Annotated in this window: 52 protein-coding genes and 1 tRNA gene (1 of these 53 only partly in view); 23 read left to right on the top strand and 30 right to left on the bottom strand. The window is 69.5% G+C overall.

Annotated elements, in window-relative coordinates:
- A protein-coding gene (locus tag BVIR_RS04615) for an efflux RND transporter periplasmic adaptor subunit (RefSeq protein WP_055036639.1) crosses the window boundary here: on the bottom strand, window positions 1–247 show its beginning. It extends 845 nt beyond the left edge of the window; the window shows 247 of its 1,092 coding nt (coding positions 1–247); its start codon is at window positions 245–247; the stop codon falls past the left edge of the window.
- A gap of 168 nt (window positions 248–415) precedes the next feature.
- Between BVIR_RS04615 and BVIR_RS04610 the strand changes: the two genes are divergently transcribed.
- Window positions 416–1,081 (top strand): TetR/AcrR family transcriptional regulator, encoded by a 666-nt coding sequence (locus BVIR_RS04610; protein ID WP_169788581.1) that lies wholly within the window; start codon window positions 416–418, stop codon window positions 1,079–1,081.
- 126 nt (window positions 1,082–1,207) lie between these two features.
- Here the strand turns inward: BVIR_RS04610 and BVIR_RS04605 are convergent, their stop codons facing one another.
- A complete protein-coding gene (locus BVIR_RS04605; RefSeq protein ID WP_055036637.1) occupies window positions 1,208–1,822 on the bottom strand; it encodes a helix-turn-helix domain-containing protein in 615 nt (204 codons plus the stop codon).
- A gap of 479 nt (window positions 1,823–2,301) precedes the next feature.
- On the opposite strand from BVIR_RS04605, the gene BVIR_RS16660 reads away from it, so the two are divergent.
- The gene (locus tag BVIR_RS16660; protein ID WP_156331024.1) at window positions 2,302–2,442 is read left to right on the top strand and encodes a hypothetical protein; all 141 of its coding nucleotides are present in this window, start codon (window positions 2,302–2,304) and stop codon (window positions 2,440–2,442) included.
- A gap of 79 nt (window positions 2,443–2,521) precedes the next feature.
- On the opposite strand, the gene thiD is transcribed toward BVIR_RS16660, so the two are convergent.
- Genes thiD through thiM form a run of 3 tightly spaced genes read right to left on the bottom strand, consistent with a single transcriptional unit; the run spans window position 2,522 to window position 4,772 of the window.
- Complete coding sequence (thiD, locus tag BVIR_RS04600; RefSeq protein ID WP_055036636.1) at window positions 2,522–3,319, bottom strand: bifunctional hydroxymethylpyrimidine kinase/phosphomethylpyrimidine kinase; 798 nt, start codon at window positions 3,317–3,319, stop codon at window positions 2,522–2,524.
- The gene (thiE, locus tag BVIR_RS04595) at window positions 3,316–3,972 is read right to left on the bottom strand and encodes a thiamine phosphate synthase (RefSeq protein ID WP_055036635.1); all 657 of its coding nucleotides are present in this window, start codon (window positions 3,970–3,972) and stop codon (window positions 3,316–3,318) included. Before thiE ends, thiD begins: the two co-directional genes overlap by 4 nt.
- The gene (gene thiM, locus BVIR_RS04590) at window positions 3,969–4,772 is read right to left on the bottom strand and encodes a hydroxyethylthiazole kinase (protein WP_055038682.1); all 804 of its coding nucleotides are present in this window, start codon (window positions 4,770–4,772) and stop codon (window positions 3,969–3,971) included. The genes thiE and thiM overlap by 4 nt, the downstream gene beginning before the upstream one ends.
- Window positions 4,773–5,274: 502 nt before the next feature.
- Here thiM and BVIR_RS04585 point away from each other — a divergent pair.
- Entirely contained in the window at window positions 5,275–5,520 is a 246-nt protein-coding gene (locus BVIR_RS04585) for an Lrp/AsnC ligand binding domain-containing protein (RefSeq protein ID WP_055036634.1), read from the top strand.
- Window positions 5,521–5,757: 237 nt separating this feature from the next.
- Here BVIR_RS04585 and BVIR_RS04580 read toward each other — a convergent pair whose 3' ends face one another.
- The 6 genes from BVIR_RS04580 to BVIR_RS04555 form a co-directional block, all read right to left on the bottom strand.
- Window positions 5,758–6,669: a DMT family transporter gene (locus BVIR_RS04580; protein WP_055036633.1), complete on the bottom strand. Its 912-nt coding sequence runs from the start codon at window positions 6,667–6,669 to the stop codon at window positions 5,758–5,760.
- Between the two features lie 181 nt (window positions 6,670–6,850).
- Window positions 6,851–10,018 (bottom strand): efflux RND transporter permease subunit, encoded by a 3,168-nt coding sequence (locus BVIR_RS04575; RefSeq protein ID WP_055036632.1) that lies wholly within the window; start codon window positions 10,016–10,018, stop codon window positions 6,851–6,853.
- 26 nt (window positions 10,019–10,044) lie between these two features.
- Window positions 10,045–11,244 (bottom strand): efflux RND transporter periplasmic adaptor subunit, encoded by a 1,200-nt coding sequence (locus BVIR_RS04570; RefSeq protein WP_082416696.1) that lies wholly within the window; start codon window positions 11,242–11,244, stop codon window positions 10,045–10,047.
- A 230-nt stretch (window positions 11,245–11,474) separates the two neighbouring features.
- Window positions 11,475–13,079: a murein biosynthesis integral membrane protein MurJ gene (gene murJ / locus BVIR_RS04565; RefSeq protein WP_055036631.1), complete on the bottom strand. Its 1,605-nt coding sequence runs from the start codon at window positions 13,077–13,079 to the stop codon at window positions 11,475–11,477.
- A 196-nt stretch (window positions 13,080–13,275) separates the two neighbouring features.
- On the bottom strand, window positions 13,276–14,412 hold the full coding sequence (locus BVIR_RS04560) for a DegT/DnrJ/EryC1/StrS family aminotransferase (RefSeq protein ID WP_055036630.1): 1,137 nt from the start codon (window positions 14,410–14,412) through the stop codon (window positions 13,276–13,278).
- A gap of 124 nt (window positions 14,413–14,536) precedes the next feature.
- Window positions 14,537–15,544, bottom strand: coding sequence for a Gfo/Idh/MocA family protein (locus BVIR_RS04555; protein WP_055036629.1), 1,008 nt, complete (start codon window positions 15,542–15,544; stop codon window positions 14,537–14,539).
- A 349-nt stretch (window positions 15,545–15,893) separates the two neighbouring features.
- Here BVIR_RS04555 and BVIR_RS04550 point away from each other — a divergent pair, with 349 nt between their 5' ends.
- Window positions 15,894–17,009, top strand: a complete 1,116-nt coding sequence (locus BVIR_RS04550; RefSeq protein WP_055036628.1) for a DUF2336 domain-containing protein — start codon at window positions 15,894–15,896, stop codon at window positions 17,007–17,009.
- A 73-nt stretch (window positions 17,010–17,082) separates the two neighbouring features.
- Here the strand turns inward: BVIR_RS04550 and BVIR_RS04545 are convergent, their stop codons facing one another.
- Window positions 17,083–17,856, bottom strand: coding sequence for a transaldolase (locus BVIR_RS04545; RefSeq protein ID WP_055036627.1), 774 nt, complete (start codon window positions 17,854–17,856; stop codon window positions 17,083–17,085).
- 52 nt (window positions 17,857–17,908) lie between these two features.
- Window positions 17,909–19,696, bottom strand: a complete 1,788-nt coding sequence (locus BVIR_RS04540; RefSeq protein WP_055036626.1) for an ABC transporter ATP-binding protein — start codon at window positions 19,694–19,696, stop codon at window positions 17,909–17,911.
- Window positions 19,697–19,750: 54 nt separating this feature from the next.
- On the opposite strand from BVIR_RS04540, the gene BVIR_RS04535 reads away from it, so the two are divergent.
- A complete protein-coding gene (locus BVIR_RS04535) occupies window positions 19,751–20,833 on the top strand; it encodes a glycosyltransferase family 4 protein (RefSeq protein ID WP_055036625.1) in 1,083 nt (360 codons plus the stop codon).
- Between the two features lie 143 nt (window positions 20,834–20,976).
- On the opposite strand, the gene BVIR_RS04530 is transcribed toward BVIR_RS04535, so the two are convergent.
- Both BVIR_RS04530 and BVIR_RS04525 read right to left on the bottom strand, forming a co-directional pair.
- Complete coding sequence (locus BVIR_RS04530) at window positions 20,977–21,639, bottom strand: HAD family hydrolase (RefSeq protein ID WP_055036624.1); 663 nt, start codon at window positions 21,637–21,639, stop codon at window positions 20,977–20,979.
- 83 nt (window positions 21,640–21,722) lie between these two features.
- A complete protein-coding gene (locus tag BVIR_RS04525) occupies window positions 21,723–22,739 on the bottom strand; it encodes an NAD-dependent epimerase (protein ID WP_055036623.1) in 1,017 nt (338 codons plus the stop codon).
- 307 nt (window positions 22,740–23,046) lie between these two features.
- On the opposite strand from BVIR_RS04525, the gene BVIR_RS04520 reads away from it, so the two are divergent.
- Together BVIR_RS04520 and BVIR_RS04515 are read left to right on the top strand one after the other, a co-directional pair.
- A complete protein-coding gene (locus BVIR_RS04520) occupies window positions 23,047–24,051 on the top strand; it encodes an MraY family glycosyltransferase (protein ID WP_055036622.1) in 1,005 nt (334 codons plus the stop codon).
- Window positions 24,048–24,980: an NAD-dependent epimerase/dehydratase family protein gene (locus tag BVIR_RS04515; RefSeq protein ID WP_055036621.1), complete on the top strand. Its 933-nt coding sequence runs from the start codon at window positions 24,048–24,050 to the stop codon at window positions 24,978–24,980. The genes BVIR_RS04520 and BVIR_RS04515 overlap by 4 nt, the downstream gene beginning before the upstream one ends.
- On the opposite strand, the gene BVIR_RS04510 is transcribed toward BVIR_RS04515, so the two are convergent.
- The 3 genes from BVIR_RS04510 to BVIR_RS04500 form a co-directional block, all read right to left on the bottom strand.
- Window positions 24,956–26,167, bottom strand: a complete 1,212-nt coding sequence (locus BVIR_RS04510; RefSeq protein ID WP_145911863.1) for an O-antigen ligase family protein — start codon at window positions 26,165–26,167, stop codon at window positions 24,956–24,958. The two genes, BVIR_RS04515 and BVIR_RS04510, sit on opposite strands and share 25 nt — an antisense overlap.
- A 36-nt stretch (window positions 26,168–26,203) precedes the next feature.
- Window positions 26,204–27,511 carry a nucleotide sugar dehydrogenase gene (locus tag BVIR_RS04505; RefSeq protein ID WP_055036619.1) on the bottom strand — a complete coding sequence of 436 codons (1,308 nt, stop codon included), beginning with the start codon at window positions 27,509–27,511 and terminating at the stop codon, window positions 26,204–26,206.
- Window positions 27,512–27,572: 61 nt separating this feature from the next.
- Entirely contained in the window at window positions 27,573–28,712 is a 1,140-nt protein-coding gene (locus tag BVIR_RS04500; protein WP_055036618.1) for a glycosyltransferase family 4 protein, read from the bottom strand.
- 413 nt (window positions 28,713–29,125) lie between these two features.
- Here BVIR_RS04500 and BVIR_RS04495 point away from each other — a divergent pair, with 413 nt between their 5' ends.
- From BVIR_RS04495 to BVIR_RS04440, 12 genes are all read left to right on the top strand, one after another.
- On the top strand, window positions 29,126–30,403 hold the full coding sequence (locus tag BVIR_RS04495) for an isochorismate synthase (protein WP_055036617.1): 1,278 nt from the start codon (window positions 29,126–29,128) through the stop codon (window positions 30,401–30,403).
- Window positions 30,400–32,172 carry a 2-succinyl-5-enolpyruvyl-6-hydroxy-3-cyclohexene-1-carboxylic-acid synthase gene (menD, locus tag BVIR_RS04490; protein ID WP_055036616.1) on the top strand — a complete coding sequence of 591 codons (1,773 nt, stop codon included), beginning with the start codon at window positions 30,400–30,402 and terminating at the stop codon, window positions 32,170–32,172. The genes BVIR_RS04495 and menD overlap by 4 nt, the downstream gene beginning before the upstream one ends.
- On the top strand, window positions 32,169–32,948 hold the full coding sequence (locus BVIR_RS04485; protein ID WP_055036615.1) for an alpha/beta fold hydrolase: 780 nt from the start codon (window positions 32,169–32,171) through the stop codon (window positions 32,946–32,948). Before menD ends, BVIR_RS04485 begins: the two co-directional genes overlap by 4 nt.
- A complete protein-coding gene (gene menB, locus BVIR_RS04480) occupies window positions 32,945–33,769 on the top strand; it encodes a 1,4-dihydroxy-2-naphthoyl-CoA synthase (RefSeq protein ID WP_055036614.1) in 825 nt (274 codons plus the stop codon). Before BVIR_RS04485 ends, menB begins: the two co-directional genes overlap by 4 nt.
- A gap of 175 nt (window positions 33,770–33,944) precedes the next feature.
- Entirely contained in the window at window positions 33,945–35,051 is a 1,107-nt protein-coding gene (locus BVIR_RS04475; RefSeq protein ID WP_169788580.1) for an enolase C-terminal domain-like protein, read from the top strand.
- Window positions 35,048–36,493 carry a class I adenylate-forming enzyme family protein gene (locus tag BVIR_RS04470; RefSeq protein ID WP_055036612.1) on the top strand — a complete coding sequence of 482 codons (1,446 nt, stop codon included), beginning with the start codon at window positions 35,048–35,050 and terminating at the stop codon, window positions 36,491–36,493. The genes BVIR_RS04475 and BVIR_RS04470 overlap by 4 nt, the downstream gene beginning before the upstream one ends.
- A gap of 123 nt (window positions 36,494–36,616) precedes the next feature.
- Window positions 36,617–36,691, top strand: a tRNA-Thr gene (locus BVIR_RS04465).
- A gap of 501 nt (window positions 36,692–37,192) precedes the next feature.
- A complete protein-coding gene (asnB, locus tag BVIR_RS04460) occupies window positions 37,193–39,154 on the top strand; it encodes an asparagine synthase (glutamine-hydrolyzing) (RefSeq protein ID WP_055036611.1) in 1,962 nt (653 codons plus the stop codon).
- Window positions 39,155–39,165: 11 nt separating this feature from the next.
- Window positions 39,166–39,432: an acyl carrier protein gene (locus BVIR_RS04455; protein WP_055036610.1), complete on the top strand. Its 267-nt coding sequence runs from the start codon at window positions 39,166–39,168 to the stop codon at window positions 39,430–39,432.
- Window positions 39,433–39,471: 39 nt separating this feature from the next.
- Entirely contained in the window at window positions 39,472–41,016 is a 1,545-nt protein-coding gene (locus tag BVIR_RS04450; RefSeq protein WP_055036609.1) for a class I adenylate-forming enzyme family protein, read from the top strand.
- Window positions 41,013–42,032: an NAD(+) synthase gene (gene nadE, locus BVIR_RS04445; RefSeq protein ID WP_417852042.1), complete on the top strand. Its 1,020-nt coding sequence runs from the start codon at window positions 41,013–41,015 to the stop codon at window positions 42,030–42,032. The genes BVIR_RS04450 and nadE overlap by 4 nt, the downstream gene beginning before the upstream one ends.
- 154 nt (window positions 42,033–42,186) lie before the next feature.
- On the top strand, window positions 42,187–43,074 hold the full coding sequence (locus BVIR_RS04440; RefSeq protein ID WP_082416691.1) for a hypothetical protein: 888 nt from the start codon (window positions 42,187–42,189) through the stop codon (window positions 43,072–43,074).
- Window positions 43,075–43,146: 72 nt separating this feature from the next.
- Here the strand turns inward: BVIR_RS04440 and BVIR_RS17360 are convergent, their stop codons facing one another.
- The 3 genes from BVIR_RS17360 to BVIR_RS04425 all read right to left on the bottom strand — a co-directional run bounded on the left by BVIR_RS17360 (window position 43,147) and on the right by BVIR_RS04425 (window position 44,711).
- The gene (locus BVIR_RS17360; RefSeq protein WP_055036607.1) at window positions 43,147–43,692 is read right to left on the bottom strand and encodes an acyltransferase; all 546 of its coding nucleotides are present in this window, start codon (window positions 43,690–43,692) and stop codon (window positions 43,147–43,149) included.
- Window positions 43,689–44,204 (bottom strand): acyltransferase, encoded by a 516-nt coding sequence (locus BVIR_RS04430; RefSeq protein WP_055036606.1) that lies wholly within the window; start codon window positions 44,202–44,204, stop codon window positions 43,689–43,691. Before BVIR_RS04430 ends, BVIR_RS17360 begins: the two co-directional genes overlap by 4 nt.
- Before the next feature lie 156 nt (window positions 44,205–44,360).
- Window positions 44,361–44,711: a hypothetical protein gene (locus BVIR_RS04425; protein WP_055036605.1), complete on the bottom strand. Its 351-nt coding sequence runs from the start codon at window positions 44,709–44,711 to the stop codon at window positions 44,361–44,363.
- Window positions 44,712–45,031: 320 nt separating this feature from the next.
- Between BVIR_RS04425 and BVIR_RS04420 the strand changes: the two genes are divergently transcribed.
- Window positions 45,032–45,994 (top strand): NAD-dependent epimerase/dehydratase family protein, encoded by a 963-nt coding sequence (locus BVIR_RS04420; RefSeq protein ID WP_055036604.1) that lies wholly within the window; start codon window positions 45,032–45,034, stop codon window positions 45,992–45,994.
- A gap of 160 nt (window positions 45,995–46,154) precedes the next feature.
- Here the strand turns inward: BVIR_RS04420 and BVIR_RS04415 are convergent, their stop codons facing one another.
- A complete protein-coding gene (locus BVIR_RS04415) occupies window positions 46,155–46,619 on the bottom strand; it encodes a MarR family winged helix-turn-helix transcriptional regulator (RefSeq protein ID WP_055036603.1) in 465 nt (154 codons plus the stop codon).
- A gap of 691 nt (window positions 46,620–47,310) precedes the next feature.
- On the opposite strand from BVIR_RS04415, the gene BVIR_RS04410 reads away from it, so the two are divergent.
- The gene (locus tag BVIR_RS04410) at window positions 47,311–47,616 is read left to right on the top strand and encodes a hypothetical protein (protein ID WP_055036602.1); all 306 of its coding nucleotides are present in this window, start codon (window positions 47,311–47,313) and stop codon (window positions 47,614–47,616) included.
- Window positions 47,617–47,757: 141 nt separating this feature from the next.
- Here the strand turns inward: BVIR_RS04410 and BVIR_RS04405 are convergent, their stop codons facing one another.
- Entirely contained in the window at window positions 47,758–48,327 is a 570-nt protein-coding gene (locus BVIR_RS04405; RefSeq protein WP_055036601.1) for a type II toxin-antitoxin system HicB family antitoxin, read from the bottom strand.
- Window positions 48,328–48,861: 534 nt separating this feature from the next.
- Here BVIR_RS04405 and bluB point away from each other — a divergent pair.
- Window positions 48,862–49,578: a 5,6-dimethylbenzimidazole synthase gene (gene bluB / locus BVIR_RS04400; RefSeq protein ID WP_055038679.1), complete on the top strand. Its 717-nt coding sequence runs from the start codon at window positions 48,862–48,864 to the stop codon at window positions 49,576–49,578.
- A 6-nt stretch (window positions 49,579–49,584) separates the two neighbouring features.
- On the opposite strand, the gene BVIR_RS04395 is transcribed toward bluB, so the two are convergent.
- The 5 genes from BVIR_RS04395 to carA all read right to left on the bottom strand — a co-directional run bounded on the left by BVIR_RS04395 (window position 49,585) and on the right by carA (window position 54,371).
- The gene (locus BVIR_RS04395; RefSeq protein ID WP_055036600.1) at window positions 49,585–50,193 is read right to left on the bottom strand and encodes a LysE family translocator; all 609 of its coding nucleotides are present in this window, start codon (window positions 50,191–50,193) and stop codon (window positions 49,585–49,587) included.
- A gap of 232 nt (window positions 50,194–50,425) precedes the next feature.
- On the bottom strand, window positions 50,426–50,965 hold the full coding sequence (locus BVIR_RS04390) for a histidine phosphatase family protein (protein ID WP_055036599.1): 540 nt from the start codon (window positions 50,963–50,965) through the stop codon (window positions 50,426–50,428).
- 196 nt (window positions 50,966–51,161) lie between these two features.
- Window positions 51,162–52,139, bottom strand: a complete 978-nt coding sequence (gene mbfA, locus BVIR_RS04385) for an iron exporter MbfA (RefSeq protein ID WP_055036598.1) — start codon at window positions 52,137–52,139, stop codon at window positions 51,162–51,164.
- 188 nt (window positions 52,140–52,327) lie between these two features.
- Window positions 52,328–52,918 (bottom strand): Uma2 family endonuclease, encoded by a 591-nt coding sequence (locus BVIR_RS04380; protein WP_236823704.1) that lies wholly within the window; start codon window positions 52,916–52,918, stop codon window positions 52,328–52,330.
- A gap of 265 nt (window positions 52,919–53,183) precedes the next feature.
- Complete coding sequence (gene carA, locus BVIR_RS04375; protein ID WP_055036597.1) at window positions 53,184–54,371, bottom strand: glutamine-hydrolyzing carbamoyl-phosphate synthase small subunit; 1,188 nt, start codon at window positions 54,369–54,371, stop codon at window positions 53,184–53,186.
- Window positions 54,372–54,584: 213 nt separating this feature from the next.
- On the opposite strand from carA, the gene BVIR_RS04370 reads away from it, so the two are divergent.
- Window positions 54,585–55,037, top strand: coding sequence for a GatB/YqeY domain-containing protein (locus BVIR_RS04370; RefSeq protein WP_055036596.1), 453 nt, complete (start codon window positions 54,585–54,587; stop codon window positions 55,035–55,037).
- Between the two features lie 6 nt (window positions 55,038–55,043).
- On the opposite strand, the gene BVIR_RS04365 is transcribed toward BVIR_RS04370, so the two are convergent.
- A complete protein-coding gene (locus BVIR_RS04365; RefSeq protein WP_055036595.1) occupies window positions 55,044–55,397 on the bottom strand; it encodes a BrnA antitoxin family protein in 354 nt (117 codons plus the stop codon).
- Window positions 55,339–55,698 carry a BrnT family toxin gene (locus BVIR_RS16265; RefSeq protein WP_082416689.1) on the bottom strand — a complete coding sequence of 120 codons (360 nt, stop codon included), beginning with the start codon at window positions 55,696–55,698 and terminating at the stop codon, window positions 55,339–55,341. The genes BVIR_RS04365 and BVIR_RS16265 overlap by 59 nt, the downstream gene beginning before the upstream one ends.
- Window positions 55,699–55,755: the final 57 nt, after the last annotated feature.

Below are 55,755 nucleotides of genomic sequence, written 5' to 3'. Positions count from 1 at the left end.
GATCGACCAGCCGGGCCGCGATCTTGCCGCCCACCCGGAATGCCATCGGGATCTCGTAACGGGCGCGGACGGTGCCGGTGAGGGTGAGCGAGGAGGCAAGCGCCGTCAGCCGAACGGTCTCGACCCGCACCGTGCGCGGCTCGTCGGCAGCGTGCTTGGCCTTGCCGTCGGTGCAGGCGGCCACGGCAAGCGACAGCGCCAATACCAGCCAAGGACCGGAACGCGGCGAAGCCAAGGTGGCGAGCATTGGGGGATCTCCATCGGAGCCCGGCAGCATAAATGATGAGTGACGATTGTCAATAAACGTCATAGGTCATATATAACGCTGGCCGGTCGCGGTTCCAGGCGGCAGCCTGCCGGCAAGGCGTTGACGACCGCCCAACGGGACCGCAAAAAGGAAACCAGGAGGCAGGTCGTGGGCCAATTGGACGCGCAATGTGGTGAGGATCGCGTCGCGCCGCTGCGCTCGGGCGCCGACACGCCGGAGGCGCGCGATACCCGCGCCCGCATCGTCGAGACCGCCGAGCGGCTGTTCCGGCTCTACGGCTACCAGAAGACCACGGTGTCCGACATCGCCCGCGAGCTTGGCATGTCGCCGGCCAACGTCTACCGCTTCTTCCCCTCCAAGGGCGCCATCAACGAGGAGGTGGCGACGAGCCTGGTCCATCGCCTGCTCGGTATCGCCCGGCAGGTGGCGGCAGGCCCCGAGCCGGCGACCGCGCGGCTGGTCCACATGGTGCGTACCGTCCACATCCAGAGCTGCGCCCTGTTCCTCGACGACCGCAAGCTGCACGACATGGTGGCGGTGTCGATGGATGAGAACTGGGGCGTGGTGCACTATTACATTGAGGCGTTCGCCGCCATCGTCGCCGACATCCTCGCCGCTGGCGCCGCTACCGGCGAGTTCGCCCCCGACGCCACCCGGTTCGCCAAGCCAGCGTTCGGCGCGTTCGCAGCGTTCTTCCACCCGCAGCTCATCGAACAATGCCTGCGCAACCGCGAGGACAACGACCTCGAACAGACGCTGCAGCTGGTGGTGCGCGGCCTCGGCGGCGACCCGGCGCGCATTCCGGCGGGGTGAGCCAGCTTCGTCGTCCCGGGCAAGCGGCGAAAAGCCGCGCGAGCCGGCATCGTAGACAACAAGACGCGCCAACTCGCCTGACGATCCCGGCTCTCACGATGCTCGGCCGGGATGACGCAGAGATCTCTACTCCATCACCGCCGCTTTCAGGATGCACACCATGGTGGCGTGGGCCGGCGCGGGGCCAAGATTGCGCACGATGTGGCGGCGGTCGCAGCGGTAGCGCAGCGTCTCGCCGGGGCCGGCGCGCTCGATGATGTCGCCGGCTTCGACCTCGAGGGTGCCAGAGATCACCGACAGGCACTCCACCGAGCCGCGCTGGTGGCCGTCGGATTCCAGCAGTCCGCCTGGTTCGGCGACGAGGTCGTACCACTGCAGCCATTCGACCGTCTTGATCCAGCCGATGATGGCGAGCCGCACCCTGCCGTCCTCGGACACCAGAAGCGGCGTGTCGCCGCGGCTCAGCTTCTCGATAAAGGGATGGTCCTCGGACGAGGCCAGGAAGCGCTCGATCGAAACGTCGAGCGCCTGGCTGAGCCGCCAGATGGTGGCCAGCGTCGGATTGGTCTCGTTGCGCTCGATCTGGCTGATGATCGACTTGGCGACGCCGGACTGCTCGGCGAGGTCCGACAGCGACAGATTGTAGGCTTTGCGCAGCCGCTGGACGGTCTTGCCGAGCTGGCCGGTGAGTTGCTGTGCGCCCTCGTCGAGCCCCGCTCGGAAAGCACCCCGTCCCGGCATGTCGCCTCCCCTCGGCCCGCGCCCCAAGCCTGACCACAGGACTAGCCGGCCCTCCGCCGCGGTGCAACCGACAGCCGCGCGTGGCCGCCGGCGGCGCCGGTAACCGGCCGGACGGCGGCATCATCATCGCTCACGCCGGCCTCACGTATCTGTTATCCCCCGGCATGATCTAAGCGGAATTCGGGTCGTAATAACCAGTAGAAGCACGCCGACACTGGCGACTTCGCCCGCCACAGCTCCAGCTTAGGCAAAAAATTTCCCCTGTGGCTCGGCAACACCGAACGAAGTTACGTCAACGCTTCAAACAGGAGATCTCCGATGTTCAAGCTTCCCCCGACGTCCTTCAGCGAAAAAGCTGCCGTAGGCCTTTCGGCCGCCATTCTGTTCGTTCCATTCTTCTGGATGTAACGAACGAAAATCTCAGCGACCGTCACCGTCGGATCTCGTCGCCATACCCGGCACAATGCCGGGATCGGGCGATGACTGAACCACCAACAAAGACGGCCCTTCCCCCGCGACCAACAGGAGACGTCACAATGTCCGATATCCTCTCCACCACCGAAAAGGTGATGATCGCCGCCGCCGGCGCCGTGCTGGTGGTGCCGTTCTTCCTGACCTGACCAAGATGGGCGGCGCGATCCGCGTCGCCCATCACGCGTCCGGCCGAGTTGCGGCAGCGCCAGGCGGCGTCTCGCCCGGTTACCACCACGCATGGAAATGATGGGTCGGCCCCCGGCCCTCGCCGACCTTCAGCCGCACCGACGCCGCGATGGCCTTGGCGACGTAATCCTTGGCCGCGGCGGTGGCCGGCTCCAGCGCCAGCCCCTTGGCCAACCCGGCGGCGAGTGCAGACGACAGCGTGCAGCCGGTGCCGTGAGTATTGGGCGTGTCGAGCCGCGGCGACGCCAGCCGGTCGACGCGCCCCGGCTGGATCAGCAGGTCGACCGCCTCCGGCCCGGCGAAATGCCCCCCCTTGATCAGCACCGCCCGCGGCCCGAGCTTGAGGATCGCCTCGCCCTGCGCGCGCATCTCCGCTTCGTCCCGCGCCACCGCGGCATCGAGCAGCGCGGCGGCCTCGTGCAGATTGGGCGTCGCCACCAGCGCCCGCGGCATCAGCAGCCGCGTCAGGGCGGCGATGGCATCCGGCGTGATCAGCCGGTCGCCAGACGTCGCCACCATCACTGGATCGAGCACCACGTTTTGGGCCTGCCAGCGGTCGAGGCCCGCCGCCACCGCGGCAATGGTCTCCGGCCGCGACAGCATGCCGATCTTTACCGCGCCGACCCGGAGATCGGCGAACACGCTGTCGATCTGCGCCGTCACGAACGCCGGCGGCACGTCGAAAATGCCCTGGACGCCGAGGGTGTTCTGGGCGGTGAGCGCGGCGATGACGCTGGCGCCATAGACACCGAGCGCCGAGAACGTCTTCAGATCCGCCTGGATGCCGGCGCCGCCGCCGGAATCCGACCCCGCGATGGTGACGGCAATCGCGGTCATGGCGCCGTCTCACGCGCCCGGTCGACCGCGCGGCGCACCGCCGCCGCAGCGGCGGCCGGGTCGGACGCCTTGGCGATGGCCGAGATCAGCGCGACGCCGTCGGCGCCGGCCGCGATCACCGACCCGGCGTTGGCGGCATCGATGCCGGCAATCGCCGCAATCGGCAAAGCGGCTTTGCGCGCCCGAAGCTCGGCGATGCGGGCCGCAAGGCCACCCAGCCCGAGCGGCGGATCGGGATTGGTCTTCGATAGCGTCGCGAACACTCCGCCGACCGCGACATAATCGACCGCGCCGAGCGGCACCGCCGCAACATGCGCGGCGCTCTTCACGGTCTGGCCGATGATGGCGCGCGGCCCGAGCAGCCGCCGCGCCAGCGCCGGCTCGATGTCGTCCTGGCCGAGGTGGACGCCGTCAGCGCCGGCGGCCGCGGCGATGTCGACGCGATCGTTGACCAGCAGCGGCACCCCCATCGGCGCCAGCGCCGCCTTCAGCGCCGCCGCCAGCGCAATGGTGCGGCGGATCGCGCCGCCCTTGTCGCGCAGCTGGATCACGGTGGCACCGCCGCTTGCCGCGGCGCGCGCCAGCGCCACCGGGTCAAAGCCGAAGGTCTGGTCGGGATCGATCAGGACGTAAAGGGACAGGTCGAGTTTCATGACACCACGTCGAGCGGACCGTCGAGCTTGGCGTGGACGCCGAGCGTGTGACGGTCGAGCAGATAGACCGCGTCGATCAAGCGCGGCACCAGGGTGCCGGGACCGCGCGCGCCGGTCGCGGCGACCTCGCCGGCGACGCCGAGTGCGAGTAGGCCCGCCGCCGTCGCCAGGAACGGGTCGTCTTCGACCGCGAGGCAGGCGGCGATCAGCGCGGTGCCGGCGCAGCCCACCGCGGTCGCCCGCGCCATCAGCGGATGGCCGCTGGCGATCATAAGCCGCTTGGCGCCGTCGGTGACGAGGTCGGTGGCCCCGGTGACGGCGAGCACCGTCATGTTGTCGAGCGCAAAGCGGTCGCACACCGCCGGCGTCGGGTCGCGGTCGGTCAGCGCCGCGATCTCGGCCTGGTTGGCGCGCACCACCTCGGGCTCACGCGCCGCCAGCACGCGGGCGAAGGCAACGCGCGCCTCCGAGCGATCGCACAGCACCGGGTCGAGCACCCAGGGGGTGCGGTCCTCGTCGGCCTCGTCGAGCGCAATCTCCACCGCCTCGCGACGGTTGGCGTCGAAGGTGCCGAGATTGATCAGCAGCGCATCCGCGCTGGCGACGAAGCTGGCGACCTCATCCGGCGAGATCGTCAGCGACGGCACCGCCCCCACCGCCAGCAGCATGTTGGCGGTCAGCACCTGGGCGGCGACGTTGGTGATGCAGTGGACGCGCGGCGCGTGCGCCCGCACGCGGTCGAGAATGTCGGCGGTGGCGCCGACCAGCGCCGTGCCATGGACGTTGCTGGCCGCGGTCATGCGCCCATCCTCGCGCGGCCAGTCGCGCACGCCACCCCGCGGCCTGTTGTGGATTCCATCCCGATTTCCTCCGCCGGCATGACCCGGTTCAGGTTCGACGGGTTGGCCGGCGGACGAACCTCCGGCCTCTCAGTCCGGCGGGTTCCGGCCGGCCGCTGCGCGGCCCCGGCCCCTTCATCCACCCAAAACCCTTGCACGAAAACCGGACTTTTGGCGGAGGGAGCGCAAAACCCGGCGAGCAAGGCCGGATTTCACATCGATCGACACCCCGACGAGATGTGGCGCCCACCATAGAGGGTTTCCGCCACCGTGAAAACCGCTATTGCGCCAGAAACCTCAGCAAAACAACAGCCTAGCGCCCGGCCGCGCCATCCGGCCCCGCGGTGCCCGGCCGGGTCCACCGGCGCGCCATGCCGCTTGCGCGGGCGGGCGGGCTGTGGTGCTGTGCCGCCATCTGCCTTCGGGCCTTGCTTGTCGTTTTCGGGCCTCGCTGGAGCCGCCGATGATCCCGTTCTTCGTCCAGATCAAATGCCACCTCGGCAAGGCCTATGAGGTGGCGAACATCCTCGCCGACGCCGAAATCGCCTCGGAGATCTATTCCACCGCCGGCGACTACGACCTGCTGGTGAAGTTCTACGTCCCCGTTGCCACCGACATCGGCCACTTCGTGAACGAGAAGGTGCAGTTGATTCCCGGCATCCAGGACACCAAGACCATCATCACCTTCAAGGCGTTCACCGGGGCTTGAGTCGGGTCTTGCACCCGAGGCCCTGAAGGCTGACCTTTTTCGGCCTCATGGTGAGGAGGCGGCAAAAGCAGCCGTCTCGAACCATGGGGAAGGCCTCAGCTCTCGGGTGCCAACAGCATTCTCCGCAAAAGCAAGAACCGGTTTTGCGACAGACCCGAACGGCCGCGTCAGCGAAAAAGCGATGAAACAAAGACCTGGCGCGGCCGCCTGACTCAGCAAGGTCGGCGGGCGCTCTCGTCATTCCGCCGGGGTGGCCTCGCGCTCCCGCGTGCGCCGCAGGCCGAGGCGGCGCTCGCGCCAGATCACCGCCAGCCCGGCGCCGACCACCACCAGCGAGCCGACCAGCACCATCGGCCCCGGCACCTCGTGGAACGCCACCAAGCCGAGCGCCAGCGCCCACACGATCGCCGTGTAGTCGAACGGCGCCAGCAGCGAGGCGTCGGCATATCGATAGCTCTGCGTCATCAGGATCTGCGCCACCCCGCCCAGCACACCGATGGCGATCAGCAGGAGGGTGGTCGCTCCATCCGGCATCACCCAGCCGAACGGCGCGGTGGCGAGCGCCAGCACCGTCGAGTAGACCGAGAAATAAAACACGATGGCGCCGGTGGTCTCGGTCTGGGTCAGCCGGCGGATCTGCACGATGGCGGCCGCCGACAGCACCGCGCCGATCAGCGAGGCCGCCGCCCCGATCGCCGCCGTGCTGGTGAGGTCCTCACCGAACCGCGGCCACAGGATGATCACCACCCCGACCATGCCGACCACCACCGCGCTCCAGCGGAACGCCCGCACCTGCTCCTTCAGGAACAGCGCGGCAAACGCCACCGCGATCAACGGCATGGCGAAGCCGATGGCGGTGGCTTCCGCCAGCGGCAGCAACGCAAGGCCGGTGAACATGAAGAACATCGCCAGGATGCCGGTGAAGCTGCGGAAGAAATGGCCGAGCGGGTTCGCGGTCCGCACCGCGCTGGCGAGCTGCCGCTCATAGCCGAGCCACAACAGCAGCGGCACCAGATTGAAGAAGGCGCGGAAGCACACCACCTCGCCGGCCGGCACCGCGGTGCCGATGTGGCGGATCAGCGCCGACATGGCGCTGAAGCACAGCACCGCCAGAAGCTTGAACAGCACGCCTTTGAAAAGCAGGGACATCGGCCGTCGGCAGGCTGGAAGGAATTTTACAACAGCACGAATGCCGCACCGCCGACATGGCGGTAACCGCGGAGCAGCGATGCGAACCGGCCGCGGCACGCCGCCGCGCGCCGGGCCGCAACGCCGCGGCGCAAACACCTCGTTCCGCCACCCGTCGAACCGGGCGGCGGAACGTCGAGGCTCATTCCACTGGCGTCGCCGCCGCGCGTGCACGCGCCCGCCGCTCGCCGAAGCCGGCGATCCAGCGGCACACCACGTAGAACACCGGCGTGAAGATCAGGCCGAACACGGTGACGCCGATCATGCCGGAGAACACCGCGGTGCCGAGCGCGCGCCTGAGCTCGGCGCCGGCACCGGTGGCCCAGGCCAGCGGCACCACGCCGAGGATGAAGGCGAGCGAGGTCATGAGGATCGGGCGCAGCCGCAGCCGCGCCGCCTCCATCGCCGCGGCGAAGCGGTCGCGGCCGTCGTCCTCGAGCTGCTTGGCGAACTCCACGATCAGGATGGCGTTCTTCGACGCCAAGGCGATCAGCACCACGAAACCGACCTGTGTCAGGATGTTGTTATCCATCCCGCGCAACAGGATGCCGGTGATCGAGGCGACCAGACACATCGGCACGATCAAAATCACCGCCAGCGGCAGCGTCAGACTCTCGTACTGCGCCGCCAGCACCAGGAACACGAACACCACGCCGAGCACGAAGGCGAAGGTGGCGGTGTCGCCGGCGCGCTGCTGCTGGAAGGCGATGCCGGTCCACTCGAAACCCATGCCCGGCGGCAGGATCTCGGCGGCCAGATTTTCCATGATCGTCATCGCCTGGCCCTGCGAGGTGCCGGGCATGACGTCGCCGTCGATCTCCGCCGCCGGATAGATGTTGTATCGCGGCATGCGGTAGGGACCGGATATGTCGCGCACCGTGGTGAAGGAGCCGAACGGCACCATCTCGCCGGTCTTGTTGCGTACCCTCAGGTTCATCACGTCGCTCGGCTCGAGCCGGTAGGGCGCATCGGCCTGCGCCTGCACCCGGAAGGTGCGGCCGAACAGGTTGAAGTCATTGACGTAGGACGAGCCGATATAGATCTGCAGCGCATTGAAGGCGTCGCCGAGATTGACGCCGAGCAGCTGCGCCTTGGTGCGGTCGATGTCGAGATAGAGCTGCGGCGTCGCGGTCTCGAACAGCGAATAGACCTGCTTCAGCCCCGGCGTCTGCGCCGCCTTGCCCATCATCGCATAGACCGCGCCCTGCAGCGCCTGCGGCCCCAGCCCGCTGCGATCCTCGATCATCATGCGATAGCCGCCGGCGTTGCCGATGCCGTCGACAGGCGGCGGCAGCGCCACAATCATGAACGCGTCCTGAACCACCGCGAAGCGGGCGAACAACGCGCCCTGGATCGCCGCGGCGGTCTTGGCGGGGTCGCCTTTGCGGACGTCGAACGGCTCCAGGATCACGAACATGGCGCCGGCATTGGGCGCGTTGGTGAAGGTCGCGCCCGAGAAACCGACGATGTTGACGACATGGGCGACGCCCGGCGTCTGCAACACCATGTCGGCGGCCCGCCGCATCACCTCGTCAGTGCGGCTGATGGCGGCGCCCGGCGGCAACTGCGAGGCGACGATCAAATAGCCGCGGTCCTGCTGCGGGATGAAGCCCTTCGGCGTGTCGTTGAAGAAGTCCAGGCCGAGCGCGATGATGCCGACATAGACCGCCAGCATCACCACCGAGATGCGCACCACCTTGCCCACCACCCAGCTGTAGCCGCGGGCGAGGCCGTTGAAGCCGAAATTGAAGCCGCGGAAGAAGGCGTGGACCGGTTTCTCCCACCACTTGTCGCGGTGGCGCGGATCGTGCGGCTTGAGCAGCAGCGCGCACATCGCCGGCGACAGCGTGAGCGAGATGATCAGCGAGATCACCGTGGCGCTGGCGATAGTGAGCGCGAACTGGCGGTAGAACTGGCCCGAGATGCCGGCGATGAACATCGAGGGCACGAACACCGCGCACAGCACCAGCGCGATGGCGATCAGCGCGGCGCCGACCTCGTCCATGGTCTTGCGCGCCGCTGCGTGCGGCTCCAGTCCGTCGGCGATGTTGCGCTCGACGTTCTCCACCACCACGATGGCGTCGTCGACCACGATGCCGATGGCGAGCACCAGGCCGAACAGCGACAAATTGTTGAGCGAGAACCCGGCCGCACCCATCACGAAGAAGGTGCCGATCAGCGAGATCGGAATGGCCAGGATCGGGATCATTGCTGCCCGCCAGGTCTGCAGGAACAAGATCACCACCAGCACCACGAGCACCACCGCCTCCAGCATGGTCTCGAGCACGGCGTTGACCGATTCCGAGATGAACTGGGTGGGGTTGTAGATAATGGAGTACTTGATGCCCGGCGGGAACGACTTCGCCAGCTCATCCATCGTGCTGATGATGGCCTTGCCGGCCGACAGCGCGTTGGAGCCGGGCCGCTGGAACACGCCGAGCGCCACCGACGGATTGCGATCGAGATAGGAGGTCGAGGTGTAGTCCTGCGCCGTCAACTCCACCCGCGCCACGTCCTTGATGCGGACGATGGCGTTCTCGGTCTGCTTGACCACGATGTTGCCGAACTGCTCGGGCTCGGACAGTCGGCCCAGCGTCTGCACCGCGACCTGGAACGCGAGCTGGTTCGGCACCGGCGGCTGGTTGAGCACACCCGAGGCGACCTGGATGTTCTGCGCCAGCAGCGCCTGGGTGACATCGGTCGCGGTCAGGTTCAGCGATTGCAGCCGATAGGGATCGAGCCACACCTGCATCGCGTAGTCGCGGCTGCCGAACACCGTGATCGAGCCGACGCCGTCGACGCGCGACAGCACGTCCTTGATCTGGATGTTGGCGAAGTTGGAGATGAACAGCGTATCGCGCGATTGATCGGGCGAGTACAGGTTCACCACCATCAGGATGTTGGGCGAACTCTTGGCGACGGTGACGCCGATCTGCTGCACCTGGCTCGGCAGGCGCGGCGTCGCGATAGCGACGCGGTTCTGCACCTGCACCTGGGCAATGTCGAGGTTGACGCCGATTTCGAACGTCACCGAAATCGTGAAGCGGCCGTCGGCGGTGGAGTTGGAGGAGATGTAGAGCATCCCCTCCACGCCGTTGATCTGCTGCTCGATCGGCGCCACCACGGTGGCCGCCACCGTCTCCGAGCTCGCGCCCGGAAACTGGCCGGTGACGTTGATCACCGGCGGCGCGATCTCCGGATACTGCGCCACCGGCAGGCGGAGGAACGTGACGCTGCCGAGGATGATGAAAACGATGGAAACGACCGACGCGAAGATCGGCCGGTCGATGAAGAAATGGGACAATCGCATCGGGGCGGAGCCTTGCTGTCGCTGTCTTACTTGGCCGGCGCCGCGGCGGCCGGACCGGGCGGCGCCCCTTGCGGCTGCGGGGTGACCTTCATCATCGGACGGATGCGGGCGACGCCGTTGACCACCACGCGGTCGTCCGGCGACAGCCCTTCCTTGATCACGCGGAGCCCGTCGACCAGTTGGCCGAGCACGACGTATTTCGGCTTGGCGACGTTGTCGGCATCGACGACGTAGACGAACTTGCGCACCTGCTCGCTGCCGATCGCGGTGTCGGGCACCAGCAACGCCTCGGCCGGCGCCGCGCCCGGCACCTGGAGGCGGGCGAACAGGCCCGGCGTGAACAGGCCGTTGGCGTTGGAGAACTCGGCGCGGCCGCGGATGGTGCCCGAGCCCTTGTCGAGCACGTTGTCGATGAAGTCCATCCGGCCCTGGTGGCCGAAGGTCTTCTCGTCGATCAGCCGCAGCATCACCGTCGCGGCGGCGTCGCCGCCGCCGCTGGAGACGCTGCTGGCGCCCTGCTTGGCCAGCCGCTCGTAGCGGATGAACGACGCCTCGTCGAAGGTGAACTCGAAGCGGATCGGGTCGATCGAAACGATGGTGCCGAGCAGCGTGGTAGTGCCGCCGGTGCCGCCGGTAACCAGGTTGCCGGGCGACACCCGGCGGTCGCCGATGCGGCCGGAGATCGGCGCGTGCAGCTCGGTGAAGCTGAGGTCGAGTTCGGCCTGCCGCACCGCCGCCTCCTGGGCGGCGACATTGGCCTCGGCGACCTTCTTGGCCTGCGTGCGCTGGTCGAAGGTCTGCTCGGTGATGGTCTTTTCGCGCACCAGCTGCTGGGCGCGCCCCAGATCGCTTTCGGTGTAGGCCAGATTGGCCTTGGCCTGCGCCAGATTGGCTTTGGCCTGCTCCAGCGTGGTCACGAACGGCCGCCGGTCGATCGAGAACAGCAGGTCGCCCTGCTTGACGAGCTGGCCGTCCTTGAAGTGCACGGCATCGAGATAGCCCGACACCCGCGCCCGGATTTCAACGGAATCGACCGCGACGAAACGCCCGACATATTCGTCGGTTTCGGTGACCACCTTCTTCACCGGCGGTGCCACCGTGACGGCGGGCGCCGGCGGCGCAGCTTGCTGCTTCTGGCCCTGCCCGCAGCCGGCGAGCGGCCCAAACGCAACGAGAGCCAAAACGACGATGCCGATGCGGCGTGCGCCGGCGCCTCTGATCTGCATGTGGTTCCCCTGCTGCCGCCAACCCATACCCGGCACGCGTGACCGGGCGGCTTTACTCCGGACGGCTTTGAGGCTTCCCTATGACATTGGATCGCGGCAACGATCAAATGCGATATTTGCCGGCGATTCCATCAACGGCTGGAATGGTTGCCGCCAGAAGACCGCCGTTCGTCCAGTCGGCGCGCGCAGCAAACCTCTTTCACGTTACCATCGTACGGCCAGCCATGCGGTTAGGCGGGACCGGTCCCGCCATCACCCTTTCGTGAAACAACCGCCGCCGCGCCGAGCAGGCTGCGCAGCCGACCGCGCCCGAGCAGCCCCACCACCATGCCGACATAGACCACAACGCCGAGAACGCCGAGAACGGCCAGCGCGGTTTCCTCGCGCAGCGGCAGCGCGGTCGTGGCGGCCCGCACTGGTCCCTCGGCCAGCACCAGCACCAGCGCCAGCGCCGCGGTGGCGGCACCAAGCTTGGCGATGGTCGCGACCATGGCGCGGTCGAACGCAAGATAGCCGCGCCGCGCCGCCAGCACCGCCAGCAGGCCGACATTGATCCAGGCACCGGCCGCGGTGCCAAGCGCGAGACCGACCTGGGCCAGCGGCGCCATCAGCGCCACTTTCAGCGCGACGTTGACGCCGACCCCGGCGAACGCCGCCACCATCGGCGTGGTGGTGTCGCGCCGGGCGTGGAACGGCGCCACGAACGCCCGCAGCACCACGAACGGCAGCAGGCCGATGGCATAGGCCGCCAGCGTCTGCCCGGCCGCCACCGCGTCGGCGCTGGTGAAGGCGCCGCGGGCGAACAGCGCCTGCATCACCAGGTCTGGAATGGTGAGGAACACCGCCAGGCACGGCAGCGCCAGCAGCAAGGTGATGAGGATGACGCGGTTCTGCGCCGCCTTCGCGCCCGCCTCGTCCCCCGCCGCCAGCCGCCGCGACATTTCCGGCAACAGCACGGTGCCGGCGGCGATGCCGATCACCCCGATCGGCAGTTGCTGCAGGCGGTCGGCGAAATAGAGCGCCGACAGCGCCCCCGCCGGTAACAGCGACGCGATGATGGTATCGGCGAACAGCGCGATCTGGGTGCCCATCGAGCCAACGGTGGCCGGCCCCAGCGCCTTGAAGAACCGCGCCACCGCCCCGCCGAACCGCGGCCGGCGGAACGGCGGCAGGATGCCGGAGCGGCGGGCATCCGCCATCAACAGCGCGAGCTCGGCGATGCCGGCGACGAACACGCCCCAGGCGGCGGCATAGGCCGGCGCGAGCGAAGCCCCGGTGCCCCCCTGGGCCGCACCGGGGACGATCGCGACCCACGCCAGCGCCAGCACGATGGCGACGTTGAGCAGGATCGGCGCCCCGGCGGCGGCGGCGAAACGCTTGTGGGCGTTGAGCATGCCGCCCAGCAGCGTCACCACCGACACGAACACCAGATAGGGAAAGGTGATGCGGGTCAGCGCCACCGCGAGGTCGAAGCGAACGGGGTCGTTGGCAAAGCCCGGCGCCAGGAGATCGATCGCCTGCGGCGTGAACACCATCGCCACTGCGGTCAGCACCCCGGTGGCAAGCACCAGCAAGGTGAGGATGCGGCCGGCGAACGCACGCGCCTCCGCCTCGCCGTCCTCCTCGCGAGCGCGGGCATAGGCCGGCACGAAGGCGGCATTGAAGGCGCCCTCGGCGAAGATGGCGCGGAAATGGTTGGGTAGCCGCAACGCGACCAGGAAGGCGTCGTTGAGCGGCCCGGCGCCGAGCACCGCCGCCAGCACCACGTCGCGAACGAAGCCGGTTGCGCGCGACAGCAGCGTGAAGCCGCCGACGGAGAGGATGCCCTTCAGCATGATCTGAGCTTAAGTGAGGAGATCGAAGGCACCAAGCACCCTGTACCGGCGGGGTCCCGCACAGGGTGAGGCACGCCGGCATCGGCCAAGAAACGACTCATTCGGTTTCCGGCTGATCGCCTCGTGACAGCCACGTTCGGGAGCCGCCCTTCTTTCTCCCTCGCTCGGGCACGCTCTCCCACAAAAAGCGCCGGCGTCAGCCCAGCGCCCGGCGCACCGCCTCGATGATGCGGCCTTGGGTCGCCTGGTCGAGATAGCCGTGCATCGGCAGCGAGATCACCTCGTCGACCAGCCGCTCGGTCACCGCGAGCCCGCCGTCCGACACCGGGAAATGCTGGTAGGCCTGCTGCTGGTGCAGTGCCTTGGGATAATAAACCGCGGTCGGGATGCCCTCGGCGGCAAGATCGGCGGCAAGCTTGGCACGCCGGCCGGGCCGAAGGCGGATGGTGTATTGCGCCCACACCGAGGCGAGGCCGTCCGGCACCTGCGGCACGATGGCGACGTCGGCCAGCGCCGCAGTGTAGGCCGCGGCGGCGCGGTCGCGCGCGGCGATCTCTTCCTTGAAAACCTTGAGTTTTTCGATCAGAACGGCGGCCTGGATGGTGTCGAGCCGGCCGGTCATGCCGAGGCGGATATTGTCGTATTTGTCCGTCCCCATGCCGTGGACGCGCAGCGAGCGCAGCACCTCGATCAACTGGTCGTCGTCGGTGAGCACTGCGCCGCCGTCGCCGTAGCAGCCGAGCGGCTTGGCCGGGAAGAAACTGGTGGCGGTGGCAACGCCAAAGGTGCCGACGCTGCGGCCGCGATAGCTCGCGCCGAAGCTCTGGGCCGCGTCCGACAGCACCGGCAGGCCGTGTCGCTCGGCCACCGGCAGGATCTCGTCATAGTCGGCCGGCAGGCCGAACAGGTCGACCGGGATCACCAGCGCCGGCCGCAAGCCCAGCCGCGTGGCGGTGGCGATGCCGCGCTCCAGCCCCGCCGCGCTCATGTTGAAGGTGCCGGCGATCACGTCGACGAACACCGGAGTGGCGCCGACCAGCGCCACCACCTCGGCGGTGGCGCAGAAGGTGAAGGACGGACAGAACACCGCGTCGCCGGGCTTGATGCCCTTGGCCAGCAGCACCAGCGTCAAGGCGTCGGTGCCCGAGGAGCAGGTCAAGGCGTGCTTGGCGCCGCAGAACGCCGCAAGCTGGCTTTCCAGCTCGCGCACCTCCGGCCCGAGGATGAACTGGCCGTGCTCGAGCACCCGCGCCACGGCGGCGTCGACGGTGCCTCCCAGCCGGCTGCGCTGGGCCTTGAGGTCGATGAACGGAATCGGGGGGGAAGCGGTCATGTCGTGTCCGGTTGGTGGACTTAAGGCCATCCGCCGGTCCAAACGAACGAGGCGGATGGCCTTGAGTTTTTGAATTTGCGCACTTTCCTCCGCAAGACCGGTTCCCACTCTTGCGGAAAATGCTCTAGCGAACCTTGCGGGCCTTCGCCGCGGCGAAATCCTCCACCGCGGCGCCGACGGCGGCGCGTTCGGCGAGACAGCGCATCGCGATGTCGAGGCTGATGACGCCCTCCTCGCCGGTTACCGCCGGCGCGGTGCCGGAAACCAGCGAGGTGAGGAAGCTGGTGAGTTCCACCCGCAGCGGCTCGGTGTGGCCGACCGGCAGATGGCGCATCGAATAGCTGCCGTCGGGCCGGAAGCCGGAGCACTCGGTCACCTGCCGGGTGATCAGATCGCCGATGACATACTTGTCGCGGGTTGCAACGTGAATGTGCCGCGCCTTGAACGGCGTCAGCCAGTTGGTGTTGATGTGGGCGAGCACGCCGGAGGCGGTGCGGAACTGCAGAAGGGCGATGTCCTCGCGCTCGGCCACCGCGCTCTTGAACTGCGGCTGCACCTCGACGATGTCCGACTCGGTGAACCAGCGGATCAGGTCGATGTCGTGCACGGCAAGGTCCGTCACCACGCCGACGCTCGACATCCGCGGCGGAAACGGGCCGACCCGGGTGATCGCGATCGACAGGATATCCTCGCCGCGAATGGCCTCCTTGACCGCCAGCACCGCTGGATTGAAGCGCTCCACGTGGCCAACCATCAAGGTGACCCCGGCAGCGCGGGCGCGCTGAACCAGATCGCGCCCCTCCTCAGGGTTGGACGCGATCGGCTTCTCCACCAGAACATGCACGCCGCGGGCGATCGCGGTCGACGCCAGTTCGTGATGAAGGTGAGTCGGTCCGGCAATCACCACCGCCTGACAGTCGAGATCGAGCAAATCCTCGATGCTCGCAACCGCCTTCGTATCCAAGGTGGCGGCAATCGGATCGACCACCGCGGGGTCCGGGTCGGCGATGCCGACCAGTTCGGCGAGCGCAACTTCCGACAGCACCCGCGCATGGTTGCGGCCCATGACGCCACAGCCGACCACACCCACTCGCACCCGCGCCCCGTCCGGACGCAACGTCTCTGACGCCATCACTCCCTCGACTTTGGGATTTGTTCATCCCTGTCGGCATCTAACACGCTCTCCGGCGCGGCGCGATAGCCGATCGCCTTTGTCACAGCTTCGTCTCATCACGAGACGTTACAGTCTGTGTCCGGACAGTCTGCGGCCGGTTTCAAGCGTATCCGATCGCCGACGCCGTAGCGGCATCCAGCCTGCCGCCAGCAATCCGGGACGCGACGTCGATGGTATTGTCCGCAACACCTGGCGGCAGGCAAAGAGTGACGTGAAATGGTTTATCGGCAACTCGGTAACGATTTCTTCGGCGCCTGATTCGAAAATCATCCGCCGAATTTGACTGATCGCGACACCGTGGTGTGCCATGCCCTCATCCCAGCCCGCCGACGCGACGTCGCTGCTCGCCGACATCGACGAGGTACTGACCCGCAGCCCGCACGCCCACCGTATCGACGCCCTCCGCCGCGTCACCGACCTGTTCGTGCGCACCGAGCCGACCCTGACCGGGCAGCAGGCCGAGCTGTTCGACGCGGTGTTCCAGCGGCTGGTCGACGACATTGAGGCGGCGGCGCGCATCGAGCTGTCGGAGCGCATCGCCCCACTGCCGCAGGCCCCGCACGGCGTGGTGCGCGGGCTCGCCCTCGACCCCGAGATCAAGGTGGCCGAGCCGGTGCTGCGGCACGCCAGGGTGCTGCGCGACGACGACCTGATCTCGGTCGCCGAGACCCACGGCAACGGCCACATGCTGGCGATCGCCCGCCGCGACCAACTCGCGATTGCGGTAACCGACGTTCTGGTCGAGCGCGGCGACCGCGAGGTGGTCCGCACCGCCGCCGCCAACGACGGCGCGACGTTCTCCCGCGCCGGCTTCCACCGCCTGATCGACCGCTCCAAGGGCGATGCCGAGTTGCAGGAGACCCTCGGCACCCGGCCCGACCTGCCGGGTGACTGTTATCCGGCGCTGCTCGCCCAGGCCAGCGAGACGGTGATTCGCAAGCTGTCGGCGACGCGGGTGTTCCACGATGCCGGCCACGTCCGCCGCGTCACCCACGACGCCGCCGACCGTCTCGCCGCGGCGCTGATCGACGGCGCCGACGATCTGGCGAACGCGATGGCGGAACTACAAGCGATGCGGGACCGCGGCCAGCTCGACGAGCGCCTCATCCGCGATTTCGCCCGCCGCCGCCAGTTCGCCTACGTGCTCGCCGGCATCAGCCTCCTTTGCGACCTCGGCCTCGCCTTCACCAAGCGGTTGTTGACCCTGAACACACTCGACCCGCTGGTGGTGGTGGCCAAGGCCAACGGCCTCGGCTGGCTGACGCTGCGCGACATTTTGCAAGCCGACGACGCGCGCAGCGCCAACGAGGCCGCGATCGCTCAGGCGTTCGACGCCTACTCCAAGATGTCGCGGGAAACCGCCCGCCGCATCATCCGGTTCTGGCAGGAGCGCGACCCGGCGATGCGGCCGCCGGCGGCCTAAGAGCCTCGTCGGCGGCTACGGCGAGGCAGATAGGCCCCGGACAGGGACGACCAGCACGGCGCGGACAACAACGTCACTCCGCCGCCGAGCGCCGTCGGGTGTCGAGGCTGAGGCCCGCCGCCGCGGTGTCCTTGACGAAGGCTTTGACCCCGTCCAGCGACAGCTGCTCGGCCGTGCCGCCAAGGCCCGACAGCTTCTTCAGGATATCGGCCGGGGCGGTGATGATGTGGCAGCCGATGCGGTCGGCCTCGATCACGTTCCACACCTCGCGGGTCGAGGCCCAGATCACCTCGATATTGTCGGTGCCGCGCGCCAGCCCCACCGCGTAACGCATGGTCGGCATGTAATCGATGCCGCAGTCGGCGAGGCGGCCGGCGAACACCGAGACGTAGGCCGGCGCGCCGCCGCGCAGGGCTTCGGAGGCGTGGGTCACCTGGTCGTCGGCGAAGATGACGGTGAAATTGATCTTGATGCCCTCGTGCGAAAGCTTGTGCACGAGGTCGTAGAGCGGCTCGCCGCGCGAGGTCGTCACCGGCAGCTTGACGTAGACGTTCGGCCCCCAGCTCGCGATCAGCCGCGCCTGCTCTTCCATCTCGGCGATATCGTCGGAAATCACCTCGAACGAGATCGAGCGGTCCGGCACCGCCTGCAGCAGATCCCGCGCATAACCCTCATAGTCGGTCACCCCGGCCTTGCGCAGCAGCGACGGGTTGGTGGTGAAGCCAGCGATGAACGGAAGCTTGGCCATGTCCACGATCTGCGCCTTTTCGGCGCCGTCGGTGAACAGCTTCACCTTGAGGTCGGCAAGCGTCGTCACGGCGGGCGTGGTCCCGGCAGGCGTCGTCATGGGCGTGTCCTCCGTTGGCTCGCGGCGGGCATTAAGATACCTGCCTTCATTATCAGACTTCGCGAAACTGGATGGCGTAAAGGTTGGCGTACTTGCCCTTCGCCGCCAGCAGCCGGTCGTGGCGGCCGTGCTCGACCACCCGTCCGGCCTCGACCACGCAGATCTCGTCGGCAGCGACGATGGTCTGCAGGCGATGGGCGATGACGATGGTGGTGCGGCCGCGCATCAGTTGCTCCAGCGCCCGCTGCACCTCGCGCTCGCTCTCGCTGTCGAGCGCGGCGGTGGCCTCGTCGAGCAGGATGATCGGCGCATTCTTGAGCAGGGCGCGGGCGATGGCGATGCGCTGGCGCTGGCCGCCCGACATCTGGGTGCCGAGTTCGCCGACCTGGGTGTCGTAGGCGCGGGGAAAGGCCATGATGAAGTCGTGGGCGTAGGCCGCCTTCGCCGCCGCCTCGATCTCGGCCTGGGTGGCGCCGTGGCGGCCGAACGCGATGTTCTCACCCACCGTGCCGGCGAACAGGAAAGTATCCTGCGAGACGAAGGCGCAAGCATCGCGCAGCGAGGCGAGCGACACTTCGGCGATGTCCTGGCCGTCGATGGTGATGCGGCCGGACCCGAGCGGCCAGAACCGCTGCACCAGGTTGACGACGGTGGTCTTGCCGGAACCGGACGGGCCGACCAGCGCCGTGGTCTTGCCGGCCTCGGCGACGAAGGTGAGATCGCGCAGCACCGGCTCGTGCGGGCGGTAGCCGAACGTGACCTTGTCGAACTCGATACGGCCGCCCGAAACCTGGAGCGCCGGCCGGCCCGGCGGATCGAGCTCGTCCGGCGGCACGTCGATGATGTCGAACAGGAGCTGGGTACCGACCAGCGCCGCCGACAAATCGACGTTGAGCTTCGCCAGCCGCCGTGCCGGCTCGTAGGCCAGCAGCAGCGCGGTGATGAAGGAGAAGAACTCACCCGGGGTCTCGCCGCCGCGGATGACGTTGTGGCCGGCATACATGATGACGAGGGCGATCGCGATGCCGCCCAGCGTGTCCGACAGCGGCACCGGGCGGGAGGCAACGTTGGCGATGCGGTTGGCGGCGTGCTCGACCTCGACGACGTGGTGGACCATGCGCGCCCGCATGGCCTGCTCCAGCCGGAAGCTTTTGACCACCCGGATGCCCTGGACGGTTTCCTGCAGCGCCGACACCACCCCGACCGTGCCGGCCACTTCGCGCGGCACCACCTTCTTCACCCGCTTGACGTAGCCCTTGACCACGAAGGCCGCGATCGGCATCGCCACCAGCGCGATCAGCGACATGGTCGGGTCCTGGACGATCATCACCACGACCAGGGCGACCAGGGTGAGGATGTCGCGGCCGATCGAGGTGGCGAGCAGGTTGAGCACGTCGCGGGTGGAGGTGGCGCCCTTCTGGATGCGGCCGACCAGTTCCCCCGACGTCACATTGGCGTAGAAGCCGACGCCCTGGCCGAGCAGGCGGTCGAACACCCTGGTCTGGGTCTCGGCGATGATTCGGTTGCCGATGTGCGCCAGCACCACGGCGTGGCCCCAGCTGGCGAAGCCCTTGACCACGAAGATCGCGATGACGACGCCGGACAGCCACCAGATTGCAGCATAGTTGGCCTCGACGAAGATGCGGTTGATGACGTCGCGCATCAGCCAGGCGGCGAGCGCGGTCATGGCCGCCACCACCGCCATCAACGCAAGCGCGATCAGGTAGCCGCGGAGGTGCTGGCGGCCCTGGTCGAGCACCAGGCGCTTGATCAGCGGCCAGGATCCGGCGTCGAGCTTGGGTTTGGGCGGTTGGGACGGCGTGGCTTGCGGTGCGTTCATCGTCGGGCTTTTAGCATGGATGGCGAGGCGCCCGGCAATTGGTTATGAACAAGCATGCCCGATCCGCTCCGTGTCGCCATCGTCCTGCCCCGCCACATGAGGTTCTCATGGCGCGGTGCGACGTCGATTGACCTCGTGGCGCACGATCTTGCTCTGTTCAGCCGCCACCGCTCGACCACCGTGGTGGTGGCCGAACTGATCGACGACCCGTTCGACGACGTCGCCATGGTGCCGTTCGCGCGCTGGCCGCTGGAGCCGCACGCGGTGCTCGGCTGGCGCCTCGGCCGCCGGGTGATGGTCCGCGGACTCGATATCGTGGTGGTACACCAGCACCTGCCGACCGCAGCGGCCTTGGCGTTCGCAGTGGCGCCGGTACCGGTGGTGCTGCACACCCACGGCTGGCCCAAGCCACCGAAGAACCCGCTCGACTACTGGCACCGCCACCGCCTGCTCGGCCGATTCGCCTCCGTCGTGCTGGTGTCGGAGGCATGCCGCAAGGCCTTCGTCGAGACCTGGGGATCCGCTATTCCCGCCCGCGCGGTGCCGAACGCGCTCGATCTCACCACCTGGCGGCCGGCGGCCGAGCGTCAGCAGACGATCGCGATGGCGGCCCGGCTGGCGCCGGAGAAGGGCATGCTTGAGGCGGCCCAGGCGCTGGCGAGGGTACTGCCGGAGTTGCCCGGCTGGCGGGCCGAGCTGTTCGGCGCCATGGGCGACCGCCACCCCGACTACGCCGCGGCGGTTACCGCCGCGCTCGCCCCGCTCGGCGAGCGGGTGGTGATGCACGGCGACCGTCCCCACTCCGAGGTGCAGGCCGCGTTCGAAAAGGCGGCGATCGCGCTGGTGCCGTCCAAGGTGCGGGAGGCGTTCGGCCGCACCGGGCTCGAGGCCTTTGCCGGCGGCGCCGCGCTGGCGGCAAGTCCGGTCGGCGGCCTCGCCGAGCTGATCGAGGGCTGCGCCCTGCCCTTGCCGGAGGTCAGCGCCGAGGCCATGGCCGAGGCCATCCGAAAGCTGGCCAGCGATGCCACGCTGCGCGCCGACCTTGCCGCCAAAGGCCACGCCCGCACCAAAGGCTTCGACATCCGCGCCGCCGCCGCTGCCTATGACGACATTCTGGAAGCGGCGGCCCGCAGATGAAGTCCGTCCTCGTCGTCCCGGAGCGAGCGCAAGCGAGCATCCGGGACCGTTCGGCGAGGGCGCATCTCTTTCTGGCGACGATCCCGGACAGCGCCGGATGCTGCGAATCCGGCGCTGTCCGGGATGACAAAGCCGTGAATGGATCACACCCGCGACGACGGCCGCGACCTGAGCCGGGCGATCAGCGGCGGCAGGCTGTAGAGGTGGCGCATCGCGAATGGACCGCGGGCGGCCACCCGGCCCTCGACGGTGATCGCCACCATCCAGGTGCCGGCCTCGCGGGCGCCGACGATGTCGTCGAGGCTGTCGCCGACCATCATCACCTCGCGCGGCTTTGCCTTTTCCAGCGCCATGATCCGGCGCAGGTTCTCGGCCTTGGAGCCCGAGCTGCCGAGGATGCCGTCGAACAGCGGCGCCCAGCCGCGCTTGCGCACCACCGCCACAAGGTCGCGATCGGGCGTGCCCGAGCTCAGCCACAGCCTGAACCCCTGCCGCTTCAGCGCCGCCAGCGTCGTCCGCGCACCGTGGCGGATCGGACAGCAGCGGATGCGGTTCTCGCAGCAGTGGCCGTAGCGGGCGGTGAGCCGGCGCGCCAGCGCCATGGTCTCAGCGGCGTCGGCGTCCGGCTTCAGCCGCCGCGCGGTCTCCGCGAAGATGCGGTAGCGGTCGCCGCCCAGCGCACGGGCGGCGGAAAGCGCATCCTCGCCACCCGGCTGCCCGGCCACCGCGACGTGGAAGCAGACGTCCTTGATCGGGTTGCTGTCGACCAGCGTCCCGTCGAAATCGAACACAACGACCCTGATCATGCCGGCCCGCCGATCCCCATAAGCAGTCCATCATCCCGAGCCGAGCACCGCGCCGGCCCGAGGCAGTCGTTCGACCGCCTCGCTCATACCCCGTGATAGTCGCGGTACCAGGCGACGAAGCGCTCGACCCCGACCTCGATCGGCGTGGCGGGTGCGAAGCCGACGTCGCGCGCCAGCGCGTCGACGTCGGCGCAGGTTTCCGCAACGTCGCCCGGCTGCATCGGCGCCAACTCGCGGATGGCCTTCTTCCCCAGCGCCGCCTCCAGCACATCGACGAGATGGAGCAGCTCCTCCGGGCGATGGTTGCCGATGTTGTAGACCCGATAGGGCGCGTTCGAGATGGCGGGATCGGGGTTGAGGTTCGACCACGCCGGGTCGGGCTGGGGCGGCCTTTCGGCGACGCGCACCACCCCCTCGACGATGTCGTCGATATAGGTGAAGTCGCGCCGCATCCTGCCGTGGTTGAACAGCTGGATCGGCTGACCGGCCAGGATGGCCTTGGTGAAGATCCACATCGCCATGTCCGGCCGGCCCCACGGCCCATAGACCGTGAAGAACCTGAGGCCGGTGGTCGGCAGCCGGTAAAGGTGGCTGTAGGTATGGGCCATCAGCTCGTTGGCCTTCTTGGTGGCGGCGTAGAGGCTGATGGGGTGATCGACCGGATCCGATGTCGAAAACGGCGTCTTGCCGTTGGCGCCGTAGACCGAGGATGACGATGCGTAAGCAAGATGGCCGACGCCAGCGTGGCGGCACCCCTCCAGCACGTTGAGGAACGCCACCAGATTGGCATCGATATAGGCGTGCGGGTTGGTGAGCGAGTAGCGCACCCCGGCCTGGGCGGCGAGGTGGATCACCGTGCCGGGCTTGACCTCGTCGAACAGCCGCGCGGTGCCGTCGCGGTCGGCCAGGTCGAGCTTCTCGAACGAGAACGCGTTGTGCGGCTGAAGCGCCGCCAGCCGCGCCTCCTTGAGGCGCGGATCGTAATAGGCGTTGACGTTGTCGACGCCGACCACCCGCCGCCCCTCCGCCAGGAGCCGCCGGGCGACGTGAAAGCCGATGAACCCGGCAGAGCCGGTCAGCAGAACTGTTTCGGAAGCCATGGGTCGCTGGTGTTCCCGCCTTGCGGACGAAACCGGGGGCATCGCCCCCGCCAGCCGGAGCGCGAAGGGCTGCTGCCGCGCGCCGGAGGATTTCCATCCGGAGACAATACCTTATCGGCCGATTGGTCCGGGCGTCCACCGACGCCGGGGCCGGACCGCCGGCCGAGCGCGCGGCGAAGCTAGTGGCTGGCAGCGGCCGGCGCAACCGCAGCCGCAGCGATTGACGGCCGCGGACATGGCGCTTACCCCGCGGTGAGACGAGACGGCAACACGGGTGGGCGGCATGGATGGCGGGCTGGATCGGGCGATGCTTGCGGGAAGCGTCGCGGTGCTTGGTGCCGTGGCCGCCCTGGTCTGCGCGCTGGCCATCGCGGCGCTCCACCCACTGCTGGTGCGCTATGCCCTCGCCCGCCCCAACGCCCGCTCCAGCCACGTCACCCCGACACCACAGGGCGCCGGCGCCGCGGTGGTGGCGGTGGTGGCGGTGTTCGGCCTTGCCGCCAGCGTTGTGCTCGGCCTTCCCGGCGAGCGGCTGACCATGCTGTTCGCCGCCGCCGTGCTGCTGGCGGCGATCGGCGCCGCCGACGACATCCGGCCGCTGCCGACGCTGCCCCGCCTCGCCGCCCAGTTCATGGCGGTGATCGCGGTGGTGACGACGCTGCCGGACGGCGCCCGCGTGCTGCCGATGCTGCCGGAACTGGCCGAGCGGGCGCTGATCACCGTCGCCGGCGTGTGGTTCGTCAACCTCACCAATTTCATGGACGGCCTCGACTGGATGACGGTCGCCGAGTTCGTGCCGGTCACCGCGGCGCTGGCGCTGATCGGCGTCGTCAGCGCCACCGACCCGGAAACGACGCTGGTGGCGGCGCTGCTGTGCGGCGCGCTGCTCGGCTTTGCCCCGTTCAACAAGCCGGTGGCCAAGGTGTTTCTCGGCGACGTCGGCAGCCTGCCGATCGGGCTCATCGCCGGCTGGTGCCTCCTGAGCCTTGCCGCCGCCGGCGGGCTGGCGGCGGCGATCCTGCTGCCGATGTACTACCTCGCCGATGCAACCCTGACGCTGCTGCGGCGACTGGCCCGTGGCGAAAAAGTATGGGAAGCTCACCGCACTCACTTCTACCAGCGCGCGACCGCCAACGGCTTCAGCGTCCGGGCGGTGGTTGGTCGGGTGTTCGTGCTGAACCTGGTGCTGGCGGCGCTCGCCACCCTCAGCCTCGCCCTGCCGGCACCCTCGCTCCAGGCTGGCCTGGTTGCGGTCGGCGCGGTGGCCGTGAGCGCGGTGCTGGCGACCTTCGAGCGGACCAACGCGGCATGACCATTCTCGTCACCGGCGCCGGCGGCTTCATCGGCCGGGCGCTGGCCCCCGCGCTGGCGGCTGCGGGGGCGCAAGTCCGGGCGGCGGCCCGCCATCCCGCCAAGCTGCCGTCTCAGCCGGGTGTCGCCGCGGTCGCCCTGCCCGACCTCGCCGCTGCCGCCGACTGGGCGCCGCTGCTCGACGGCGTCACCCACGTGGTCCACCTTGCCGGCATCGCCCACGCCATGGGCGGCGTCGCCGACGCCTCCTATGACGCCGTCAACGCCCGCGCCACCGCCACGCTGGCCGAAGCGGCGGCGGCACGCGGCGCCAAGCTGGTGTTTGTCTCATCGGTGCGGGCGCAGTCCGGCCCGGTCGCCGACACCGTCCTCACCGAGGCCGATCCCCCCCGCCCGACCGACGCCTACGGCCGCTCCAAGCTGGCCGGCGAGCAGGCGGTCGCAGCGGCCAGCGGTCGCAACGTCATTTTGCGCCCGGTGCTGGTGTATGGCCCCGGCGTGCGCGGCAACATGGGCGCGCTGATCCGCCTTGCCATGACGCCGTGGCCGCTGCCGTTCGGCGCCTTCTCCAGCCTGCGCTCGCTGTTGGCGCTTCAAACCTGCGTCGCCGCCATCGGCTGGGCGCTGGAGGCGCCGCGCGCCGAGGGCGAGACCTTCCTGGTGGCGGACCGCGCGCCGATCGCATTCGCCGATCTGCTCGCCACCCTGCGTCAAGGGCTCGGCCGCGGTCCGGGCCTGGTGGCGGTGCCGCCGTCCTGGCTGCTCGGCGCGCTGCGCCTCGCCGGCCGGGGCGCCGCGGCCGACCGCCTCGGCGGCACGCTGGTGGTCTCGACCGACAAGCTTGCCGCCCACGGTTTTTGCTGGCCGGTGGACACCCGTGCCGCGCTCACCGCAACGATGCGGGCCTATCGCGACGGGCTTCCCGCCTGAACCGACCCGGCTTCGCGGACCGTCACCCGCATCCACACTGCCACCAGCGCGATCGTCGCCAGCCACCACACCTGCCAGGCGCCGTGGCTGACATAAGCGACGGCGAACAGGCTGGCGAACGCGGCCAGCGCGAAGGCCCGCGTGGCGCCGGGCAGAGCGGCGACCAGCCGCCCGACCAGCACCAGCACCACCGCGAGCAACGCCGCGCCGACCGCGCCGAGTTCGACCCACACCTGCAACACGGCGTTGTGAGTGTGGCCGGCGGTGAGCGGATTGAAGGTTTCGGCGGGAAGAAGCTCGATCGGCCGCACCTCGGCGAGATGGCGCGAGGCCTGAAGGCCGTATCCGGCGAGCCAGCGGTCGGACACCGCCTCGGCGAAGCGGTGCCAGATCTGGACGCGCTCCCAAGCGCTGGCCTTCAGCACGCTGTGGAGGGCACCGGGGATGAGGTCGCCGGCCCGCTCCATCAACACCGGCGTCGCCGCCACCAGCGCGACCATGGCGGCGGTCACCAGCCACACCGCGGCGCGCCCGAGCAGCCAGGCCAGCGCGAACGCCACCGTGCCGGCGAGGATCCCCAGCACCGATGCCTGCGCCACCGACACCAGCGTGACCGCGACCACCAGCGCGTATAGCCCGGCGGCCGCCCAACGCCAGCCGCGCGCCGACAGCGCCAGTGCCGCCGGCCACACCAACACCGCCACCGCAATGACCGCGTGGTTGAGCCGCGACATCGACAGCATCGCGCCGGTCAGGGTGCGGAGCGGCGCGTCGAGCCGCAGTTCGACCGCCGCCAGCACCGCGGCCAGCGTCACGCCGGCTGCCAGCCACAGCCCGGCCCGCGCGACGGCCGCCGCGGGGACTGCGGCCAGCCCGACCGCGGCGGTGGCGGCCACCAGCGCGATCTGGCCGGCGACGCCGAGGCTGTAGAGCGGGCGCGGCGCCCACAGGGCGCTGACGGCGATCCAGCCCATCAGAAGGCAGAACGCGATGCCGAGCGGGGTCGCCGCCCCGGCGCGGATCGACCGGCCGAGTTCGGGGCCGCGGCCGTCGGCGGCCAGCGCCGCAGCGGCGAGCACGAAACCGGCCGGCGCGGTGACTTGGGTCGACTGGCTGGCGAGGATCAGCAGGCCGGGCGCAACGATGCCGAGCAGAACGACCGCCGCCACCGCCGCCGGATTCGCCAACTTCGCCTCAGCGCCCATCGGGAACCTCTCGCCCGTTCACAACCGCCACAGTTCGACGCCCTCCGGCTTTGCTGCCGGATCGAGGCACCATTTGACGTCCATCACCACGCCCCGGCGGTCGCGCAACAAGCCGAGCACCAGCGGCCACTGCTTGGCCGCGAATGCCTCGTGCGCCACCGCCAGCACCACGGCATCGGCGGGCTGGAGGTCGGCGAACGATTTGAGCTGGATGCCGTATTCGGCATGCGCCGCCGCGGCGTCGGCGAAGGGATCGTGCACGTCGACCTTAAGCCCGAACTGCTGCAGGCCGCGGACGATGTCGACCACCTTCGAATTGCGCAGGTCCGGTACGTTTTCCTTGAAGGTGAGCCCGAGCACGACCACCCGGCCACCCGCCACGCCGCGGCGCATCAGCAGCCGGGCGCATTCCTGCGCCACCCTGCCGCCGACGCCGTCATTGATGCGGCGCCCGGCCAGGATCACCTCGGGCCGGTAGCCGGCAATCTCGGCACGGTGGGTGAGGTAGTAGGGGTCGACGCCGATGCAGTGGCCGCCGACCAGCCCCGGCGTGAACGGCAGGAAGTTCCACTTGGTGCCGGCCGCGGCCAGCACCTCGCCGGTGTCGATGTCGAGGTGATGGAAGATCACCGACAGCTCGTTCATCAACGCAATGTTGAGGTCGCGCTGGGTGTTCTCGATCACCTTGGCGGCCTCGGCGACCTTGATGCAGGAGGCGCGGTGCACCCCGGCGGTGACCACCGAGCCGTAGACCGCGCTGACCACGTCGAGCGTCGCGGCATCCTGGCCCGACACCACCTTCCTGATGGTCTCGAAGCGGTGCGTCCGATCGCCCGGATTGATCCGCTCCGGGCTGTAGCCGACCGTGAAGTCGGCCGGCGCCTTCAATCCCGACACCCGCTCCAGGATCGGCAGGCAATGCTCCTCGGTGGCGCCGGGGTAGACCGTCGACTCGTAGACGACGATGTCGCCCGTCTTCAGCACGCGCCCGACCGTCTCGGAGGCCTTGGCCAGCGCCGTCAGGTCCGGACGGCGCGCCTCATCGATTGGCGTCGGCACCGTGACGATGAAGAAGTCGCAGGCCCCGAGCTCGTCCGGGCGGGTGGTGAATCGTATCCGGGCGGCGGCGAGGTCGGCGGCCTCGACCTCGCGAGTACGGTCGCAGCCGGCCCGGAGCTCGTCGACTCGCGCCGGGTCGATATCGAAACCGACGGTGGTGTGCCCGGCGCGTCCGAACGCGATCGCCACCGGCAGACCGACATACCCAAGGCCGACGACGCCGATGCGCCGTCCGTGAGACGGCGCTGCCGGCCCTGTTGATACCATGTTACTCATCCACTGCGTTCTGGCACGCCTCCCAGGCTATGCCGAGCCGGCGCCTCGCCTGTCAACCAAGCTCGGGGAGCCGGGACACTGTCTGGTACAGTTCCACGATATCGCGGCCGATCCGCTCGGCCGCGAACACCTCAACGGCGAGACGGCGACTCTCGGCCGCAAAAGCGGCGCGCAGGCCGGGATCGCCGGCAAGACGCTGGATCGCGGCAGCCAGGGCGTCGGCATCGTCGACCGGAAAGGTCAATGCGTTGACGCCGTGGCGGGCGACCTCGCGACAGCCCGGCGTGTCGGTCGCGATCAGCGCCCGGCCGCACGCCGCCGCCTCCAGGAGGCTCAGCGGCAACCCCTCGCGGCGGGAGGCCAACACCCCGATGTGCGCCCGTTTCCACACCGTGCGGATGTCGGACACGTGGCCGAGCCATTCCACCCCCGGCTCGCGCGCCCAGCCTTCGACCTCCGCCGCCGGGATGCTGGCGGGGTTGGAGGGGTCCGGCTGGCCGGCCAGCAGCAGGCGCGGCGCCTGGCCGCTGGCGCGCAGCTTGCGGTGGGCTTCGATCAATGTACGCACGCCCTTGTCGTCGAGCATGCGGCCGACATAGGCGACGGTGACCGGCCCCGCCGGTTCCGGCGAGGGTTGCAGCCAGTCGACGTCGACCCCCGACCCCGGCACCATGGCGACGCGTCCGGCCTTGACGCCAAGCCGCTCGACTGCGTCGCGGTCGTCCGGATTCTGCACCAGCACGAGCGACCGGTTCCCGGTCAGCAGCAGGGGCAGCAGCTTGAGCAGCAGCCAGGCGGTCAGGCTGCGCGCCACCCCGTGCTGCGCGGTGAACATCGCGCCCAGCCCGGTGAGCGCGTTCACCGCCGGGATCGACAGCCCGATCGCCGCCAAGGACCCCACCACCACCGACTGCAGCGCAACATGATGGGCGAGCGCCGGGCGAATGTCGCGATAGCGCGCCCGCACTGCCGCCACCGCGGCCAGCAGGTGATGCGGCCGGATGCTGCCCCGCCTCAAGTCGGTCGGGTGCAGGATGAATCCTTCCGCCTCGATCGCAGCGCCGTGGCGATCGACCCGGGTCACGACATGGACTTCATAGCCGGCCGCCTTGGCCGCACGGGCCATCGGCATCCGGTGCGAGATGAAGTACCAATCCTCGGTGACGAGATAGACGAGACGGGGCGCGGACATTCGGTCAATCACCGCAGAACGGCGTACGAATAGATGTCATAGAGGCCGAGCTTCAGCACCGCAAACGGCATTTGCCTCCGAAACATCGGACGTGCCATGTCAGGCGCGGGCCTTGATCGCCTTCGCCAGGAGGTCGATCTTGTCGTCTTGGCTTTTCCCTTTCGGAATGGTTCCAAGCGGCGCCGGCGCCCTGGAGGCCGGAAAACCGGCCCAACCGCCTTGCGCCTGTCGATCGCCGGCACGCCGTCCGACTTTCGGGCAATGGTCGCCAACGCGGCATGGTGGATTGTACGTGTATTGTCCCGATGGAGCCGAGCGCCAATGTGCTTGAGGTTCTCCCGCCCGCTGCCTGTTGCGGCCGTGCCTGGGCTCGGCTGCGGTGTTCTTCGTTGTCCCGCCCCGGCTGACCTCGCATGAAACTCGCTCTTTCGTCGGAGTTTCCGCTGGCGCTGTGCAGCGCGGCGGTGGAAATCGCCCCGCTGCCGCCCGAGCGGCTGTTGGCGCTGGCTGCCGAGCCGGCCGCCGCCTTCCTGGCGCCCGGCGGCGATGCCTGGGTCGGGCTCGGCGCGGCGCGCTGGCTGGGCGGCGACTTTGAGGACACCGCCGCCCTTTGGGCGGGGGTGGCCGACGACAGCCCCGGCGCGCCAGCCCCGGTGGCGCTCGGCGCCCTGCCGTTCCGGCTCGGCGAAACGCCCGATGCGCTGTGGCGCGGCCTGGTGCCCGGCGGGGTGATTCTGCCGGAACGGCTCTACATTCAGCAGGACGGTCGGGCCTGGTTGCGGCTGACGCTGCCGGCGCGCGAAGCCGGCGCGCTGCCGCACCGGCTGGCCCGCGGCGCCGCGGCGCTGGCGGCGCTGCCGGCGATCGAGGCCGAACCGCTGCCAGGCCTGACGGAACTGGACGAGGGCGATGCGCCACAGCGTTACGCGCAGGCCGTAACTGAGGCGGTAACCCGAATCCGCGCCGGCGAGCTGGACAAGGTCGTGCTCGCCCGCCGCATGCGCGTGGCGTTCGACACTGCGCCGGCACCGGCGGCAGTGCTCCGGCGGCTGTCCGAGCGGCATCCCGGCGCCGTGCGCTACGCCTGGCGTTACGCCGGCAAGGTCTGGCTTGGCGCCACCCCGGAATCGCTGGTGCGCCAGGATGGCCGCCGCCTCAGCACCGAAGCGTTGGCGGGCACCCGCACGCCCGAGCGCGCCGCCGAGCTGCTGGCCTCGGCCAAGGAACGGCTCGAGCACGCCATCGTAGTCGACGCCGTCCGCAACGCCATCGCACCGCTGGTCCACGCCTTGCCGCCACCGGCCGCGCCGGTGATCCGGCAGTTGCGCGGTCTCGCCCACCTCCACACCCCGATCGAGGCGACGCTGCGGGAGGATGCCGATTTCCTCGCTTTGGTCAGGGCACTGCACCCGACCCCGGCGGTGTGCGGCCTGCCGACCGACCGCGCCGCAACGCTGCTCGCCGCGCTCGAGCCGCAGCCGCGCGGGCTCTACGCCGGTCCGGTGCTGCGCATGGCGGCGGACGGCTCGGGCCACGCCGTGGTGGCATTGCGCGGCGCGGTGCTCGACGGCCGCTTCGCCGTGGTGCCGGCCGGCGCCGGCATCGTCGACGGCTCCGACGGCGAGGAGGAGTTGGCCGAGACCCGCACCAAGCAGCGCACCGTGCTGGATGCACTCCGGGGCAATTCGTGAGCGACCTCCACACCGCCTGGGCGCGGCTGTTCGCCCGGTCGCTGGCCCACAGCGGCGTCGGCCATGCCGTGATCAGCCCCGGCTCGCGTTCGACCCCGCTGGCGTTGGCGTTGGCGCGGGTGCTTGCGGTCACCGTGCTGCACGACGAGCGCGCCGCCGCCTTCTTCGCCCTCGGCCAGGGCCGCGCCAGCGGCCGGCCCTCGGTGGTGCTGGCCACCAGCGGCACGGCGCCCGGCCACTGGCTGCCGGCGGCGATGGAGGCGCGCGAAGCCGGCATCCCGCTATTGCTGCTCTCGGCCGACCGGCCGTGGGAGGTCCAGGACGCGCAAGCCTCGCAGACGACCGACCAGACCCGCCTGTTCGGCTCCAACGCCCGCGCCTTCTTCGATCTTGGCGTGCCGGACCCGCACCCCGCCGCCTTGGCCGCGGTGCCACGCATCGCCGCCCAGGCGGTGCTGGCGACGCGCTACCCGCTGGCTGGCGCGGTCCACGTCAACGCCCGCTTCCGCAAGCCGCTGGAGCCGCAGCCCTCAGGCGGCGACGAGCCGTGGCGACCGCGCTATGACGCCATCGCCAAAGCCGGCGCGCCGCGGCTGATCCCGCCGCGGCCGGCGCCCGCCCCCGAAGCGGTGGCGCTGCTGGTCGAGACGGTGCGCGCCGCCCCGCGCGGGGTGGTGGTGGCCGGGCCGCTGCCGGCGCCGGACGCGCCCGCCTTGCGCAAAGCCGTGGCGCGGTTCGTCAAAGCCAGCGGCTACGTGCTGCTGGCCGAGGCCACCAGCCAGCTGCGATTCGGGCTTGAAACCCGCATGGTCGGCGCCTTCGACGCTTTGCTGCGGGCGCCGGAGCTGCGGGCCGCGCTGCACCCCGACCTCGCCATCGAGATCGGCGCCCCGGCAGTGTCCGGGCAATGGCTGGCGTGGATCAGCGGAGTTGACGCGCCGGCCCGCATCGTGCTGCCCGGCGAGCGCCCGGCCGATCCGGTCGGCGGCGCCCGCGCCATGCTGCTCGGCCCCATCGCCGCGCTGCTGGAGGCCGCCGCGGCAGAACTTGAAGCGCCCCCCCCCGCCAGCCGCTACGCCGAGACGTGGCGAACCGCCGAGGCCGCCGCCTGGACCGCGCGCCAGCGCGCCGCCGCGGGCCGCGCGACCGGCGCGCTGCACGAGCACGAGGTTGCCCCCATCCTGTGCGCGGCGCTGCCGGCCGGCGGCGTGCTGATGGTCGGCAACTCCAACCCGGTGCGCGACCTCGACCACGATGTGCCACCGGGGCCGACACCGCTGGCGGTGCTGCACCAGCGCGGCGCCGCCGGCATCGACGGGCTGATCGCCGGCGCCGCCGGCGCCCGCACCGTGCTGGAAGGCCCGCTCACCGTGCTGCTCGGCGACGTCGCCGCGCTGCACGACGCCGGTGGGCTCGCTGCTGCCGCCGCCGTCAAGGGACCGCTGGCGATCGTGGTCATCCACAATGACGGCGGCCGCATCTTCGAGCGCCTGCCGCTCGGCCGCGACCCGGCGCTGGCCGAGGACTGCGAAACGCTGTTCGTCGCCGGCCACGGCCGCGCCTTCGATGGCCTCGCCGCCACCTTCGGCCTCGGCTATGCCCGCGTCGACACCCCCGACGCCCTCGGTGGAGCGCTGAACGAAGCGCTGGCCGCCGACCGGCCGATGCTGATCGAGGCCCGCGTCGCGGCGGGTGGCAGCGCCGCCCGTGCCGCGCTGCTCGCCGCCATGGCCAAAGCCGGCGCTGCCGCGTTGGACGCGCCACGGTGACCCCCGGCCATCACCCCGGCGCGCTCCATCCGGCCAAGGGTGCCGGCGGCCCGCCGCTGGTGCTGCTGCACGGCTTCCTCGGCACCCCGGCAGCATGGGAGGCGGTGCTGGACGCGATGCCCGATCACGGCGCGGCGTGGTGCCCGTGGCTGCCCGGCCACGGCCCGGCTGCGCCACACCCCGGCAGCTTCGAAGCCACCGCGGCGTGGATCGCCGAATCGCTGCCGGCCGGCGCCATTCTCGCCGGCTATTCGCTCGGCGCCCGCCTCGCGCTCGGGGCGGCGCTGCATCGGCCCGGCGCCGCCCGCGCCACCGTTCTGCTCGGTGGCCATGTCGGCCTGTCCGATCCGGCCGAGCGGGCGCAGCGTGCCGAGCTCGACGCCGCGCGCGCCAGCACCCTCAAGCGCGACCTCGAAGCCTTCGTCGACGCATGGGAGGCGCTGCCGCTGTTCGCCAGCCAGCACCGCCTGCCGGCCGAGACGCTGGCGAAGCAGCGTTCGGCCCGGCTGGCGCACGACCCGGACCGCCTCGCCTGGGCGTTCGAGGTCGCCGGCCTCGCCCACATGCCCGACTATCGCGCCGCCATCGCCGCAACCTGCCGGCCCTTGTGCTTTCTCACCGGGGCGCGCGATACACGGTTTTCCGCGCTTGCCGCTGCTGTCGTCCGGCCGCCGTTCGTGACGCATGGAATCGTTGCCGACGCCGGCCATAACCTGCTGCTGGAGGCACCCGCCGCGGTCGCCGCCGCTCTCGGCCCCTGGATGGAAACACAATGACCGACGTCACCTGGACCCTTTGCGACAACGGCTACACCGACATCGTCTATGACAAGGCCGAGGGCATCGCCCGCGTCACCATCAACCGTCCCGAGGTGCGCAACGCCTTCCGGCCGCAAACGGTGCAGGAGATGCTGCACGCCTTCTCCGACGCCCGCGACGATGGCGACATCGGCGTCGTCATCCTGCGCGGCGCCGGCGACCTCGCCTTCTGCTCGGGCGGCGATCAGCGCGTGCGCGGCGAGGGCGGCTATGTCGGCGACGACGGCGTGCCCCGCCTCAACGTGCTCGACCTGCAGCGGCTGATCCGCACCCTGCCCAAGCCGGTGATCGCCTCGGTGGCCGGCTACGCCATCGGCGGCGGCCACGTGCTGCACCTGATCTGCGACCTCACCATTGCCGCCGACAATGCCCGCTTCGGCCAGACCGGCCCGCGAGTCGGCTCGTTCGACGGTGGCTATGGCGCCAGCTACATGGCGCGCATCGTCGGCCAGAAGAAGGCCCGCGAGATCTGGTTCCTGTGCCGGCAGTACGACGCCAAGCAAGCGCTGGAGATGGGCCTCGTCAACACCGTGGTGCCGCTGGCCGAGCTGGAGGCGGAAACCGTCAAGTGGGCGCGGGAGATGCTCGCCAATTCGCCGACCGCCCTGCGTTTCCTGAAAGCGGCGCTGAATGCCGACTGCGACGGCCAAGCCGGCTTACAGGAGCTTGCCGGCAGCGCCACGCTGCTGTTCTACCTCTCCGAGGAAGGCAAGGAGGGCAAGCGCGCCTTCCTGGAAAAGCGCCCGCCGGACTTCAAGCAGTTCAAGCGCTTTCCCTGAACATTTATTCCCCAACGGCGGGAGCCGGGTTTGCGGAATTAAATGTTGAAATTCAAAAACTTCGACCATCCGATCCGAGGCAGTGAGATCGGATGGTGTTCGCCTGCGGTATTTGAAGATCACGTCGTGGTCTTCCAACACCGAGGCAAAAGCCCAACCGGAGGCCCGACCGCGCGTGACATCGCCGCTTCGCCTGTTCCTTGAAGCGCCCCGCCGGGTCGAGGCCGCCCGCGTTGTTGTGCGCGGCACGCTGCGGACGCGCGAAGCGGTGCGGATCGCCCTGCGCGACTCCGGCGGCGGCGTCGGCCACGGCGAGGCGCTGCCGCTGCCCGGCTATAGCGCCGACACCGCGCTTCAGGCCGAGCTGGCTTTGGCGGCGGCGGCGGCGCGGGCCCGGACGGTCGGCGGGCTGGCGCTGCCGGACGACGGCCTCGCCCCGGCAGCCTATCTCAACGCCGCGCTGGTGCCGTTCGACACGCTGCTGACGACTACGCCGAGCGCGCGTTTCGCGCTGGAATGCGCCCTGCTCGGCCTTCTGGCCGGCCGCGCCGGCGTCAGCGCCGCGCAATGGCTGGCCGGCCGGCGGGCGCTGCATCAGGTCGCGGTCAGCGTGCTGCTGCCCGACGACGACAGCGCCGTTGCCGCGGCCGGTGCCGCCGCCGCGCGCGGCCACACCGTGCTGAAGCTGAAGATCGCGCTGCCCGGCCGCAGCGCCGCCGACGAGGAAGCGCGCATCGCCGCGGTGCGCGCCGCCGCCGACGCGGCGAGCCGGCCCGGCGCGGTGCGGCTGCGGCTCGACGCCAACGGCGCGCTGCCCCCCGCCGAAGTCGCGGCGCGGCTCGCCGCGCTGGCGGGCTTCGGCATCGAGCTGGTCGAGGAGCCCTGCCCCGCCCCCGCCCTGCGTACGCTGCCGCTGCCGTGGGCGGCGGACGAATCGCTGGCCGACCCGGCGCTCGCCGCCGCCTTGCTGGCGCGGCCGCCCGGCCGCGGCCCGGCGGCGCTGGTGCTGAAGCCCGCAACGCTCGGCCTCGCCCGCTGCCTCGATCTGGCGGACGCCGCCAACGCCCGCGGGCTCGGCGTGATCGTGACCCATGCTTTCGACGGCGACCTCGGCTTTGCCGCCGCAAGGGCGCTGGCCGCGGCGCTGCCGGCGCCGCCTTTGCCATGCGGCCTCGCCCCTCACCCCGGCCTGTCCCGCCGCTGGCCGAATGGCCCCGTTCTCGCCGCGCCGACCGCGGCCGGGCTCGATCTGCCCGAGGCCACCGTCGAGACAAGATCATGACCGCCGCGCCGGCCACGCTCGGCGACGCGCTGCGCGACGCCGCACGCGAGGCCCCCGGCCGGCCGGCGCTGGTCGGTGACGCCGGCACACTGACCTGGGCCGAACTCGCCGAGCGGGTGGCCGCCGTCGCCGCCGGCCTGCGCGCCCTGGCGGAGCCGGACGGCGGCCCGCCGCGCCCGAACGCGCTGGCGCTGCGCCCGGACCGCGACGACGTCGTCGTGCTGCTCGCCCACGCCAGCGCCGGCATCCCGCTGGTGCCGCTGCACCCGGCGCTGCCGGAGCCCGACGCGGCGCGGCTGGCTGCTGCCGCGGACGCCCGCCGCCTGACGGTGGCCGCGGCGGTGGATGGCGCCCGCCCGCCCGCGGCGACCGCGGCGGTAGGTATGCCCGTGCCGGACCTGTTCCTGGTCGCCACCTCCGGCTCCTCCGGCACGCCGAAGATCGCCCGGCTGCCCCATCGCGCTGTGCTCGCCGCTGCTGCCGCGCTCAACCGGCGCCTGCCGTTCGGCCCCGACGATCGCTGGATCCTGACGCTGCCGCTGTCGCACGTCGGCGGCCTGTCGGTGATCAGCCGCTGCGTTTGCGCCCGCAGGCCCATCGTGCTGGTGCCGCGATTTTCCGAAGCAGCAGTGTTCACCGCCATCGCCCGCGACGGCGGCACCCGGCTGTCCGCGGTGCCGGCGATCGCCGACCGCCTGCTCGCGGCCGGCGACGGCGACCAGCTTCGGCGCCTCAGCCTGATCATGCTCGGCGGACAGGCGGCGCCGGCGGCGCTGCGCCGCGCCCTGGCCGAGGCCGGCGTGCCGGCGGTGGCAAGCTACGGCCTGACCGAGAGCTGCGCCGCCGCCACTTGCGAATCGCCGGCGGAGGCCGGACAGCTCAGGCCAGGCTCGGGGCACCCGCTCGCCGGCGTCACCATCACCATCGCCGACGACGCCGGGCGCCCGCTGCCGGCCGGAACGCCGGGGCGTATCCTGTTGCAAAGCGAGGGGCTGTTCGCTGGCTATCTCGGCCGGCCCGACCTCGCCCCCCGCGACGACGCCGGCCGCTTCGACACCGGCGATCTCGGCGCCCTCGACGACGCCGGCCGGCTCCACGTCGAGGGCCGCCGCGCCGAGGTGATCGTCACCGGCGGCGAAAAGGTGGTGCCCGGCACCGTGGAGGCGGTGCTGCGCGAGCACCCGGCCGTGCGCGAGGCGGTGGTGTTCGGCCTGCCCGACCCGCGCTGGGGCGCGATTATCTGCGCCGCCGTGGAGGGGCCGCCCGGCCTGCACGCCGATTCGGCACTGGCGGCGCTGATCGCGGCGCGGCTGCCGCCATGGGCGCGGCCACGCCGGCTGGCGACGCTCGACCGCCTGCCGCGCCTTGCCAACGGCAAGGTCGACCGCAGCGCCGTGCCGGCGCTGGCCGCGCCGGCCCTCAAGCCGCCACCGCCCCAATGATCCACCGCGCTTTCCCCGGTTTCGGTGCGTTCGGGTCGAAAACCGGGCCGGAGTTGCTTGCACCGCCCGGTGCCTTGTGGCAGTAGGGGCAAACACGACGCGCGACACGTTGCGTCGGCGCCCGCTGCCGTAGCTCAGTGGTAGAGCACTCCCTTGGTAAGGGAGAGGTCCACAGTTCAATCCTGTGCGGCAGCACCATTTAAGCAAACAAAATCATACACATAACGAAACGCCGATCTTCCGCTGCGTGCCATGGAACGGCGCGGAACGGCAGAACAAATCGTCATTCGGCGCGTCTTTGGGTGCGAAATCCGTGCAGTCGGGAGGATGAAGATGACCATTGGCCCGCGTCGATACCCTGAACGCGTCAGCGAAAGCGCCCTCCGCCGCGACGGAACCAAGCCGATACTCTAAACTTTTCAGCTATCGTGGTTTTGCCCGCAAGTCCGCGGCGCGCTCTTCGCGTGCAAAGCCGGATGCGAGGCCGAGGAAACGCGATGGTTCTCGCAGGCCTGATCGGCCGGCCACCTTGCCGATGCTGCGTTCGGAGCGGCCACGCGGATCGCTCGCGAGCGGGCGACTGCTGGCGGCGCGGCGCCACCTACCGGTTTATTGAACGGATTCGCGCGGCTTTAACCCCTGATGGTGAAACATCGCTGACAGGTTGCCGTCCCCAACGCAGCGCGGACTGAACAGGCCATGTGTGGCTTTGCTGGCTTCCACGGACACCCCGACACCGCCGCACCACCGGCGGTGCTGCTCGGGTCGATGATCCGGACCATCGCGCACCGCGGCCCGGACGCGCTCGGCCTCCACGTCGGCGACAGCGTCGGCCTCGCACACGCACGGCTCAGCATCATCGATCTTGCCGGCGGCGCCCAGCCGATGGCCGATGGCGACGGCGAACTCTGGGTCTCGTTCAACGGCGAGATCTTCAATTACGTCGAGTTGCGCGCGGAGCTGATCGCGCGCGGTCACCGCTTCCGCACCGCGTCCGACACCGAGGTCATCCTCGAAGCCTACCGCGCCTTCGGTCCGGCCTGCGTCGCGCGCTTCAACGGCGACTTTTCCTTCGCGCTGTGGGACGGCCGGCAGCGCCGCCTGCTGCTGGCCCGCGACCGCGCCGGAGTGCGGCCGCTGTTCTATGCCACGCGCGGCGGCTGCCTCTATTTCGGCTCCGAGATCAAGTCGCTGCTGGCGGTGCCCGGCATGACGGCCGCCATCGACCCGATCGCGCTCGACCAGACCCTGACGTTCTGGTTCCCGCTGGCGCCGCGCACCATCTTCAAGGACATCTCCGAACTGCCGCCCGGCCACATCCTGCTCGCCGAGGGCGAGCGGGTGCGGGTCGAGCCGTATTGGCGGCTGTCGTTTCCCGACGCCCACGACCCCGGCGGGCTCGACCGGCGCGATCCGCGCGACATCGCCGACGAACTCCGGGCGCTGCTGTTCGACGCCACACGGATCCGCCTTCGCGCCGACGTGCCGGTCGGCGCCTATCTCAGCGGCGGGCTCGATTCCTCCATCATCACCGCCATCATGAAGCGGCTGGCACCCGACCGGCTGCGGACCTATTCGCTGGCGTTCGAGGACGCCGAATTCGACGAGCGCGTGTTCCAGCTGGCGATGGCCGAGGCGCTCGGCACCGACCACCACACCGTGCTGGCGACCGAGGCCGACATCGCACGCTGCTTCCCCGACATCGTCGCCCACGTCGAGCAGCCGCTGGTGCGCACCGGCCCGGCGCCGCTGTTCCTGCTCGCCAAGTTCGTCCGGGCGCAGGGCCTCAAGGTGGTGCTGACCGGCGAAGGTGCCGACGAGGTGTTCGCCGGCTACGACATCTTCAAGGAAGCCAAGCTGCGGCGGTTCTGCGCCGCGCAGCCGGGATCCAAACGCCGGCTGTTGCTGCTGCAGCGGCTCTATCCCTACCTGCCGCGCCTCAAGACCCAGTCGCAGAGCTACCGCGAGGCGTTCTTCGTCGGCGGCAGTGACGATCTCGCCGATCCGCTGTTCTCGCTCCTGCCGCGCACCCGGATGACCCAGGGCGCGAAGGCGTTCTACACCGCCGAGCTGCGCGACCGGCTCGCCGGCTACGACGCGCTCGCCGACCTGCGCGAGCGGCTGCCGGCCGACTTCCCGCGCTGGCACCCGCTGTCGCAGGCGCAGTACCTGGAAATGGCATTCCTGCTGCCGGGCTATATCCTGTCGTCGCAGAGCGACCGCGTGGCGATGGCGCACGCGGTCGAGAGCCGCTTCCCGTTCCTCGACCCGCGGCTGATCGATTTCGCCGGCCGCCTGCCGCCGCAGCTCAAGCTGCGCGTGCTGCGCGAAAAGCACATTCTGCGCGAGGCGACGCGCGACCTGGTGCCGGCCATGATCGCCGACCGGCCCAAGCAGCCCTATCGCGCACCCGAAGGCCGCGCATTCGTCGGCCCGGCGGCGCCGCCCTATGTCACCGACATGCTTGCACCGGCCACGCTCGCCAAGGTCGGGCTGTTCGCCCCCGCCGCCGTCGACAAGCTGGTGCGCAAATGCACCGGCGGCCGCCTGGTTTCCGCGCGCGACAACCTCGCGCTCACCGCAATCTTGTCGACCCAGTTGCTGGCGCAGCGGTTCGTCCGCCGGACGAGCGCTTCCGCCGAGCCACCCCAGGCAGCCTAGAGGGAGCCGCCATGCCGACCACACGCCGCGCCAAAATCCGCCAGTTCATCGAGGACAATTTCCTGTTCCGCGAGGACCGCACCGCCATCGACGACGCGGAGTCGCTGATCGACGCCGGTCTTATCGACTCCACCGGCATTCTCGAACTGGTCGCCTTCCTTGAGGAAGAGTTCAGCATCGCCGTCGCCGATGGCGATGTCGTCCCGGAAAATCTCGACTCCATCGAGCGCATCGACGCCTACGTCGCCCGGCGAGCCCAAGCGGCCACGGCGGCCTGAGCGCGCTATCGCCGCCACCGCCGGGGTCAGGAGACCGATATGCGGGTCGAAGACTTCCTCATCGCCAGCGCAGCGGCGCAGCCCGACAAGATCGCGCTGATCGCGGGCGAGCGACGGCTGAGCTATCGCGACCTCGACCACGCGTCCGACCGGCTGGCGGCGGCGTTGATCCGCCACGGCATCCAGCGCGGCGACCGCGTGGTGGTGTTTCTCGACAATTGCGCCGAGGCGGTGATCGCGATCTTCGCCGCGCTCAAGGCCGGGGCGGTGTTCTGCCCGATCAACCCCTCGACCAAGGCCGAAAAAGTCGCCTTCCTGCTCAACGATTGCCGCGCCAGCGCCCTGATCACCGGCGGCCGCCTCGGCGCGGTGGCGCACAAGGCCATCGCATCGTCCGCCACCGTCAAGGTGACGGTGGTCGCCAACGCCATGGGCGATGTCCCGGACCGCTGGCTGCGGCTCGAGGACGCGCTCGCCGCCGCGTGTGCGCCACCGCCCAGACCCGGCATCGGGCTCGACCTGGCGATGCTGATCTACACCTCGGGCTCGACCGGATTGCCCAAGGGGGTGATGATGACGCACCAGGCCATCGTCGCCGCCGCCACCGCCATTGCGAGCTATCTCGGCAACACCGCCGACGACATCGTGCTCAGCGTGCTGCCGGTCTCGTTCAATTACGGCCTTTACCAAGTGCTGGTGACGGTTAAGACCGGCGCGACGCTGGTGCTGGAGAAGTCCTTCGCGTTCCCGCAGGCGGTGCTGCAGAAGGCCGCAGCGGAACACGTCACCGGCCTGCCGCTGGTGCCGACCATGGTGGCCGTGCTGCTGCGGATCGAGGACTTCGGCCCCGGTCGGCTGCCGCATTTGCGTTATCTCACCACCGCCTCCGCGCCGCTGGCGCCCTCGCAGCTCACGCGGCTCGCCGAGCGATTCCCCGACGCCGAGTTGTTCTCGATGTACGGCCAGACCGAGTGCACCCGCGGCACCTATCTGCCGCCGCACGAGCTCAAGGCGCGCCCGGACTCGGTCGGCATCGCCATTCCCGGCACCGAGGCCACCGTGGTGGACGACGACGGCCGGCCGGTTGCACCCGGCGTCGTCGGCGAACTGGTGATCCGCGGCCCGCACGTGATGAAGGGCTATTGGGAGAACCCCGAGGCGACGGCGCGGTCGCTGCGGCCCGGCCCGTTCGAATGGGAAAAGGTGCTCCACACCGGCGATCTGTTCCGCACCGACGCCGCGGGCTTTCTCTATTTCGTCAGCCGCAAGGACGACATCATCAAGACCCGCGGCGAGAAGGTGAGCCCGAAGGAGGTCGAGACCGTGATCCACGCCCTGCCCGGCGTGCACGAGGTCGTCGTCGTCGGCATCGACGATGCCGTTCTCGGCACCGCGATCAAGGCGATCGTGGTGGCCGAGCCCGGCGCGCTGACCGGTCAGGATGTGATCCGCCACTGCGCCCGCCACCTTGAGGACTTCATGGTCCCCAAGGAGGTGGAGTTTCGCGACACCCTCCCCAAATCCGACAACGGCAAGATCGATCGCCGTGCTGTGACGACCCCCGCGCTGGAGGCTGCGACATGACCTTATCCGCAATGGCCGGCACCGACCGGCCCGGCGTCCCGCCGCAGCGTCCGTTCGGCCCGGACGTGCTGGCGATCGACGCCGCGGCAGAAACCGCCCGCATCGCCGAACTGGTCCGAACCCAGGTGCTGCGCACCCTGCGCCGGCGCGGCGCCGTGGTCGGGCTGTCGGGCGGCATCGACTCCAGCGTCACCGCCGCGCTGTGCGTACGGGCGCTCGGTCCGGACAAGGTGCTGGGGCTGTTCATGCCGGAGAAGGACTCCGAGGACGACAGCCTGCGGCTGGGCCGGATGCTGGCCGAACAGCTCGGCATCAAGGCCGTGGTCGAGGACATCGCGCCGGCGCTGGAGGCGGCCGGCTGCTACCGGCGGCGCGATGCGTTCATCCGCAGCGTGGTGCCGGAGTTCGAAGCAGGCTGGAGCTGCAAGGTCACGATCGCCGACGTGCTCGGCGGCGGCTATCACCTGTCGTCGCTGGTGGTGCAGTCGCCGGGCGGCGAGCAGCGCACGGTGCGGCTGCCGCTGGAGGCCTATCTCGGCATTGTCGCCGCGACCAACATGAAGCAGCGCACCCGCAAGCAGCTCGAATACTACCACGCCGACCGCCTCGGCTTTGCGGTCGCCGGCACGCCCAACCGCCTGGAGCACGACCAGGGCTTCTTCGTCAAGAACGGCGACGGCGCCGCCGACTTCAAGCCGATCGCCCATCTGTTCAAGACCCAAGTCTACCAGCTGGCCGAGCACCTCGGCATTCCGGAGGAGATCCGGCGGCGGCCGCCCACCACCGACACCTGGTCGCTGCCGCAGACCCAGGAGGAGTTCTATTTCTCGCTGCCGTACGACCGCATGGACCTGTGCCTCTACGCGCTCGACCACGCCGTGCCGGCCGACGTGGCGGCGCCGGCGCTCGGCTTGTCGGTCGAGCAGATCGAGCAGGTGTGGCGCGATATCGCCGCAAAGCGCCGCGTCTCGGTCTATCTGCACGCCGCGCCGCTGCTGGCCGGACCGGCGGGCTGAACCCGATGCGCCGCCGTGGGAACCCGCGCGCCATTTCGGCCCGGCATCGGTACCCGTCCGGTGGCGACCGCGTTGGTCGCCACAACGACTCTCGCTCCGAGAGCACGGCGCGATCCCGAACCCCCTTTGACTCGCCACAGCAGAGAAGGTCGACATGCAATACCTCACCGCCCTTCTTCCCCTCCCTGCCACGCTGCGCGCGTCGGCCGGCCTGAGCGGGCTCCTCTCCCAGCTTCGTTCGCGCCTGCCAAGACGGGCGGTCGCATCGCTGCCGCTGCTGGTGGTGGCGAGCCTCGCCTGCGCCGGCGCCCCGCGGCCGCTCGCGGCCCAGGAGGTCGCTGACGCCGACATCGACAAGCTCGCCGCGCGAACCATCTTCTTCGGCCATCAGTCGGTCGGCTGGAACATCATCCAGGGGATCGAGGCGACGTTGAAGGCGCACCCGGCGGCAAGGTGGCCCATCCGCGAGATCAAGACCGCGGATGCCGAAGGGCCGGGCCTTCTCCACGCCGAGCTTGGCCAGAACGGCAACCCGCTCTCCAAGCTCGAGGCGTTCGAGCATCTGGTGCGCGGCGGAATCGGCGACCACGCCAACGTCGCGTTCTTCAAGTTCTGCTATGCCGATTTCGACAAGGACAGCGACGTCGCCGGCCTGTTCGAGCGCTACAAGCGGACCATGGCCGAGCTGGCGCAGGCCTACCCCAAGACGACATTCGCGCATGTCACCGCGCCGCTGATGGCGCCCGAGCAGGGCATCAAGGCGATGATCAAGCAGGCGCTGGGGCGCTACGACCCCGCCAATGCCAAGCGCAACGCCTTCAACGAGCTGCTCCGGCGCGAATATGCCGGCAGCGGACGGCTGTTCGACCTCGCCGTGGCGGAATCCACCAAGCCCGACGGCAGCCAATGCACCGTGTCCGCCGGCGACCAGCGCGTGCCGTGCCTCGTCCCCGACTACACCGACGACGGCGCCCATTTGAACGCGCTCGGCCGAAACGCGGTGTCGCCGCGATTCGTGGCGTTTCTCGCCGGCCTCGATTAGCCGATCCGATCGATCCAGCCGGACACGTTGAGTCAGTGTTTCGAATTCTGGCCGATCAGTTGCGGCGCGCAGCTACGGCTTTTGGCCCGGCACCAGATCGAGCGAAAAGCACCGCGCCGGATTGCCCATCGCCAGCATCTCCGCCGGCACGTCGCGGCGCACCACGCTGCCGGCCGCCACCACGGCGCCGCGGCCAACCCGCACCCCCGGCGCGATCACCGCGCCATGGGCGATCCACACCCCGTCCTCGATCTCGATCGGCGCCGGCGGGCCGAAATCGGCCGCTGCGTCGTCCAGCACCACGAACGAGGCGATCAGGCAGTTGGCACCGATGCGGACCGACGACGTCGCTCTGAGCCGCGCGCCATAGTTCAGAACCGTGTTCGCGCCGATGACGATCTCGGCGCCGGCGCCGCTTGCCAGCTCGGTCGGCGCAATGCCGTCGAGCAGCACCGCGTTGCGGCCGATGCGGATGGAACCCGGCCCCGACACCCGCACCTCGCCTTCGGCATAGGCTCCGCTCGCCAGCTCGCAGCCGCGCAGGACGAGCCGGGTGCGCCAGCGATAGAACGTACGCAGACCCCAGCCGCCGGCCCGTTTCAGCAATGGCGGCGTCATGACCGCGGTCCCGCCCGTCCGACCACGCGGGCGGGAAAGCCGGACACCACAGCGTCCGGCGGAATCGCCCGCGACACCACCGAGCCCGCCTGCACCCGCACATTGTCGCCGAGCCGGGCGCCCGGCAGCAGGATGACGTTGTCCTCCAGCACCACGTTCGCGCCGATCCGCACCGGAACCGGCTTTGGCTGCACCAGCCGGTCGCCCCGCAGCGGGTGGAAGTTGTTGTCGAGGATCTTGCAGAACGCGCCGATGCGGCAGCCGTCGCCGACCACCACCGCACCGGTCGCCTCCAGCGAGGCGCCCGACGAGATCACCACCCCATTGCCGATCTCAAGCCGCGCCCCCCGTTCGACGTGCAGTTCGACCGGGCACCGGCTGGCGTCGATGACGACGCCGTCGCCGAACATCAAGGTGCCGTAGCCGCGGAACCACACCCGCCCGTTGATTTTCGGTCGCCCGCCGTGGCTTAGCACGAGCATCTTCAGCCGCGACCAAACATAGACCGGCATCGACCACCTCGGCGCATCCCGCGTCCGTGCGAACCGCGTTTCACCCCGGCAGGCGGAAACGGCGAGCCCCAGCCAACAGCCCACCAGAGCGCGATTGTCCGGCCACACTACCAAAGCTGGGACGCAGAGGCGACCGCGGCGGCCGGGGCCACCTGCTCAGGGCATAACGCTGGACGAGGGCGCCCCCGCGAGGACATTTCCGGCTTCGGCATGCAGCGCCTCGAAGGCGGCGATCTGGTAGGTGAGGTCGGCGAGACGGCGAGCGCCCACCACCATCTGCTCCTCAAGCGCGCCGAGCCGCCCTTCGTGGGAGGCGTCCTGATCGTCATAGAGAAACGCGGCGCGGGCGCGCACATCCTCCAGGCGACGGCTGAGGCCGTCCCGCTCGCGGCACGCGCTCTCGATCGCCTGCGCCAGCGCCGCCTGCACCGCGGCAATGCGCGCGGCATCGGTGGCACGGTCGCGATCCGGATCGCGCGTTCGGAAGATGAGCCCCCAGTTCACCATGACGAAAGGCTTCGGTCCCCCGCTGCCGTTGGTTCCGTTGGCCCGCCCTGCCGCAACGCGGCATCTTGGCGTTTCGAATCGCACCTTCGGTTGTGGCTCATTGATACCGGACAATCCGGTGCGGGCCAACCGACCGTACCGTCGCACCGGCCGGGCGGCCGAACTGGTTCGCTTACGGCTCGAATGCCGAGATCGCGGCTTTCAGATTTCGTTCGCCGCGATAACATGGCGACCTTGTCGAATCCGGAGATCTGGTCCCTGGTGGACGCCCGGTGTTCCCGTGGCCGGCTTGTGCCGCACGGCAATCCAGAGATATCCGCATGAATGACGCCGTCGTCGTTTTCGGGGGATCGGGGTTCGTTGGAACTCACCTCGTTCGTCATCTTGCCGCGGACAGTGCAGACGACGTCGTCTCCATCGACCTGCTGCCGCCACGTGAAACCCTGGCGGGGGTCGACTACCGCATCGGCGACGTGCGCGACCTCGCCGGGCTGGACCTCGGGCGGCCGGTGGCGCGCATCTACAATTTCGCCGCAGTGCACACGACGCCTGGCCATCCCACCCACGACTATTACGACACCAACATCCTCGGCGCGCTGGAGGTCACCCGCTTCGCCGCCCGCAGCGGCGCCCGCGAGATCGTGTTCACCAGTTCGATCTCGGTCTACGGCCCAAGCGAGGACACCAAGACCGAGGCCAGCCCGCCGGCGCCGGAATCGGCCTACGGCCATTCCAAGCTGATTGCCGAGCGCCTCCACCGCCACTGGCAGGAGGCAGCGCCCGACCGCCGGTTGGTGATCGTGCGGCCAGCCGTGGTGTTTGGCCCCGGCGAAGGCGGCAATTTCGCCCGCCTCGCCGCGCTGCTGAAGAAAGGCGTCTTCGTCTATCCGGGGCGGAAGGACACCATCAAGGCCTGCATCTATGTGCAGGACCTGCTCGAGGCGATCGAGTTCGCGCGGTCGCAGCCGGAATCCGTCACCCTGTTCAACGCCGCCTACCCGCAGCGCTACACGCTTGAGCAGATCGTCGAGACGCTGATCCGGCGCCATTTCCCCAAGGCCCGCACCGTGCTGGTGCCGCTCCCTGTCGTGCTCGCCGCTGCCAAGCTTCTGACGATGCTCGACGTTTTCGGCCTCGGCATCCACCCCGACCGGGTGATGAAGCTGGTGCGCTCCACCGACATCTATCCGGCCTGGCTGGTGTCGCGGCAGCGCCTGTTCCCGGACGCACTCGACCGCGCGGTCGAGCTGTGGTCGGCGCAAAGCCACGGCACGTTCGTCTGAACAGAAACCGTGCGCAGTGCGCGCCAAGGCGCCGTGCCGCCGACATCCGAGGCCGGCCGGCCCCGGCCGAGACCTCGCGCTGTCGTCCCGGACAAGCGGCGAAGCCGCGAAATCCGGTACCCATGATCCGCGAGGGCGAAGAAGCGTGCGGAAACCCGCTTCAGCGGTTGGCGACTTCCAGATTGCGCCGTAGCGCGTCGATTTCGCCCTGCAGCCGGCGCAGCTCCTCCAGCGACATGCCGGTGGCCTCCAGGATGCAGCCTGGCACCACCCGCGCCTTGGCCCGCAGCGCCCGGCCGCCCGGGGTGAGCCGCACCCGCACCACCCGCTCGTCGGCGTCGTCGCGAGCGCGGGAGAGGTGCCCCATGCCTTCAAGCCGCTTGAGCAGCGGCGTCAGCGTGCTGGAATCGAGCGACAGCACCTCGCCGATGCCGCCAACGGTGCGGCCGTCCTCCTCCCACAGCACCACCATCACCAGATATTGCGGGTAGGTCAGCCCCATGTCGGCCAGCAGCGGCTTGTAGACGCGGTTGAACGCCAGCGCGGCCGAATAGATCGAGAAACAAACGAAATCGCCGAGAAAGGGCCCGTCGTCGGGCGGGTTCGGCGATACCCCCGCGGCCATGCGCGCTCTCCTGCTCGGTCGCCACGCCGGGGTGCGGCGCGTCGCCGCCCTACCGATAAATCGTACGCAATACAATCGCAAGCGCTTGACAGCTGATCCCGGCCCTGCGATATTTATCACACGATTTGATCGTCCGCGATACACCTAGCGCCGATCGAACACCTCGTCGACCGGATCAGAGCTGCCGGCCCCACGCTCGGCAGCCGGCTGTACCAGTCGACGCAATCGCGGCGCCACCCCCGAGCGATCGGGCCAGGTGACGCGCCGAAAACAACGCGGCGATGCCCCCGCTCGCCGCCGGGAAGACCGTTGCGGTGCGCCATCGGGTACCGCCACGGACATGGGCCGCGCCTGCCCCCGCCGGTGCGGCCCATAATCGCGGTTCCGAATTGTGCGGCGCCGAGCCTGCAGTTCGAGACGACGTTTGCTGTGTGAAGTCCCTCGCTCGAAGTCCTCCGCCGGGTGCCAATTTGCGTTGGTGTTCGGAGACGAAAACTGGCCGGTTTCGTCCTGCACCAAGCCCCCTCGGTGCAGATGAATCACCTCCCCGTGATGCCCGACCGGCCCACCCCGCCGCTTCATGCGGCGGGGTTTCTCTTTTCGCTCCCCCAACGTAGCGCGGTTGATCCTCCGCATGTCGCGCCGTGGCGACGCGCATCACACTTGCAAACGGCACGTGTGGGAGGGCGGCATGGTCCGGATTGCTCTGATCGTCGCGCTCGGGCTTCAAGCCGGCGCGGCCGACGCGTCAGGCCCGGTGCGCAAGACCTATAACGGCGGCGTGGTCGACGGCGCCGATGTCGCCGGTCGCCACATCATCCGTCTTCTCAACCGTGACGGCCGTCCGGTCGATGTGTCGGCGTTCGAAGGCCAGCGATTGCGGCTGATCGGCGATCTGCTGCCGGGCGACAACTTCATCATTGTCGACCGCCCGCTGCCGCTCGGCCCCTGCGCCAAGGGCCGGCCGCGGGTGCACCCGCGGCCGGCGAACGCTTGAACAGACTTGCCGGAGGATTCGAGCAAGATCCGTCGTTATGATGGGCGTCTTCCGCAAATCCCATTGCCAGCTTGCGGGACCTGCTGTTGGGGCAATCTCAGCTTGGAGCGGACCCCGGATCCAATCGGGCCCGCCGCCGCGTTAGGTGCCGACCGGCTCGGCATGTTGCGCCAGCGCCGCCTCCAGCGCGAGGGCAATGAAGTCAGTGCGGGCGACGCCGGCCGCCTCGGCGACCTCGTCCACCGCCGCCACCAGGTCGACGTCCAGCGCGAGTTCAATGGTGCGGGTCACCGCCACCTCGGGCAGCAACGGCACCAGCGCCAGCGCGCTGTCCTCACCGAGCAGCCGCACCACCTGCGGATCGCCATGCACGGCCTCGTCGGCCGAGCGCGGCTCGGGCAGCGGCTCGCCGCGGTCGAGCGCGGCCTCGCACCAGTGGCGCACCACAACCGCGGCGTCGGCCAGGGCGGCATCCATGGTGTCGCCCTTTGCGGTGCAGTGCGGCAGGTCCGGCAGCACGACGCGGTAGTTGCCGGGCTTGCCGGCAACGATGGCGACATAGCCGGCCGGGCGTGCCGCAGCGCGGGCGCTGGACTCGGCATGACGGGTCTGGGTCTCTGCCAGAAGGGTGCTGATATCGCCGGTGAAACCATCAGCGAATGCGGCACCACGCCATCGCGTTCGTTCGCGAGCCATCGATTCGTTGATCATGTACGTCCTCTTTGCAGTCGGGGGTTGGGGGAGCAAAGAAGCTGTTGCCGGTCTTATGCTCGTTTTGAGAACAATGACGAACCGGTGTGTCAAGGGTAAGGCGCCGCACGCGGACTACACCCTGACGTGTCGTCGCACCCCCGGTCGGTTCTCCTCACACGAGCGAAGCTTCCGTCGCTGATGTGGGGAGTTTTGCTCCGGATGGAATGGGGTTTGGCGATTTTTCCCAAGGTCGAAGCCGCAAGGTGCGGAAACTGTGCAATGCCTGCCCGGCACAATTCTTTTTGATTGCCGTGTTACATTTCGGGGGTAATCACCGCGCCTCCGGCGAAATCCTCCCCGGCGTTCGTCGAATCCCCGTGCGTCGAATGCTGGCCTAGAGTACCCGCCGCTGTGCCTGATTGCCCAAACCGGATGCCATCCAGTTTCCGCAATTCAAACGGACTTACGTCGCCGGATGTTCGACCCTGTTCCCACGTGCACCTGAACGTCCGTGCGAAGATGATTGCACGCCGCGAGAGACAAGCCATGGCCATGCGCGACGCCACCGACACGCCGATCCAGTACGACCCGGCTTTCACGCTCGACGAGCGCGTTGCGGTCTATCGCTGTATCCACACCCGGCGCGATGTGCGCGGCCAGTTCCGCCACGACCCGGTGCCGGACGAGGTGCTGGCGCGGCTGCTCGAAGCCGCCCACCACGCCCCCTCGGTCGGCTTCATGCAGCCGTGGGACTTCATCGTCATCCGCGACCCGGCGGTGAAGAAGAAGGTGCACGCCGCCTTCGCCTGCGCCCAGGCCGAGGCGACCGAGATGTTCGAGAACGAGCAGCGCGAGCGCTACCGCCGCCTCAAGCTCGAAGGCATCCTCGACGCCCCGGTCGGCATCTGCATCACCTGCGACCGCGCCCGCGCCGGCAAGGTGGTGCTCGGCCGCACCCACCAGCCGGAAATGGACCTCTACAGCGCGGTGTGCGCGGTGGAGAACCTCTGGCTCGCCGCCCGCGCCGAGAACCTCGGCGTCGGCTGGGTGTCGATCCTCGACTACAACGCGCTGCGCGAGGTGCTCGGCATCCCGCCCGAGATTCAGCCGATCGCCTATCTCTGCGTCGGCAGCGTCACCCACTTCTACGCCAAGCCGGAACTCGAAGTGGCGGGGTGGCGGACGCGCCTACCGCTGCACGATCTGGTGTGGTTCGACGGCTGGCACAAGCGCACCGGCAACGAACCGCTGCTCGACGCCATCGGGTGACCCCCCTCACCGCTCCGCCAGCGCCAGCCTGGCGCCGAGCGCGACGAACGCGGCGGCGAACGAGCGGCGCAGCCACGACATCACCGTGGGCCGGCCGACGACATAGGTGCGCGCCGCCGCGGCAGCGACACCGTAGATCGCGAACACCACGAACGTCATCGCCATGAATACGCCGGACAGCTCCAACATGCGGGCGACCGGGTGGGCCTCGCCGGCCTCGACGAACTGCGGCAGGAAGGCGAGGAAGAAGATCGAGAGCTTGGGATTGAGCAGGTTGATCGTCACCCCGCGGGCGATGATGCGCCCCGCCGGCAGATCGTCAGCGCCGCCCACCGCCAGCGCCCCGCTTTCCTTCAGCGTCTGCCACGCCATCCACAATAGATAGGCGACGCCGGCATACTTCACCGTCTCGAACGCCAGCGCGCTGGTGTGAAGCAGCGCCGCCAGCCCGGCGATGGCGGCGGCGATGTGCGGCACGATGCCGAGCGTGCCGGCGAGCGCGGCGATGACGGCGGCGCGCCGCCCGCAGCTAAGGCCGTAGGCCAGGGTGTAGAGCACGCCGGTGCCGGGCGAAGCGACGATGATGAGGGCGGTGAGCAGAAACTCGGCAGACATGGCTTCTCGTCCATGATTTCGAGGTCAGCCAGCCGCAGCCAGCTCCGGCGCTGCGAGCGGCGTGACTATGCAACGGACGGCAACGACTCGACGCGATCAGGCCGCACGCCACCATGCGCTCCACGTCGACGACGTGGAAGCCGCGGCGCGGCGGCCCTTCGGCGGCACGGGGACGAGGCCGGCACGGGGGCGTGGCTCATGGCGGGCATGGTAGCCGCCGGCAGCCGCCCCGTCATCCGGCTCGGGTGAAGACATAGAGCCGGCCGCACTCGGCGATGCCGAAGCGGGGGCCGGAAAAGCCACGTCGGATCAGCGCCTTGCGCAGCATCATCATGGCGCCGGCGTGGCTCACCACCAGCGTGTCGTCGGGCGCGTCCATCAGCCGGTCGGCGATCGCCTCGATATTGGCGAGAAAGGTCCGCTTCACGTCGATCTGGGAGCCGTGGGACGAAAACCACGCCAGCCGCAGCAGCCAGCGCCAGCCGGCGTAGGGCAGCCTGAGGTCGCCGGTGCGAAACGGGTTGAGCTTGGGCTCGCACAGGAATGGCGTGGTCTCGATCTCGCCCGGATAAAGCGCGCGGGCGGTGGCCAAGGCCCGCGGCGCGGTGGACGAGATGCAATGCCGCCACGGCCGCTCCCCGAGGTCGACCGGCTTCTGCCGAACCCCGGCCAGCTCGTAGTCGTCGATCCATTTGGCCATGTCGGCGACGGACAGCCAGCCCTGGGGCTGGCCGTGGGCAACTTCGAAATGTCGGATCAGGCCAAGACGCATGGCGAGACGGACCTGGTGAGGAGCGTGCCCGGCCCGACGGCCGCGCCGGCGGCGATTCATGCAACGCGGCATGAAGTCCGCCGGCCTATACCAGCCGGACACCGCCGGCGTCCACCTCGAGCATGACAGATCGCGACCGTCTTTTCACCGATCGGCATCCCCGCCGCCGCCGGCCCGCCGGCGGCGAGTCGGCAGCTCAGCTGCCGCCGATCAGGATGCCCGCCGCCAGCACCAGGCTGCCGCCCAGCACCACCTGGAACGCCGCGCGCCAGAACGGCGTCTCCATGTATCGGTTCTGGATCCAGGCGATCGCCCACAGTTCGACGAACACCACGGCGCCGGCGATGGCGGTGGCGGTCCAGAAATGCGGGATGAGGTAGGGCAGCGCGTGGCCGAGGCCGCCGGCCGCCGTCATGATGCCGGAGGCAAAGCCGCGCTTGATCGGCGAGCCGCGGCCCGAGATCACGCCGTCGTCGTGCGCGGCTTCGGTAAAGCCCATCGAGATGCCGGCGCCGACCGAGGCGGCCAGCGCGACCAGGAACGTGGTCCAGGTGTCCTGGGTGGCAAACGCGGTGGCGAAGATCGGCGCCAGCGTCGACACCGAGCCGTCCATCAGCCCGGCGAGGCCCGGCTGCACCCAGGTCAGGATGAACTGGCGGTGGGCCCGCTCGCCCTCCTCCTTGCCGGCATCGGAGGTCTCAAAGCCGGCGACCAGCGCCTCGGCCTTCTTCTCGTGCTTTTGCTCGGCGGCGGCGAGGTCGCCGAGCAGCTTGCGGGTCGAGGGGTCGGTCGAAGCCTGGGCGGCGCGGGTGTAGAACGCGGCCGATTCGTATTCCATGCGCTCGGCCTCCTGGCGGATGCGGTCGAGCGAGAGGTTCTCGACCAGCCAGACCGGCCGGCGCGAGTAGAAGCCGGCGACGTGCTCGCGGCGAATCAGCGGGATCACCTTGCCAAAGCGCGTCTCATAAGCGTCGATCAGCCTGCGGCGGTGGGCGTTCTCCTCCGCCGCCATGGCGTCGAACATCTCGGCCATCGCCGGGTAGTCGGCCCGCAGCCGCTCGGCATAGCTGGCGTAGATTCGGGAGTCGTCCTCTTCCGAGGAGATGGCGAGCGCCAGCACCTCGGCCTCGGAGAGGTCGGAGAAGCGGCGGCGGCTGGCGAAACCGGGAAGCATGGCTGGCGTACCTTATTTAGAAATATTCTAATATGCCCTTAGCGCAGCCGCCCGCTGCTCGCAACGTCAACCTAACGGCAACTGGCGCGGGAATGGGCAGGCCAAGCTCAAGCAATACTGCCGGCGCGCTGGCGCGGAAACCCCAAGCCGTGCGCCGTCCGAGCAGTGAGACCCGCGGAGCCGAAGCGCTATACCAGCTCCAGCTCCCCAAGGCTGAGGTCGAGCGCCGGAGCGAAGGCGAAGTGCAGCGTGTGGTCGGGCGGCACGGTGTTTTGCTCGCGATAGCCGTCGATGCCGGGGGCGCGGCGGATGTGCGCCTGAAGGCTGTTCGCCTCGATCACCCACACCTCGCGCACCCCGGCGGCGGCATAGATGCGGGTCTTGCGGTCGAGGTCGTAGGCGAGGCTGGTATCGGCCACCTCGACGGCCAGCAGCGCGGTGGCCGGGGACAGCGCCTTGAGGCCGTCGGCCCGGCGGAAGAACACGAAATCGGGCTCGACGAAGGTGTCCTCGCTCAAGCGGAAGGTGGTTTCCTGCGCCAGTCCGATGCCGGACGGAAGCCGGGCGCTCCAGAATAGATTGAGGCTGACCTTGATCACCTCATGACGAATGCCCTTGGGTGACATCGGCACAATCTCCCCGCCGATCAGCTCGAACCGCTCGTCCTCGGCGAAGATGCCGGCCTCAACCATCGCCGCGACCTCGACCACGCTGAGGCGGCGGCGCATCAGGCCCTCGGCGGCCTGGGTGGTGAGCGGGAGATCGGGGGGGCGCAGCATGTGGTTCATGGCCAAAGACTACCACGGGTGGCGCTTGCGCCGAAGCCCGCGTGCCGCCGAGTGCTTCAGGACCCGTCGTCCCGGCTGAAGCGAAGCGCAAAGCCGGGACCGTTCTGAGATTTGCGCGCGTCTTCCGCTGCGCCGGATCATGCGCCCTTGGCGCCGGCTCAACGACGATCATTCTGCCGACGATCCCGGGTCTCGGCCGGATGCTCCGCAGGATGCTCGCATCCTGCCTCGCCCGGGACGACGGGCTTTCGGCCCGTCACACCGGCGGCTTTTGGCTTTCCATCATCGCGGCGAAGCGGGCGAACAGATAATGGCTGTCCTTGGGGCCGGGCGAGGCCTCGGGGTGGTACTGCACCGAGAACGCCGGGCGGTCGGTGAGCGCGATGCCGCAATTGGAGCCGTCGAACAGCGAGACGTGGGTCTCCACCGCATTCGCCGGCAGCGTGTCGCGATCCACCGCAAACCCGTGGTTCATCGAGGTGATCTCGACCTTGCCGGTGGTGATGTCCTTGACCGGGTGATTGGCGCCGTGGTGCCCCTGGTGCATCTTGCGCGTCTTGGCGCCCACCGCGAGGCCGAGCATCTGGTGGCCGAGGCAGATGCCGAAGGTCGGCACCTTCTCATCCAGCAGCTTCCTGATCACCGGCACGGCGTAGCGCCCGGTGGCGGCGGGATCGCCGGGGCCGTTGGAGAGGAACACCCCGTCCGGCTTCAGCGCCAGAACGTCCTCGGCCGACGTGGTCGGCGGCACCACCGTGACCTTGGCGCCGGTGCCGGCCAGAAGGCGCAGGATGTTGCGCTTGATGCCATAGTCGATCACGACGACGTGGCGGCTGGTCGCCACCTGTTTGCCATAGCCGGCCGGCCACTCCCAGGTGGTTTCGTCCCAGGTGAAGCGCTGGGTCGAGGCGACCTTCGGCACCAGGTCGAGCCCATCCATCGACGGCAGGCCGGCGGCCTCGCGCTTCAAGGCCTCGACATCGAAGCAGCCGTCGGGATCGTGCACGATCACCGCGTTCGGCATGCCCTTGTCGCGGATGCGGGCGGTGAGCGCGCGGGTGTCGAGCCCGGAAATGCCGATGATGCCGCGCGCCTTCAGCCAGGCGTCGAAATGCTTGGCGGAGCGCCAGTTGGAGTGGGTGGTGATCGGCGAATGCAGCACCACGCCGCACGCGCCCAGCACCGCCGCCATGTTGACGGTCTCGATGTCCTCGTCGTTGGTGCCGACGTTGCCGATATGCGGGAACGTGAAGGTGACGATCTGGCCGGCATAGGACGGGTCGGTCAGGATTTCCTGATAGCCGGTCATCGCCGTGTTGAAGCACACCTCGCCGGCGGCCTTGCCGATGGCGCCGAGGCCGAAGCCTTCGAGAACCAAACCGTCGGCCAGCACCAGCAGCGCAGTGGACCTAGGGTCATGCCAATTGTCTTGTTCGCTGCTCATCGCTCGCCTACATATGAGCCCGCGCAAACGCGCGCGCCGCTAAAGCGGCACGCGAGCGCGGGACGTTGTCGGATCATGACCGTCAAATTATGTGACAACGGTCCGCGCGTCAACCGTTGCGAAGATCAATAATTGCGTGCTTTATCAAATAGATAAGCGCCGCCCCACCTGCTTTGAAGCAGGCGAGGCGTCATCTCTCGAAAGGCTCAATCCGTGATCCGTGCCACCCTCACCGAGGCGCTCACCAAAGCCGTCAAGGCCCAGGACAAGCGTAGGATGTCGACGCTGCGTCTGATCACCGCCGCGCTCAAGGACCGCGACATCGACGCCCGCGGCAATGGCAAAGGCCCGCTGTCGGACGACGAGGTGTTCGCGCTGCTCGCCAAGATGATCAAGCAGCGCCAGGAATCGGAAAAGATCTACGCCGACAACGGCCGGCCCGAACTCGCCACCCAGGAGCGCGAGGAGATCGAAATCATCGCCTCGTTCCTGCCGCAGCAGCTCAGCGAGGACGAGGCCAAGGCCGCCATCGCCGCGGTGGTCACAGAAACCGGCGCCGCCGGCATGAAGGACATGGGCAAGGTGATGGCGGTGCTGAAGGAGCGCTTCGGCGGCCGCATGGATTTCGGCAAGGCGTCGGGCTGGGTCAAGGCCGCGCTGACTTGAACCGCCTCAGGTCCCGGTTCTCGGCTTTGCCGCCTTGGTGCCGGCGCGCGGCGCCGGCTTCGGCGGTTGCGCGCGCATATAGGCGCGCAGCACCGCGTTGATGCGCTTCTGGTAGCCCGGCCCGGCCGCCTTGAAGAAGTCGAGCACGTCGGGATCGAGCCGGATCGAGATCGGCACCTTGTTGGCGGGCACCACCACCTCGGCGGTCGACCAGTCGATCGACTGGGCCTCCTGCCAATTGGGATCGTCCGCCATCAACGCCGCGATCTCGGCGTCGGTCATTTTGTCGATGCGATCCCAGTCAGTCTCGCCCTTCATCTGGCGGATTTGGGAAAGCGTGTAGGTACGCTCGTCGTTCATTTGCGCTCGCGGGCCATGCTGTGATGATCCGCAGCTTCGAGCCACGGATCGTGTAGACGATGACAACAAACCGGCGGTTGTCGGTTCGGCAGACTGCGAAATATCTGGTCTCGCCGTCGCGGTCCGACCGTCGTTCCACCACAGGACCAAGCAGGAGCTTGGCAATGTCGCGAAAGTCGATGGTCCGCTCTCGAAGCACGATCAGTCGCTTCGTTTCATTCCACTCAAACCCCTCGATGCCGTGCTTGGCATCGCTGGGCCTCCATGGAGACTCGTCCCACTCGAAGCCGCCCCCGGCCATGGTGACCTCTGCCCGCACGCAACCGCGCGTTCAGATTGCGCCACCTATCCGCTGACG

The sequence above is a fragment of the Blastochloris viridis genome, assembly GCF_001402875.1.
GTDB lineage: Bacteria > Pseudomonadota > Alphaproteobacteria > Rhizobiales > Xanthobacteraceae > Blastochloris > Blastochloris viridis.
Note: the sequence above shows the minus strand (reverse complement) of the source record. Positions and strands in the feature narration are given on the sequence as shown.

Excerpts from the sequence above, each read along its gene's own strand:
- thiE (WP_055036635.1), bottom strand. The coding sequence starts at position 3,972 with ATGAAACTCGACCTGTCCCTTTACGTCCTGATCGATCCCGACCAGACC.
- BVIR_RS04420 (WP_055036604.1), top strand. The coding sequence starts at position 45,032 with ATGAATGACGCCGTCGTCGTTTTCGGGGGATCGGGGTTCGTTGGAACT.
- BVIR_RS04575 (WP_055036632.1), bottom strand. The coding sequence starts at position 10,018 with ATGCGATTGTCCCATTTCTTCATCGACCGGCCGATCTTCGCGTCGGTC.
- nadE (WP_417852042.1), top strand. The coding sequence starts at position 41,013 with ATGACCTTATCCGCAATGGCCGGCACCGACCGGCCCGGCGTCCCGCCG.
- thiD (WP_055036636.1), bottom strand. The coding sequence starts at position 3,319 with ATGACCGCGATTGCCGTCACCATCGCGGGGTCGGATTCCGGCGGCGGC.
- BVIR_RS04525 (WP_055036623.1), bottom strand. The coding sequence starts at position 22,739 with ATGGCTTCCGAAACAGTTCTGCTGACCGGCTCTGCCGGGTTCATCGGC.
- BVIR_RS04365 (WP_055036595.1), bottom strand. The coding sequence starts at position 55,397 with ATGAACGACGAGCGTACCTACACGCTTTCCCAAATCCGCCAGATGAAG.
- BVIR_RS04520 (WP_055036622.1), top strand. The coding sequence starts at position 23,047 with ATGCTTGCGGGAAGCGTCGCGGTGCTTGGTGCCGTGGCCGCCCTGGTC.
- BVIR_RS04470 (WP_055036612.1), top strand. The coding sequence starts at position 35,048 with ATGACCGCCGCGCCGGCCACGCTCGGCGACGCGCTGCGCGACGCCGCA.
- BVIR_RS04585 (WP_055036634.1), top strand. The coding sequence starts at position 5,275 with ATGATCCCGTTCTTCGTCCAGATCAAATGCCACCTCGGCAAGGCCTAT.
- BVIR_RS04530 (WP_055036624.1), bottom strand. The coding sequence starts at position 21,639 with ATGATCAGGGTCGTTGTGTTCGATTTCGACGGGACGCTGGTCGACAGC.
- BVIR_RS04440 (WP_082416691.1), top strand. The coding sequence starts at position 42,187 with ATGCAATACCTCACCGCCCTTCTTCCCCTCCCTGCCACGCTGCGCGCG.
- BVIR_RS04430 (WP_055036606.1), bottom strand. The coding sequence starts at position 44,204 with ATGCCGGTCTATGTTTGGTCGCGGCTGAAGATGCTCGTGCTAAGCCAC.
- BVIR_RS04415 (WP_055036603.1), bottom strand. The coding sequence starts at position 46,619 with ATGGCCGCGGGGGTATCGCCGAACCCGCCCGACGACGGGCCCTTTCTC.
- menB (WP_055036614.1), top strand. The coding sequence starts at position 32,945 with ATGACCGACGTCACCTGGACCCTTTGCGACAACGGCTACACCGACATC.
- BVIR_RS04540 (WP_055036626.1), bottom strand. The coding sequence starts at position 19,696 with ATGAACGCACCGCAAGCCACGCCGTCCCAACCGCCCAAACCCAAGCTC.
- BVIR_RS04545 (WP_055036627.1), bottom strand. The coding sequence starts at position 17,856 with ATGACGACGCCTGCCGGGACCACGCCCGCCGTGACGACGCTTGCCGAC.
- BVIR_RS04535 (WP_055036625.1), top strand. The coding sequence starts at position 19,751 with ATGCCCGATCCGCTCCGTGTCGCCATCGTCCTGCCCCGCCACATGAGG.
- BVIR_RS04515 (WP_055036621.1), top strand. The coding sequence starts at position 24,048 with ATGACCATTCTCGTCACCGGCGCCGGCGGCTTCATCGGCCGGGCGCTG.
- bluB (WP_055038679.1), top strand. The coding sequence starts at position 48,862 with ATGCGCGACGCCACCGACACGCCGATCCAGTACGACCCGGCTTTCACG.
- BVIR_RS04550 (WP_055036628.1), top strand. The coding sequence starts at position 15,894 with ATGCCCTCATCCCAGCCCGCCGACGCGACGTCGCTGCTCGCCGACATC.
- BVIR_RS04395 (WP_055036600.1), bottom strand. The coding sequence starts at position 50,193 with ATGTCTGCCGAGTTTCTGCTCACCGCCCTCATCATCGTCGCTTCGCCC.
- mbfA (WP_055036598.1), bottom strand. The coding sequence starts at position 52,139 with ATGCTTCCCGGTTTCGCCAGCCGCCGCCGCTTCTCCGACCTCTCCGAG.
- BVIR_RS04555 (WP_055036629.1), bottom strand. The coding sequence starts at position 15,544 with ATGGCGTCAGAGACGTTGCGTCCGGACGGGGCGCGGGTGCGAGTGGGT.
- asnB (WP_055036611.1), top strand. The coding sequence starts at position 37,193 with ATGTGTGGCTTTGCTGGCTTCCACGGACACCCCGACACCGCCGCACCA.
- BVIR_RS04450 (WP_055036609.1), top strand. The coding sequence starts at position 39,472 with ATGCGGGTCGAAGACTTCCTCATCGCCAGCGCAGCGGCGCAGCCCGAC.
- murJ (WP_055036631.1), bottom strand. The coding sequence starts at position 13,079 with ATGCTGAAGGGCATCCTCTCCGTCGGCGGCTTCACGCTGCTGTCGCGC.
- thiM (WP_055038682.1), bottom strand. The coding sequence starts at position 4,772 with ATGACCGCGGCCAGCAACGTCCATGGCACGGCGCTGGTCGGCGCCACC.
- BVIR_RS04570 (WP_082416696.1), bottom strand. The coding sequence starts at position 11,244 with ATGCAGATCAGAGGCGCCGGCGCACGCCGCATCGGCATCGTCGTTTTG.
- BVIR_RS04580 (WP_055036633.1), bottom strand. The coding sequence starts at position 6,669 with ATGTCCCTGCTTTTCAAAGGCGTGCTGTTCAAGCTTCTGGCGGTGCTG.
- BVIR_RS04410 (WP_055036602.1), top strand. The coding sequence starts at position 47,311 with ATGGTCCGGATTGCTCTGATCGTCGCGCTCGGGCTTCAAGCCGGCGCG.
- BVIR_RS04505 (WP_055036619.1), bottom strand. The coding sequence starts at position 27,511 with ATGGTATCAACAGGGCCGGCAGCGCCGTCTCACGGACGGCGCATCGGC.
- BVIR_RS04380 (WP_236823704.1), bottom strand. The coding sequence starts at position 52,918 with ATGCTGCGCCCCCCCGATCTCCCGCTCACCACCCAGGCCGCCGAGGGC.
- BVIR_RS04500 (WP_055036618.1), bottom strand. The coding sequence starts at position 28,712 with ATGTCCGCGCCCCGTCTCGTCTATCTCGTCACCGAGGATTGGTACTTC.
- BVIR_RS04560 (WP_055036630.1), bottom strand. The coding sequence starts at position 14,412 with ATGACCGCTTCCCCCCCGATTCCGTTCATCGACCTCAAGGCCCAGCGC.
- BVIR_RS16265 (WP_082416689.1), bottom strand. The coding sequence starts at position 55,698 with ATGGCCGGGGGCGGCTTCGAGTGGGACGAGTCTCCATGGAGGCCCAGC.
- carA (WP_055036597.1), bottom strand. The coding sequence starts at position 54,371 with ATGAGCAGCGAACAAGACAATTGGCATGACCCTAGGTCCACTGCGCTG.
- BVIR_RS04495 (WP_055036617.1), top strand. The coding sequence starts at position 29,126 with ATGAAACTCGCTCTTTCGTCGGAGTTTCCGCTGGCGCTGTGCAGCGCG.
- BVIR_RS04605 (WP_055036637.1), bottom strand. The coding sequence starts at position 1,822 with ATGCCGGGACGGGGTGCTTTCCGAGCGGGGCTCGACGAGGGCGCACAG.
- BVIR_RS04405 (WP_055036601.1), bottom strand. The coding sequence starts at position 48,327 with ATGATCAACGAATCGATGGCTCGCGAACGAACGCGATGGCGTGGTGCC.
- BVIR_RS17360 (WP_055036607.1), bottom strand. The coding sequence starts at position 43,692 with ATGACGCCGCCATTGCTGAAACGGGCCGGCGGCTGGGGTCTGCGTACG.
- BVIR_RS04455 (WP_055036610.1), top strand. The coding sequence starts at position 39,166 with ATGCCGACCACACGCCGCGCCAAAATCCGCCAGTTCATCGAGGACAAT.
- BVIR_RS04425 (WP_055036605.1), bottom strand. The coding sequence starts at position 44,711 with ATGGTGAACTGGGGGCTCATCTTCCGAACGCGCGATCCGGATCGCGAC.
- BVIR_RS04390 (WP_055036599.1), bottom strand. The coding sequence starts at position 50,965 with ATGCGTCTTGGCCTGATCCGACATTTCGAAGTTGCCCACGGCCAGCCC.
- BVIR_RS16660 (WP_156331024.1), top strand. The coding sequence starts at position 2,302 with ATGACTGAACCACCAACAAAGACGGCCCTTCCCCCGCGACCAACAGGA.